The organism is Rhizobium sp. NLR8a, assembly GCF_019685235.1.
Lineage (GTDB): Bacteria > Pseudomonadota > Alphaproteobacteria > Rhizobiales > Rhizobiaceae > Rhizobium.
This window is the reverse complement of the sequence record NZ_JABDWI010000008.1, coordinates 283032-340702: the sequence shown is the minus strand read 5'-3', so window position 1 is coordinate 340702 and position 57671 is coordinate 283032. Positions and strand designations below refer to the sequence as shown.

Here is a 57671-nt window from a genome sequence, read left to right as displayed (position 1 = left end):
GAGGGGCGCTGTGAATTTGTAAAATTTTGTAAATTAAACGCTCCTGTTCTTTGTCAAAGGTGTGACATGGCGGAACGGAAGATCTTCGCAGGCCCTAAACTGCGGCGCATCCGCAATGCGCTGGCGCTGACGCAGACCGCCATGGCCGAGGCGCTGGAGATTTCGCCTTCCTACCTGAACCTCATCGAGCGCAACCAGCGGCCGTTGACGGTGCAGCTGCTCCTGAAGCTTGCGGCCGTCTACCGGGTCGATCTGGAGGAGTTGCGGGGGCAGACCGGCGGCAGCCTCGGGCAGCTGAAGGAGGTCTTCGCCGACCCGCTGCTATCAGGCGAACTGCCTGGCGACCAGGAATTGGTGGAGGTGGCCGAGGCGGCGCCGAATGCCGCAAGCGGCATGATCAAGCTTTATCGCGCCTACCGCGAACAGGCCGCGCGGCTGTCCGATCTGACGGCGCTGATGGCGGCCGAAGGGCATGCGCCCGTTGCCGCCGGCCGGCTGCCGCTGGACGAGCTGCGCGAGACGCTGGAGCGCCGATCGGGCTATTTCGGACGGATCGAGACCGCGGCGGAAGCCTTTGCTGCGACGGTGCCCGGCGGCCTCGATCTTGCGGCGGGGCTGAAGGACTGGCTGCGCGCCGAACGCGGCATTGCTGTGCGCGTCTTGCCCGTGCACGTCATGCCGGATCTGCGCCGCCGTTTCGATCGGCATTCGATGCGGCTTTTCATTTCGGAACGGCTGTCGCCGGCCGATCGTGCGCACGAAATCTCAGTCGAGGTCGCAAACCTTGCCTTGCTGCCGGCCATCGATGCCGAGCTCGACGATCTCTCGCTTTCTTCCGCCGAGGCGCGCCGCATCGCCCGCTTCGAGCTTGCCCGCATTGCGGCCCTGGCGCTGGCAATGCCCTACGAGGCCTTCCTGTCGGCGGCTAAGGCGACGCGTTACGACATCGATATTCTTCGCGCGCGTTTCGGCGTCTCCTTCGGCCATGCGGCAACGCGTCTGACGATGCTGCAGCGACCTGGGGCGGCAGCCATCCCCTTCTTCCTGGTCGAGATCGATGCGGCCGGCCATCGGCTGCGGCGCGCCGGCGCCCAGGGCTTTCCGCAGGCCCGTTTCGGCGGCGGCTGTCCAAAGCTCAATATCCATGCCGCCTTCCTGCAGCCGGGCCAGATTCTCGCCGAGACCGTCGTCATGCCGGATGGCGCCTCCTTCCTGACGGTCGCGCGCACCCTGGAGGGGCCGAGCGTCGAATTCGGGGAAAGGATCAGACGCACCGCGATTCTGATCGGCTGCGATGCCGCCCTCGCGGATGGCGTGGTCTACGGGCAGGCGGCGGCGCTCGATCCGGTTGCGATCGGCTCAGCCTGTCGTCTTTGCGAGCGGCGCGGCTGCCTTTCCCGCGCTGAGCCGCCGGTAACGCGGCCGCTCGGGCTCGACGAGATGGTGGCGGGCCTCAGCGCCTTCGACTTCCAGTGAGGTGAAATGATTGAAAGCGCAGTTTTTGCGCTTGTGGGGTTAGAAATTCCTTCTTAGTCTGCGGGGCAAAACCAGAGGGAAAAGAGGTTCGCGGATGCGGGCTCTTCGAACAAACAGGAGAAGTCATGAGGTCAACCATCGCAACCGTGACGGCCGCAGCCATCGCCGCGCTCCTTGCCGCCGCGCCGGCCGTTGCGCAGGAGCGCGTCGTCAACGTTTACAACTGGTCGGATTATATCGACGACAGCATCCTTGCCGACTTCACCAAGGAAACCGGCATCAAGGTCGTTTACGACACCTTTGATTCGAACGAGACGGTGGAAACCAAGCTGCTTGCCGGCGGCACCGGTTATGACGTCGTCGTTCCCACCGCCGACTTCCTGCAGCGCCAGATCCAGGCAGGCGTCTTCCAGAAGCTCGACAAGTCGAAGCTGCCGAACCTTTCCAACATGTGGGACGTGATCCAGCAGCGCACCGCTTCCTATGACCCGGGCAACGAATACGCCGTCGATTACATGTGGGGGACCGACGGTATCGGCTATAACGTCAAGAAGGTCGCTGAAATCCTCGGGCCTGACGCCAAGCCCGGTCTCGAAGTGATTTTCGATCCGAAGGTCGCCGAAAAGTTCAAGGACTGCGGCATCTACGTGCTCGACACGCCGAAGGACGTGATGACCACGGCGCTGCGTTATCTCGGCCTCGATCCGAACTCCACCAAGGCCGAGGATTTCAAGAAGGTCGAGGCATTGCTGACGGCGGTGCGCCCCTATATCCGCAAGTTCCACTCGTCCGAATATATCAACGCCCTTGCCAATGGCGACATCTGCATTGCCTTCGGTTATTCCGGCGACATGCTGCAGGCCCGCGACCGCGCGGCCGAAGCCAAGAACGGCGTCGAGGTCAATTATTCGATCCCCGTGCAGGGCGCTCAGATGTGGTTCGACATGATGGCAATCCCCGCCGATGCCAAGCACGTGGCCGAAGCGCATGAATTCCTGAACTACCTGATGAAGCCCGAGGTCATCGCCAAGGCGAGCGACCACACCTTCTATGCCAACGGCAACAAGGCCTCGCAGCAGTTCGTCAGCAAGGAAGTGCTGGAAGATCCGGCGGTCTATCCGACCGACGAGGTGATGAAGAACCTTTTCACCGTCAAGCCGTGGGATCCGAAGACGCAGCGCACGGCAACGCGAATCTGGACGAAGGTCGTGACCGGCCAGTAAGTCGATGCCAGGCCCGGACGGAAACGTCCGGGCCTTTCATTACCGGCCCGGGGTGGAGGCCGGCTGAAAACTTATATTCGGGGAATATTATGAAATCTTTGGGCAATATCCGCCGCGCCTTCGCACCCTGGACCGACCCTTCTGCAAAACCCTTCATAGCCTTCAAGAATGTCACCAAGCGCTTCGGCAATTTCACCGCCGTCGATGATCTGTCGCTGAACATTTATCACCGTGAGTTCTTCGCGCTGCTCGGTGCGTCCGGCTGCGGCAAGTCGACGCTTCTGCGCATGCTCGCCGGCTTCGAGCAGCCGACCTCGGGCGAAATCATCCTCGATGGCACCGACCTCGCCGGCACGCCGCCCTACAAGCGGCCGGTCAACATGATGTTCCAGTCTTACGCGCTTTTTCCGCATATGACCGTCGAGAAGAATATCGCCTTCGGCCTCAAGCAGGACGGCATGCCGAAGGACGAAATGACTGAGCGCGTGACGCAGATGCTGAAGCTCGTAAAGCTCGAGCAGTTTGCCTCACGCAAACCGAACCAGCTCTCCGGCGGTCAGCGCCAGCGCGTTGCGCTCGCCCGCTCGCTCGCCAAACGCCCGAAAGTGCTGCTGCTCGACGAACCGCTTGGCGCGCTCGACAAGAAGCTGCGCGAGGAAACTCAGTTCGAACTGATGGACCTGCAACAGACGCTCGGTCTCACCTTCGTTGTGGTCACCCACGATCAGGAAGAGGCGATGACCATGGCCGACCGCATCGCGGTCATGAGCCACGGCAAGGTCGTGCAGGTGGCAACGCCGGCCGAAATATACGAGGCGCCGAATTCCCGCTTCGTCGCGGACTTCATCGGCGACGTGAATATCTTCGACGGCAAGGTGACGACGTCGGAAAACGGCGCGGTCGAGATTTCGGTCGAAACCGGCCTGACGATCCGGACGGCCGCCACCGAGACGCCGGCCGTCGGCAAAACGGTCGGTTTTGCCATCCGCCCGGAAAAGATCCGCGTGGCACGCACGGCCCCCGCGAATGCCTCGGTCAATGCCGCCAAAGGCGAGATCTGGGATATCGGCTATCTCGGCGACATGACCGTCTTCCATATCAAGCTGCCGAGCGGCAAATTCGTCAGAGCTTCTTCCCTCAACGCGCAGCGTTCCGTCGAAGACCCGTTCACCTATGATCAGGACGTCTGGGTTTCGTTCGACGAGAATGGCGGCGTGCTGCTGAAGGATTGAGGTTATGGAAACCTTCGCATCGCGCCTTTACAACCGCCTCGTCATCATCATCCCCTACGCTTGGCTGCTGCTCTTCTTTCTGGCGCCGTTCTTCATCGTCTTCCGCATTTCCCTGTCGACGACGGCGATCGCCATCCCGCCCTATGAGCCGGTCTTCTCCTTTGCCGATGGCTGGAGTGCCTTCTGGAGCAAGGTCTCGACCTTCTCCTTGGATAATTACGGCTATCTCACCGACGATCCGCTCTACTTCAACGCTTATCTCTCGAGCGTCATCATCGCGGCGGTCTCGACCTTCCTGATGCTGCTGATCGCCTATCCGATCGCCTATGGCATGGCGCAGGCCCCGCGGCGCATCCGCCCGACACTTTTGATGCTCGTCATCCTGCCGTTCTGGACGAGCTTCCTGATCCGCGTCTATGCCTGGATAGCCATCCTGAAGCCCGAAGGGCTGCTGAACCAGCTCCTCCTGTCGCTGCATGTAATCGACATCCCACTGATCATCCTCAACACCACCACCGCCGTCTATATCGGCATCGTCTATTCCTATCTGCCCTTCATGGTGCTGCCGCTCTATTCGGCGCTCGAAAAGATGGACGGCACGCTGATCGAGGCAGCGCAGGATCTCGGCTGCACGCCGACCCAGGCCTTCTGGCGCGTCACCTTCCCGCTGTCGATCCCCGGCGTGGTTGCCGGCTGCATGCTGGTCTTCATCCCTGCCGTTGGCGAGTTCGTCATTCCCGATCTTCTCGGCGGTTCGCAGACGTTGATGATCGGCAAGACGCTCTGGAACGAATTCAACGCGAACAGAGACTGGCCGGTCTCCTCGGCGGTCGCAACCATCCTGCTCATGATCCTGGTGATTCCGATCGTCTTCTTCCAGAATGCGCAGGCCAAGGCCGAAGAGCGGGGGAAATAAGCCATGCTGAGATGGACCCGTTTCAACATCATCTCCGTCGTGCTCGGCTTTGCCTTCCTCTATCTGCCGATCGTGCTGCTGGTGGTCTTTTCCTTCAACGAATCGAAACTCGTCACCGTCTGGGGCGGCTTCTCCACCAAATGGTATGCGTCGCTGCTCTCGAACCAGGCCCTGCTCGATGCCGCCTGGGTAACGATCCGTGTCGGTCTGCTGTCGGCCACCTTTGCGACCATCCTCGGCACGATGGCGGCGCTAACGCTGGTGCGCTATACCCGCTTCCGCGGCCGCATGCTCTTTTCAGGCATGGTCTATGCGCCGCTCGTCATGCCCGAAGTCATCACCGGTCTGTCGCTGCTGCTGCTCTTCGTCGCAATCGGCCTCGACCGCGGCTTCTGGACCATTACGCTGGCGCATACGACGCTGACCATGTGCTTCGTCGCCGTCGTCGTGCAATCACGGCTCTTGAGCTTCGACCAGTCGATCGAGGAAGCCGCGCAGGATCTGGGCGCGCCGCCGGTGCGGACCTTCTTCGAGATCACGCTGCCGATCATCTCGCCGGCGGTGTTTTCGGGCTGGATCCTGGCTTTCACGCTGTCGCTCGACGACCTCGTCATTGCAAGCTTCACCTCCGGCCCCGGCGCAACCACGCTGCCGATGAAGATCTATAGCCAGGTGCGCCTTGGGGTAACGCCTGAGATCAATGCGATCTGCACGATCCTGATCGCCACCGTCGCGGTCGGCGTTATCTGCGCATCCGTGATCACCAAGCGGCGGGAAGTGCAGCGCGAGCGCGACGAGCGGGCGGCGGCAGCCGGCGCCTGAGCGGCATGTCGCCTTGGACGCAGGGCTCTTTATTGCGCGTGGGGCGTGCCGCCAAAAAGCGGAACCGGCGAGATCACCGGATTCGGCCATGAGCCGCCCACGAAGAACGGCAGAAGCGGCAGCTCTGCCGCCTTGGCCGGATCGGTCGCCTCCAGAGAACCGGAAAGCGCCAGCCCGTTGGACTGATAGGTGACCACGCCGGAAAGCGCCAGCGTCTGCGTCGGCCCGACAACATGGGCGTCATGGATTTCGGCGGAGCCGTTGGCGAAATCGGCCCGAAGTTCCAACTGGTTGAACGCGAAAGCGCTGCCGGCTGCGGCACTCAGTGGAAAGAACGGCTTTTGGGCCGCCTGTGTCCTGAGCGCGCCGGAGTCGACGCCGGGAATCGTGCCTTCCTTCGTCCAGAAATGCAGCTTGCCGGTGACGTCGGCAAGACCGGCCGTCCAGATCGCCTTCGACGACTGCAGGTCGAGATCGAGCGATCCCGTCGCAAGCGGCAGCGGTCCTTTGAGCTGCAGACGCTCGGCAAGGCCGGCGAAGTCGGCATCGCGGATCGACAGCTGCAGCTTGCCGCCGCCGTCGAAGTCGCGCCGCGTCGCCTCCAGATGCGCCGTCATTTCGCCGCCTTCGAAGCCGCTGTCGCCGATATCGAACTTGGCCTCGCCGCCGGTGACGATCATGCTGGCGCCGACATCGGAAAGCTCGAAGCGGCCCATCTCAGCGCGCCGCGCCGAAAGCCTGACGTCGACGTCGAGCAGTTGCAGCGGTGCGCTGATGCCGGTGGAGATTTCCTCCGCCTCACCCGCCGCCAATCGCAGCGCGAAAGCGTCGAGGAACGGCTTCAGGTTCATCTGGTCGAAGGCGAGCGTGCCGCCGATCTTCGGCCGTCTGCCGGCCCTAGTCGTAAGGTCCATCACGCCGGTGGCGCTCGCCTCGTTCAGCGACAGGCTGAGATCGTTGAAACGCAGCCCGCTGCCCGATGACATGATGTCGGATTCCAGCGAGGCGCTCTTCAGCGTGCCGACGCCGGGGAGCGATCTGCCCGACCATGTCAGAAACGCCGGCACATCGGGAATGCTGACGGCGATATTGCCGGAAAGCGCCGAAAGGCTGGCGATGCTGGCGATCCCTTGAAAACGGGCCGTCAGCAGGTTTGACGTCAGCGATGTCCGCGTCTCGGCGCTCTTGCCGGCAAAGGCGAGCAGCGGCTGGCGCGAGGCGAAATCCACCTTCAGGTCCACGCCGTTGATACGGGCGATCACGACAGCCGAGATCGCGCCCGAGAGCCGTGGCCAGCCGATGTCGGCCGTGACGCTGTCAAAATTGTAAGTCTTGGCGCTCTTGACGTCGGTGACGGCAAGCGTGCCGTCCTCGACGGTCACCGCACCGATCTCGGCATCGAGAGCGGGATCGAGCATCTCAGCCCCGTTTTCGTAGCGCACGCCGCTGATCGCGCGGGCAAGCAGGCCGGCGTAACTCCAGTCGATCAGGCCGTTCTCGTCACGCGTCAGCGCCAGGTTGGGCCGCAGCAGATGGAATTCGTGGAAACTCGTCCGGCCTCTCAGCGCATCGATGAGGCTGAAATCCGCCGACAGGCTTTCAATACTGCCGAGCAGCTTGTCGCCGCTTTCGCGCGGCTGGCGGATGGTGACCTGGTTCAGCGTGATGCGCGGCGTCGGCCAGAATTCGAGAACCGGATTACCCTTGATCTCGGCATGGTAGCCCGTCCATTTCGACAGCGCATCCTCGATGCCGGAGCGCACGAAACCCGTCGTGATGAGATAGGGCGCTGCGACCCTGAGGGCCACGAACAGTGCAAGCGCAACCAGCAGAAACAGCGTCGACATGCGGGCGAAGGCCGGAAGCCAGCGCGAAACGGGCCCGATTTTCCTGCGCCACCTGCGATGTCTAGACGTGCTCATGATCTCTGCCGGTTACCGGTTATGCGCTGATTTCGCCCGATATATGAAATATCAGGCCTATGCAAATCCAATGCATGTCGCCTGGAAGCGTGCAACGGTTCCAAGACTACGACATCATAAAACGAAGAGCCGAACCGCGTCGCATGAATCCGGTTTATGCGACGCGTTTAGGCTTGGGATCGGGCGGTCGCACTTTATAATGCAATGCAGCATGATATAAGGACGGGATTGGGGAGGAAGAATGAATGCAGGATAACAAGCCACTTTGGGTGCCCTCGGCCGAGACCGTTGCAACAAGCCCGATCCATGCCTTCATCGAGCGTTGCAATAGAGAATTCGGCCTCTCGCTTGCAGGCTTTGAGGATGTGCACGCATGGTCGGTGGCCGAGCGGGAGAAGTTCTGGTCGAGCGTCTGGAATTTCTGCGGCGTAAAGGGAGAACGCGGCGCACGGGTGCTCGTCGACGGCGACCGCATGCTGGAGGCCCGCTTCTTTCCCGATGCGACGCTGAATTTCGCCGAAAACCTGCTGCCCGGCCGCGGCGAGGCCGACGCCATCATTTTCCGCGGCGAGGACAAGGCCGAAGACCGTTGGTCGTGGGATCGGCTGCGCGCGCAGGTCTCCAAGCTGCAGCAGGCCTTCGCGGCACTCGGCATCGGCAAGGGCGACCGCATCGCCGCCATGATGCCCAACATGCCGGAGACCATCGCCTGCATGTTGGCCGCCGCCTCGATCGGCGCCATCTGGTCATCCTGCTCTCCCGATTTCGGCGAGCAGGGCGTGCTCGACCGCTTCGGCCAGATCGGTCCCCGGCTCTTCATCGCCTGCGACGCCTATTGGTATTCCGGCAAGCTGCAGGACGTTGGCCCCAAGGTTGCCGCGGTGGCGAAAAGCCTCGGTGTCCCCACGGTCGTCGTCCACTATGCCGGCGATGCCGAGGCAGTGGCGGGCAAGACATCAGGGGCTTCGACGCTGGAAGCCTTCATTGCGCCCTACGAGGCCAAGGAGATCGCCTTCACGCCGCTTGCTTTCGCCCACCCGCTCTACATCCTCTTTTCCTCAGGCACGACCGGTGTGCCCAAATGCATCGTGCATTCGGCCGGCGGCACGCTGCTGCAGCATCTCAAGGAGCACCGGCTGCATTGCGGCCTGCAGGCGGGCGAGAAGCTCTTCTACTTCACCACCTGCGGCTGGATGATGTGGAACTGGCTGGTCAGCGGGCTCGCCAGCGGCGCCGCGCTCTGCCTGTTCGACGGTTCGCCCTTTGCACCGGACGGCAATGTGTTGTTTGACTATGCCGAGGCGGAAAAATTCGCAATTTTCGGCACCTCGGCAAAATATATCGATGCGGTGCGCAAGGGCGGGCTGACGCCGCGCAAAAGCCACGATCTTTCCAGCCTCCGGCTGATGACCTCCACCGGTTCTCCGCTGTCACCCGAGGGTTTCACCTTCGTCTATGAGGGCATCAAGGCGGACGTGCAGCTTGCTTCGATCTCAGGCGGCACCGATATCGTTTCCTGTTTCGTGCTGGGCAATCCGCTGCAGCCGGTCTGGCGCGGCGAGATCCAGGGTCCTGGTCTCGGTCTTGCGGTCGACGTCTGGGACGATGGCGGCAAGCCGGTTCGCGGTGAGAAGGGCGAACTCGTCTGCACCAAGGCCTTCCCCTCCATGCCTGTGATGTTCTGGAACGATCCTGATGGCGCCAAATATCGCGCCGCTTATTTCGAGCGGTTCGACAATGTCTGGTGCCACGGCGATTTTGCCGAATGGACAGAGCATGGCGGCCTCGTCATCCATGGCCGCTCGGATGCGACGCTCAACCCCGGCGGTGTGCGCATCGGCACGGCCGAGATCTACAACCAGGTGGAACAGATGGACGAGGTGGCCGAGGCACTGTGTATCGGCCAGGAATGGGATGACGACGTGCGTGTCATCCTCTTCGTCCGCCTTGCCTCAGGTGTGACGCTGACCGAGGATCTCGTCAAGGCGATAAAGGCGCGTATTCGCGCCGGCGCCTCGCCGCGGCACGTGCCGGCAAAGATCATCGCGGTTGCCGATATTCCCCGCACCAAATCCGGCAAGATCGTCGAGCTTGCAGTGCGTGAGGTCGTTCATGGCCGGCCGGTGAAAAACCAGGAGGCGCTCGCCAATCCGGAAGCGCTGCGGCTCTTCGCTGATTTGAGTGAACTGAGGGACTGATAAGGAGCCGTAAACCACAAGCTTTCACCATTCAGCAATCCCCTGTCATGGAAACCTTTCGTTAAGAAACCTTTGTCAAAGGTGAAACAACTTGGGGGCCGCACATGAACGAGGCGGCCTGAAGCCTCCGGGCTTACGAAACATGACGTTGATCGACTGAGCTCTTGTTGAACAGCACCCATTCAAGGCAGCCTCCGGCTGCCTCTTTTTTGCCTGCCGTGCAGCGTTCCGGCGGCTCTGCCCCGTCGATAGGGATCAGCCAGCCAGCACACGTTGCGACGGGAAGGTGATCTCGACAAGCGTGCCTTCGTTCGGCGCCGAATTGATCGAGAATGTCGCCCGATTGGCATCCACCATCGCCTTGGTCAGCGGCAGGCCGAGCCCGGTGCCGTCGCCGCGATGGCGTGACTGGGTCGAGGAGACCTGGCGGAACGGCTTCATCGCATGGTCGAGTTCGGCGCGCGTCATGCCGATGCCGGTATCGCGAACCCTCAACACCACGCTGCCATTCGCCTCGTAGGAGGTGGAAACGACGATCTGTCCGCCAGACGGCGTAAAGCGGATGGCGTTCGACAGGATGTTGAGCGCGATCTGCTTGATCGAGCGCAGATCGGCTACGACCTCGGGCACCGAATGGGACAGCGCCGTGCGGATGATGACGCGCTGGCCGTTTGCCTGCGGCTGGACGAGGGCGACGGCCTCTGAGACCGCCTCGTTGAGGCCGACGGCGGCGAAGTCAAGATCCATCTCGCCCGCCTCGATCTTCGAAATATCGAGGAGATCGTTAACGATATCGAGGACGTGCCGGCCGGAGCGGCCGATATCGTTGGCATATTCGATATATCGGGGATGGCCGATCGGACCGAAGCGCTCGCCGGCCATCATGTCGGAAAAGCCGATGATGGCGTTGAGCGGCGTGCGGATTTCATGGCTGACGCGCGCGAGGAAATCGGTCTTGTGGGCGTTGGCGGTTTCGGCCGCGCCCTTGGCATTGCGCAGCTCATCCTCGGTGCGTTTCCACTGGGTGATATCGCGGATGACGGCGCAATAACCGTTCGAGGAGGTAAGCCGGCCCATCGTCATGAACAGCGGCACGAAGCCGCCGCCGGCCTCGCGGCCGATCACTTCGCGCCCGTCGTTCAGCACGCTTGCCACGCCGTGGCCGGCAAGGCCGTTCAGATAGTCGAGGACGGCTTTCTGGCTCTCATGGGCAAACAGCATGACGAAGGGTTTGCCGCGCGTCTCCTGCTCGTCGTAATTGAACAGCGCGCTCGCCGACCGGTTCATCGAACGGATATCGCCCTCGGTGCCGATGACGACGACGCCGTCGGTCGCCGTTTCCAGGATCGAGCGCAATTCCTCGACCTCGACCTGAAGCTTGGCGACCTTCTCGACCATCCGCTCCGGACGCGCTTCGGACCGGTTGCTGTCGCCGCGGCCATCCTCCTTGCCTTCCACCGGCATCAGCGCCAGCATCAGAGCATTGGCATCTTCCCAGCGCACCGATTGCAGCCGCGCAGTCACCGGTGTCAGCGTGTCGTCGGCCTTGACCAGCATCATGGTGCCGGAACCGGCTGCCTTTTCCTCAAGTTCGCGCCGCTGCAGCAGGGCTTCGATACCGCCAACCTCACGCAGCGCGTCGAGCGACTGGTAGCCCGTCAGCCGCATGAATTCGGGATTGGCATGGATCAGCGCATCGCCGACATGGATAAGCACCGCGACGGGCAATTGGTCGACCGTTCCGGCCGAAAGCCCGTCAATCATCTTCACGCGCGGCGGGATGAAGCTTGTGAGAACCTCGATCTGGCTGACCGTCTCCTCGAGCCCTTCCGTCGCCTCGTCCTCGGTGATGGCGGCGGGTTCTTCCGCGGCGCCGTCTTCGCGCAACGACTCGGCCGCCTTCTCGAAGATCGCTTCCTGCGGCGCAATCTCCTCGGCCGAAGCTGTGTCGGCCGTATCGGCGCCGGGCGTTTCGCCGGTGAAGGCTTCGGGCGCCGCGCTTTCTTCGAAAGCCGCCGGTTCCGTGGCGGTGGTGCCCGTCGGCGCCGGGGTGTCGGGCTCCTCCCTGCGGGCGCCGAAGGCTTCCAGGCGCTTGGCGATTTCGCGGAAGTTCGCCTGTTCGGCGGCCGTCAATGCGGCGCCTGTGCTGTGAAGCTGCACCACCTTGTCGGTGGAACGGCGATTGGGCGTTTCCACGATGCGAAGCGCCGGGGGTTCGTCTGCGGCATCGGCCGCCAGCCCTTCACCGGCGCTCTCCTGCACCTCTTCGGCGGCGCTCTCCCGGGTGGGCGGCTCGAAGCCGGCCTCCCCTCCGGCCGCTTCGAAAGGCGTCTCTTCGATCTGAGGGTGGTCCTCGATCACGTCCGCCGCGATCGTTTCTGCCGGGGCCGCTTCGGGCGCGGCGTCAATCTCGTGTGCCGGTTCGCTGATAGCGTCGGCCGCCGGGCCGGGGCCTGCCGCATCATGGCCGACACCGTCCGGGCCAAGCGTCAGGCCGAGCGCCAGCGGATCCTCCTGCGTATCGGAAAGCCTGACGACGCCGAAGCCGCGGAAGCCGTCGAAGTCGCGGCTGCGGGTATAGGTCGGCAGTGCGGCGAGATCGACCGGAACGACGAGGCTGGTGCCTTCGACCGGCCAGAGGATCGTCTTCCCCGACCATGTGTCGCGGCGCGCAAGGGCCTCGGAAATCTTGCCGTCGGGGTCGAGATTGAAGAGAGCGGCGATGTCGCTGAAGGCAGAGCCGATGATAGCGGATGCATGCGGACCGACGGCCTCGGCAAATTCGTGACTGACTTCGTTGAACCGGCCTTCCGCATCGATCTTCCAGACGAAGCGGGTGGCGCGGCTGTTCGGCCTGAAGACGAAACCAGGCTCGGGCGCAAGCGACGCGGGAGGGGGCGCGTCGGCTGCGATGGCCGGCTCTTCGCGCGCGGCGTCCGGCGCCTCATCGCGCGGCATTTGGCTGGTCTTGGCGGGTGTCCCCGCCATCGCGGTCGCTTCCGCCGTCTCGTCGGCGGAATGGCTCGCGGCCTCATCGACGGGCGCCGCGGGCTCGTCGGCCTCATCCATGCGGCTCTCGGTCGCGTCGTCGTTCTCCGCCGCTTCGGTTGCGGTCGGATTCTCGTCCGCAACCGCCGCCTCTGCGGTGGTGGCAGCCGCCTCGGCCGGCTGTTCCCGGTCGTCGGCGATCTCCTCCAGTGTCTCCTCGACCTCTTCGATTCCCGAGACGGCATTGACGATCTCGCCGAAGCCGGTCGCCGCAGCCGCCTCTTGCGGAGGAAGTTCGGATGACGACGTGCCTTCTTCCCTCGCCGGCGCGTCAGCCGCCTGCGGGGGTGCATCGACTGCGTCGAGCACGGGCGCATCGGTCGGATCCAGATGACCGATCGCGGTTTCCACGGCAAAGAGCAGATTGAGCGCCGGCTCGTCGCTGAGCCTGCCGACTGCTGCCGGAAGATAACCCCTGCCGGTGGCGACCGGGCGCTTCACCAGGCGATCGGGATGCGCGCCGGCAAGATTGATCAAGGCCTTTGCGGTCTCACCTGATATGGCGAGCGAGGCGAAGCCGGGCGAGGCCGCGATGACCTCGCCATTGGCGCCGATGACGGCCATATGCGTGTCGGGATCATCGAGACCTTGCAGCATCTGGGCCGCCGCAGCGCCCGCCGTTAGCGGCCTTGCCGACACCGGCACGGAAAACAGAATAGCCTTCTCGCCTGATGAAAGCCGGATCAGTTCGGCCGCCGCCTGCACCTGCAGGCGCTGGAAGCCCTTGGCGACCCGGATCATCAGGCTTCTGTTGTCGCCGATATCGGCGAGCTGACGCGCCGCCGTTTCCAGCTGGCGAAAGGTGATGTCGGTGCGATCGGCTCCCTGGTCGAGCAGGTCGTAGACCGCCGAATGGCCGAAAAGCTCCGCGCCTGCGCCGTTTGCCCAGAGCAGGCGGGCAAGATCGGCCGAAAATAGCACCATGGCCTCGCCGCGCGAAAAGCGTTCCCGCACCCGCGCATGCACGGCGATATCGATGAACGGATATTGGACTGCGGGCATGATCAAACCTTGTCGCTGTCGGCCTTCTAAATTAACGGCTTATTAATAACTGCAGGTCGCACGCCGGTCCAGAACAGCGGGGTGCTTTCAGCCGAAAGGGTTAACGACTTGTGCGTCGCACAATTTATGTTGCAATGCACAATGAAATATTCTATATAGACGTCATTCGATGATCGCAGGCAGCAACTGCCTTAGCCCAAAGGAATGCGACCCATGGCTACCATAAAGACCGATGATGTTTTTTCAATCGCTTCTTTCGACCCGTCCAAGCTGGCTGAATCCTTCCGCGAATTCGCTGAAAAGGGCGCCCAGCAGTCGAAAGACGCCTATGCCAAGCTGAAGACCGCTGGCGAGGAAGCCGGCAAGACGCTCGAAGCCACCGTCCAGACGGCACAGGCCGGCACCGTCGAGATCGGCCTGAAGGCGATCGACGTCCTGCGCGTCAACGCCGAGAGCTCGCTCTCGCACATGGAAGCACTGCTCGGCGTCAAGTCCCCGGCTGAATTCTTCGAACTGCAGACCTCCTTCCTGCGCAAGCAGGCCGAACTCGCCGTCGAACAGGCGAAGTCGATCCAGGAAACCACCAAGCAGGTTGCCGAAAAGCTCGCAAAGCCCTCCAAGGAAGCCGCCGAAAAGGCCATGGCATCCTTCAAGGTTGCCTGATCGGTTTTACCATTGCGTGACAAAAGGCTGGACCCCGCGTCCGGCCTTTTTGTATATTGATGAGGAATGGGACTTGAATTCATCGCCAAGTCCTCGTATGTGACCCCCGTCGCGTCAAACGTGATTTATGCGGTTGTAGCTCAGTTGGTTAGAGCGCAGGTTTGTGGCACCTGAGGTCGGAGGTTCGAGACCCCCCAACCGTACCATTTCTCTCTAGGTCAGCTCCCTATCAGACAAATCGTTCTGGCTGACGTCATTTCGACCGAAAAACGTACAGACGTTTGACTGTATCTGTAGTGATGCCGCACCGAGGCTGGCTTGCCTTGCCAAAAAGCACGGGCTTTCACGTATGGGATGGTAGGCGAGGCGCCTCTCCTGACCAGATGGCAACATCCCGAAGGCAAAGTGAGCAGCGCTTAAAAAGAGCCTACGCTTCCGGCGAATTTGCTGCCTATTTGCCACATCAGCTCGAACATTCAGGAAGCACAACCCACTCGTATGGTGCCATACCTCTGGGTGAGCCACATATGCGGCACGCAGCAGCGAGCTCCGCAATTGCAACAATCCGCCACTTGATCCGGAACGATGCCCCACGCAAGCAAAATTGCCAAGGATGCGAACCGCGAAGCCGATCCGTGGCAAGAGAGGCGTAGACAACATTCAGGGGCGCTTAAACAATTCGGACCTCGTTTTCCCGATAAGCGTGGAGACTTACTAAATTTTAGCAGATGACCGTAACTTCAATTTAAGTGCCGTCATGCGAGCAATTGCGCAGGTTCGGACGGGCAGGGCGCAGGATCCTGGAATATGTCTTCTAGCCTTTGTTAGAGGTTGCGGTGGAAGCGCCTCATAAGCGCTAGTCGCCAAGATCAAAAACCTTCTCGAATATAAATAAAGCTTTTGGTTGAATTTCCTCTTCAAATGGAGCAGAGGAAATTGGCATTAGGCGCGGCCGAAATGGAATAGGCAAACGGGGATTTTATGACGAACCTCATTACTTTTATTAAGTACGTCGACACGACTGGGGATCAGAGAATTGACGGGCTTATCAGCGGCGTTGCCTGGGACGGCACGATAACCTATGCGTTTCCCACCCTTTCGACATCGTATTCCTATGAGGGCGAGAAAGATTTCGACTTCTCGTCGATTTCTTCGCAACAGCAGTCTGCAGCCTTGTTTCTTATGGAGCAATCCTACGGAAACGCGGCAAATGACGGCTTTTCGGTTGAGGGATTTACGAACGCGAACTTTGAGGCGGGAGGCGCCGATACCGCATCCGTGCGCTTCGCTCAGTCGTCCCTGCCTCCGACGGCATGGACCTATTATCCGGGTAATCGCAGCTACAGCGGCGATGTCTGGTTCGGAACCGAATATGCCGGCACAGAAGATGACCTTCGCTTTCCGGGGTTCGGCAACTATGCGGGCCACACCGTGGCGCATGAGTTGGGTCACGCTCTCGGTTTGAAGCATGCTCATGAACCGGATGACGCCAATACGACAGTTGTTCCGAGTGCGTATGACTCGGTCGAATACACGATCATGACCTACCGCACCTATGTCGGAGACAATTTGAGTGGGTACAAGTATGAGCATGATGGCGCGCCGCAAACCTTCATGATGCTCGACATCGCCGCCCTGCAGGAAATGTATGGTGCGGACTACACCACGAACAGTGGCGATACCGTCTACAAGTGGAATCCCGACGAAGGCATCACCTATGTCAACGGAGTGGCGGCCATCACGCCCGATGCCAACCGGATCTTCGCAACAATCTGGGACGGTGGCGGTATCGATACCTATGATTTGAGCGCTTATACCACCGCCCTCAAGATCGACCTGCGAGCAGGCGGATACTCGGTCTTTTCCCAGGACCAGTTGGCCGATCTGTGGGGTGGTCCGAACAATGGCTACGCCCGCGGCAACATTTTCAACGCGCTTCTGTTTCACGGCAACGTTGCGTCCTTGATCGAGAACGTTCAGGCCGGCTCCGGCAACGACAACATCACAGGCAACGAAGCGAACAATACGCTTTGGGGCAATGCCGGGAATGATTCGCTTTATGGCGGCGCCGGCGCTGACACATTGATCGGCGGAGTTGGTTCCGATTGGATGGTGGGCGGGGCGGGCAACGATCTCTATGCCGTCGACGATAACTTCGATTTTGTGATCGAGAGTGCGAACCAGGGGACGGACACCGTTCAGACGGCGCTTTCAACCTATACGCTCCGCGACAATGTCGAGATCTTGACCTACACAGGGTCCGCCAGCTTCACCGGCACCGGCAATGCGCTCGCCAACACGATCACCGGCGGCGCCTTCAACGACACGCTGAATGGCGGGGCTGGTGCGGACACCTTGATCGGTAGTGCGGGCGACGACACCTACATCGTCGACAATGTTGGCGACAGCGTCACCGAAGCCGCCAATGAGGGGATCGACACTGTTCGCGCGACATCGGCAAGCTATACGCTTGCCGCCAATCTCGAGAACCTCACCTATATCGGCACGGCAGCCTTTACCGGGACGGGCAATGACCTTGCCAATACGATCAGGGGCGGGGCAGGTGCCGACACCTTGGACGGGAAGGGCGGTGCGGACAGCTTGATCGGCGGTGCGGGCAACGACACCTATATTGTCGATACCCTTGCCGACGTGATCACCGAAGGGCTGAATGAAGGAGGCGATCTGATCAAGACGACGCTTTCTTCCTATGCCTTGACCATCAATGCCAATGTCGAAAACCTGACCTTCATCGGCACCGGCGATTTTACCGGGACTGGAACCAGCATCGCCAATACGATCACCGGCGGCGCTGGCAACGATGTTCTGGACGGCGGCGCCGGCAATGACACGCTGAATGGCGGCGGCGGCAACGACATCTATATGGTCGACAGTGCGGGCGACGTGATCAACGAGGCGGTCAGCGCCGGCACCGACGAAATCCGCACGGCGCTTGCAGCCTACTCGATCGCCGCCTTGGTCAATGTCGAGAACCTCACCTACACTGGATCCGCCAGCTTCACCGGCACCGGCAATGCGCTCGCCAACACGATCACCGGCGACGCCGGCAACGATACGCTGAATGGCGGAGTCGGTGCGGACAGCTTGATCGGCGGTGCAGGCGATGACACCTACATCGTCGACAATGTCGGCGACAGCGTCACCGAAGCCGCCAATGAGGGAACCGACACGGTTCGCACGACATTGGCAAGCTATACGCTTGGCGGTGATGTCGAGAACCTCACCTATATCGGCATCGGCACGGTAGCCTTTGCCGGAACGGGCAATGATCTCGACAACACCATTCTGGGCGGGGCAGGTGCCGATACCCTGGATGGGAAGGCCGGTGCGGACAGCTTGATCGGCGGTGCGGGCAACGACACCTATCTTGTCGATGACGTTGGCGACGTGGTCACCGAAGGGCTGAATGCAGGAACCGATCTGATCAAGACGGCGCTTTCAAGCTATACGCTCGGCAACAATGTCGAGAACCTGCTCTATACGGGATCCGGCAGCTTCACCGGCACCGGCAATGCGCTCGTCAACACGATCATCGGCGGCGCCGGCAACGACACGCTTGACGGCGGCATCGGCAATGACACGCTGAACGGCGGCGCCGGCACCGACACATTGATCGGCGGCGTCGGTTCCGACACGATGTCGGGCGGAACGGGCGACGACATCTATGTGGTCGATATCGCAACCGACGTGGTGATCGAGAATGTCAATGAAGGGACGGACACGATCCGGACGGCGCTTGCCGGCTATACGCTCGGCAACAATGTCGAGAACCTGCTCTTTACCGGCTCCGCCAGCTTCACCGGCACCGGCAACGCGCTTGATAATACGATCACCGGCGGCGCCTTCAATGACACGCTGAATGGTGGGGCAGGTGCGGACACCTTGATCGGCGGTGCGGGCGATGACACCTATATCGTCGACCATGCCGGTGACATCGTCACCGAAGCTGCCGACGAGGGAACCGACACGGTTCGCACGACATTGGCAAGCTATACGCTTGGCAGCGATGTCGAGAACCTGACCTATATCGGTACGGTAGCCTTTGCCGGAACGGGCAATGATCTCGACAACGTGATCACGGGTGGCGCTGCCGCCGATACGCTTTCGGGCGGCGTCGGCAACGATACGCTGAATGGCGGGGGCGGGGCCGATCGTTTGATCGGTGGTGTTGGCGACGACACCTATATCGTCGACAATGCCGGCGACCTCGTCACCGAGAACGCCAATGAGGGGATCGACACGGTTCGCACGACCCTGAGTGCCCACACATTGGCGGCCAATGTCGAGAACCTCACCTATATCGGAACGGCAGCCTTTACCGGGGCAGGGAATCTGCTCGACAACGTCATCACAGGTGGTGTCGCCGCCGACAAGCTTATAGGCGCTGCGGGCAATGACACATTGATCGGCGGGGCTGGTTCCGACACGATGCTGGGTGGGATTGGCGACGACATCTATGTGGTCGATATCGCAACCGACGTGGTGATCGAGAATGTCAATGAAGGGACGGACACGGTCCGGACGGCGCTTGCCAGCTATACGCTCGGCAACAATGTCGAGAACCTGACCTATACCGGCTCCGCCAGCTTCACCGGCACCGGCAACGCGCTTGATAATACGATCATCGGCGGCGCCTTCAATGACACGCTGAATGGCGCAGCAGGTGCGGACACCTTGATCGGTGGTGCGGGCAACGACACCTACATCGTCGACAATGCCGGCGACATCGTCACCGAAGCTGCTGACGAGGGAACCGACACGGTTCGAACCAACCTGGCGAGCTATACGCTTGCTGCCAATGTCGAGAACCTGAGCTTTGCCGGCACGGGGCCGTTTGCAGGCACCGGCAACAATCTCGACAACTCGATCACGGGTGGCGCTGCCGCCGATACGCTTTCGGGCGACGCCGGCAACGATACGCTGAATGGCGGAGCCGGTACGGACAGCTTGATCGGCGGTGCGGGCGACGACACCTACATCGTCGACAATGTCGGCGACAGCGTCACCGAAGCCGCCAATGAGGGAACCGACACGGTTCGCACGACATTGGCAAGCTATACGCTTGGCGGCGATGTCGAGAACCTCACCTATATCGGCATCGGCACGGTAGCCTTTGCCGGAACGGGCAATGATCTCGACAACACCATTCTGGGCGGGGCAGGTGCCGATACCCTGGATGGGAAGGCCGGTGCGGACAGCTTGATCGGCGGTGCGGGCAACGACACCTATCTTGTCGATGACGTTGGCGACGTGGTCACCGAAGGGCTGAATGCAGGAACCGATCTGATCAAGACGGCGCTTTCAAGCTATACGCTCGGCAACAATGTCGAGAACCTGCTCTATACGGGATCCGGCAGCTTCACCGGCACCGGCAATGCGCTCGTCAACACGATCATCGGCGGCGCCGGCAACGACACGCTTGACGGCGGCATCGGCAATGACACGTTGAACGGCGGCGCCGGCACCGACACATTGATCGGCGGCGTCGGTTCCGACACGATGTCGGGCGGAACGGGCGACGACATCTATGTGGTCGATATCGCAACCGACGTGGTGATCGAGAATGTCAATGAAGGGACGGACACGATCCGGACGGCGCTTGCCGGCTATACGCTCGGCAACAATGTCGAGAACCTGCTCTTTACCGGCTCCGCCAGCTTCACCGGCACCGGCAACGCGCTTGATAATACGATCACCGGCGGCGCCTTCAATGACACGCTGAATGGTGGGGCAGGTGCGGACACCTTGATCGGCGGTGCGGGCGATGACACCTATATCGTCGACCATGCCGGTGACATCGTCACCGAAGCTGCCGACGAGGGAACCGACACGGTTCGCACGACATTGGCAAGCTATACGCTTGGCAGCGATGTCGAGAACCTGACCTATATCGGTACGGTAGCCTTTGCCGGAACGGGCAATGATCTCGACAACGTGATCACGGGTGGCGCTGCCGCCGATACGCTTTCGGGCGGCGTCGGCAACGATACGCTGAATGGCGGGGGCGGGGCCGATCGTTTGATCGGTGGTGTTGGCGACGACACCTATATCGTCGACAATGCCGGCGACCTCGTCACCGAGAACGCCAATGAGGGGATCGACACGGTTCGCACGACCCTGAGTGCCCACACATTGGCGGCCAATGTCGAGAACCTCACCTATATCGGAACGGCAGCCTTTACCGGGGCAGGGAATCTGCTCGACAACGTCATCACAGGTGGTGTCGCCGCCGACAAGCTTATAGGCGCTGCGGGCAATGACACATTGATCGGCGGGGCTGGTTCCGACACGATGCTGGGTGGGATTGGCGACGACATCTATGTGGTCGATATCGCAACCGACGTGGTGATCGAGAATGTCAATGAAGGGACGGATACGGTCCGGACGGCGCTTGCCAGCTATACGCTCGGCAACAATGTCGAGAACCTGACCTATACCGGCTCCGCCAGCTTCACCGGCGCCGGCAACGCGCTTGATAATACGATCACCGGCGGCGCCTTCAATGACACGCTGAATGGCGCAGCAGGTGCGGACACCTTGATCGGTGGTGCGGGCAACGACACCTACATCGTCGACAATGCCGGCGACATCGTCGCCGAAGCTGCTGACGCCGGGACCGATACGGTTCGCACGACACTGGCGAGCTATACACTGGGGGCCAATGTCGAGAACCTCACCTTTATCGGATCTGGGACGTCTATCGTCGGAACAGGGAATGCGCTGGACAACATTATCGTCGGCGGCAGTGGTTCGAATACGCTAACGGGGGGTGCCGGCAATGATACCCTCACTGGCGGAGCGGCAACCGACGTCTTCATTTACTCGCCGAACTGGGGCCATGATACGATCACAAACTTCGTCGCAACCGGCTCAGCAAGTGACGTGATCTCGATCGATGACAGCATTTTCGCCAACTGGGAATCGCTTTTTGCGGCAACTGAGCAGTCCGGGAATGATACAATTATCAGAGCCGATGCCGACAACACCATAACGCTAACAAATGTTGCTCTTTCAAGCCTGCATTCGTGGGACTTCTTCTTTGCGTGATCCTTGCTCGGACCTCGCGGCGCATTTTTTTCGGGAAGGGGCTGAACCCGTAACGGCGTGAATCAAGTCCGGCGGATATTGACGGACGTCGGTGCGGGCGTAGCTCTTTCGATCAACGGTAGGCACGGCAGCGGGGTTAGAGAGCATGTCGCGCAAAAGTGCAGCGTGCAATCTGCAGGTGCAGGCTCGAAACCAGGATCCTGTCGATTAAATGGAACCCATGCCATCCCTCACCGTTCTCCAAGCTGACGGGAGAATACGCATGTCGAAAACGCTGCTCTACGGCGCGACCAAGATCGACGAGACGAACGGCGCCTATTCGCCGATCGAAAGCCTGGCCGCATTCCAGTGGAAGAATCGCGTCTTCATTCTTTTCGCCGACAGGGACAATGCCCGCGCGGCGCGCCAGGAAAACCAGCTGCTGGCCGACCGCAGCGCGGTCGATGAGCGCGATATGGTGGTGCTGAAGGTCTCGGGCGGCAAGGTGCGGGCGCTTTTCGGCGCCGCCGATGGCCTCGACGGCGAAGTGATCCGCCGCGATCTCGATGCGCCGGAGACCGGTGAATTCGCCGCCTTCCTTGTCGGCAAGGACGGCACCGTCAAGCTCAAGGTCAGCGAGCCGATCACCAATGGCGAGCTCTTCGCCATCATCGACAGCATGCCGATGCGCGCTGCCGAGACGCTGAAGTCGGACAAATAGTCCCGACGAACATCGCAAACATAAAGGGAGGCGGTCATGTCCGTGCCCAACGAACCCATTCCCGATCAGCCGCCGATGCCGGCGCCCGGCTGGAAGCCGGTGCCGCCGATCACCGAACCGGAGCCGGACCGACTCCCCGACGAAGCTCCTGTTCCCAACCCCGATGAGAACGACGAGCCGGCCAAGCACGTTTCGGGAATTTAAAGGAAGATGTGGCGCTCGGCACGGACGAGTTCCTGTAGGAAGTCGACGACACTGCGGACGCGGACGAGGTCGCGCGCGGTTTCGTGATAGGTCGTCCAATAAGCCCGTCGGATCGAAATGTCAGGCAGGATGCGCTGCAGTTCCGGATATTGTCGGGCGATATAATCGTGCAGGATGCCGATACCCGCGCCTGATCGCACCGCCTCCGTCTGGCCAATCGCCGTCGAGATTTCAAAGCCGGCGTCCCAGCTGCGCATTACCTCGCCGGAGAAATTCAGCGAGGCGGTGAAGATCAGATCCTCGACATAGCCGATGCGCGGATGCGCCTTCAGCGCTTCGACATCGCCGGGTCTGCCGTTCGAGGCGATGTAGTCGCGCGAGGCATAGAGGCCGAGTGTATAGTCCGTCAGCTTGGAGGAGACGAGCCGGCCCTGTTCGGGACGTTCCAGCGTGATGGCGATATCGGCCTCACGCTGCGACAGCGAGAAGGAGCGCGGCACCGGCACGAGCTGGATCTTCAGCTCCGGATGGCGCTCGATCAGCCTGCCCATGCGGGGTGCCAGGAAGGAGACGCCGAAACCATCGGGTGCGCCGACGCGCACCGTCCCGGCAATCGCCGTGTCGGTGTGGCCGAGATTGGCCTGCGCCGCGAGCATTTCGGTTTCCATCCGCTCGGCGGCATTAAGGAAGATGCCGCCTTCAGCCGTCAGCTCGCAGCCATTCGTCCGGCGCACGAAGAGCCGCGTCTTCAGCGCCTCTTCGAGTGAGGTCAGCCGACGTGAAAGCGTGGCGTGGTTAAGCCCCAATCGCTTTGACGCGGCGAGGATCTGGCCGGTTCGGGCGATGGCGAGGAAGATGCGAACGTCGTCCCAGTTCATCACTTGGCCCGCATTGCAATGGGATCGACATCGATCAGCGTCAGCGACGTCACCATGCCGGCCGTCTCGCTCTTATATTTGAGGAAATGCGGTGTCCGCAGATGCGCCTCATAGGCCTCCTGGTCGGCGTAGACTTCGAGAATACGAACGCGGTTTGGAGCCTCTCGGATGGAAACAGCGCTGAGTGAAAGGACACCCTCTTCCAGCGTGACCGAAGCCTCGATCTCCTCCGTCAGCAATGCCCGATAGGCGTCGAGCCTGTCGGCGGCGATCGCCACATCCGCCATTCGCACGACCGGATTTTGGCTCATCGATTGACCCTCCCTGAGTTTGACTTGTCCGCATGCCGCTCCAAGTTTGGGAGCAGCAGCGCCTGCATCAGAACTATAAATTGTGCACAACGGTTGCTTATATCATCGCGTTGATTTGTGCAAATTGAAGTGCGAATGTAGGCCATCCAAACAGGAGGAACATTCATGCGTGAGATCGGACATTTCATCGGCGGCAAGCAGGTCGCCGGCACCAGCGGCCGGGTCAGCAACGTCTACAATCCGGCGACCGGCGAAGTGCAGGCGACCGTCGCCCTCGCCAGCGTCGAGGAGCTTCGCGCCGCCGTCGAGAACGCCAAGGCCGCGCAGCCGAAATGGGCTGCCACCAACCCGCAGCGCCGCGCTCGCGTCTTCTTCAAGTTCGTCGAGCTCCTGAACAAGCATATGGACGAACTTGCCGAATTGATTTCGAAGGAACACGGCAAAACGATCGAAGACGCCAAGGGCGACGTCATTCGCGGCCTCGAAGTCTGCGAATTCGTCTGCGGCATCCCGCATCTCGCCAAGGGTGAGTTCACCGAGGGCGCGGGTCCGGCGATCGACATGTATTCGATCCGCCAGCCGGTCGGCATCGGCGCCGGCATCACTCCTTTCAATTTCCCCGGCATGATCCCGATGTGGATGTTCGCGCCGGCGATCGCCTGCGGCAATGCCTTCATCCTGAAGCCTTCCGAGCGTGATCCCTCCCTGCCGATCCGTCTTGCCGAACTGATGATCGAGGCCGGTCTTCCGGCGGGCATCCTCAATGTCGTCAACGGCGACAAGGGCGCCGTCGACGCCATCCTCACCGATCCGGATATCGGCGCCGTTTCCTTCGTCGGCTCCACGCCAATCGCCCGCTACGTCTACGGCACGGCGGCGATGAACGGCAAACGCGCCCAGTGCTTCGGCGGCGCCAAGAACCACATGATCATCATGCCGGATGCCGATATGGACCAGGCCGTCAACGCGCTGATGGGCGCGGGCTACGGTTCGGCCGGTGAGCGCTGCATGGCGATCTCGGTTGCCGTTCCGGTCGGCGAAGAGACCGCCAACCGCCTCGTCGAGAAGCTGACGCCGAAGATCGAGTCGCTGCGCATCGGCCCCTATACCGACGACAAGGCCGACATGGGCCCGCTCGTCACCAAGGAAGCCTATAACCGCGTTCGCGGCCTCATCGACCGTGGCGTCGAGGAAGGCGCCAAGCTCGTGGTCGATGGCCGCGACTTCAAGCTCCAGGGTTATGAAGACGGCTATTTCGTCGGCGGCTGCCTGTTCGATCACGTCACGCCTGAGATGGACATCTACAAGACCGAGATCTTCGGACCCGTCCTCTCCGTCGTTCGCGCCCAGAACTACGAGGAAGCGCTGTCGCTGCCGATGAAGCACGAATACGGCAACGGCGTCGCGATCTATACCCGCGACGGCGACGCCGCCCGCGATTTCGCCTCGCGCATCAATATCGGCATGATCGGCATCAACGTTCCGATCCCGGTTCCGCTCGCCTATCACTCCTTCGGCGGCTGGAAGGCATCGAGCTTCGGCGACCTCAACCAGCACGGCACGGATTCGATCAAGTTCTGGACGAAGACCAAGACCGTCACCGCCCGCTGGCCGTCCGGCATCAAGAGCGGCGCCGAATTCGTCATGCCGACGATGAAGTGACCGGACACATCGATCTGCAATTCGGGGGCCTTTCGGCCCCCGTTTTCTATTTAAGGTTGTTGATTTCTGCGCCTCTTTGCTTTTCAGATAATGCGTCCACCGCGATTCCCATCAAGGGTGGTTGGGCAAGTGTGCTGGGGGAAGCAAAGATCATGGATAACAGAGTGTCCGCGGGCTCCGCGGCAAATGCGTTCGAGCGTGCCCGGTTCACCGGCACGGCGTCCGAATATTTCGGCATCTGGATTGTCAATGTCCTGTTGACGATCGTAACGCTCGGGATTTATTCCGCCTGGGCGAAAGTGCGGCGAAACCGTTACTTCTACGGCAACACCGTCCTGCTCGGCCGCGCTTTCGAATATCACGCCACCGGCAAGCAGATCCTCATTGGCCGCCTCATCGTCTTCGCTTTCATTGTTGTGGCCAACATTCTCGCGACGATCCATCCGCTGTTCTCACTTGTAACCACGATCCTGGTGCTCATCGCTCTGCCCTGGCTGATCGCCAGAGGCCTTCGTTTCAACGCCCGCGTGACGAGTTACCGCAACGTACGGTTTGATTTCACCGGCACCGCCGGCGGTGCCTTCGTCTCTGTGTTGCTCGGAGGATTCGTCGCTTTCCTGTCGCTAGGCCTGCTTGCACCCGTCGCCAGCCGTTGGCTCAACCGCTATATCCTGAACAATCTCCGCTACGGAAACCGGCCGTTCCAAACCGATCCTAGGGTCGGAGCGCTTTATGGTGCGCTCGTTGTCCCGGCGCTGATAGTCGTGGTGGGAGCGGTCCTTGTCTCTACGCTTGGTTCAACGATGATTGGATGGCTTCAGGCCTATAAAGCAGATGGAGTCAGGAGCGAACTCGGTGATGCCTTAACGGCGGTCGGACTATACGCAATCTTCTTCACTGTCTTCATCGTGTATGGTCTTGCGAGCATCATCTATCGGGCTGACGTCCATAACATGGTGTGGTCGTCGACGTGGATTGATGGCCGGCACAAATTGCGAAGCGATCTTTCTCCAGTGCGCTATGCCTGGATAGCCATATCAAATGTCTTTGTCACAGTGCTCACCCTCGGCTTGATGCGTCCCTGGGCGGCGGTCCGCCTGGCGCGTTATGTTGCCGAGCACACGGCAATCCGCATCGACGGCGAAATCGGGGAAGTTTTCACGCAGATTCAAACGACAGGTGCGGCCATCGGTGCGGAATATATGAGCATGGAAGGGATCGATTTTGGTTTCTGACACAGAGACCATTGCCAAGGGGGAATGGTTTCCGCCGCATTCGAGCGGCGCCGTTCCCGCGCGCCTGCGGTCGCGCGGCGGCCGCCTGGTCGCCGTGACCGAAGAAGACGCAATTCTTTCTGACGGCGATGCTGGGCAAGTCTCCTTCACGCCGCGTGTCGGGTCGATCCCGCGGCGCGCCGTCTTTGCCAATGGCTCGGTTTTCGAAAGCGCGGACAACGATGCCATCGATGCTTTCCTTCGCGGCGCGGGCAGAAGCGGCTGGGTGCATCGGCTGGAAGAATTTCATCCGCGCATCTTCGTCTTCGTGATCGCCGTCCTTCTGCTTGCCGTTGGAATCTACCGTTATGCACTGCCGGCCCTGGTCGAAGTCGCCATCTTCGTGACGCCACCTGTCGTCTCCGGGGCGATATCGTACGGCGCTCTCAACACGCTGGATAATACCGCGATGAAGCCGAGTCGCCTGACGGACCTCCGGCAGGCGGAAATTGCCGGTCTCTTTCGGCAGGTGGCCGCCAATGCCGAGGGCGGCGCCGAGCGTTACGTGCTGAATTTCCGCGATGGCGGCCTGATCGGTGCCAATGCTTTCGCGCTTCCGGACGGCAACATCATCATCACCGATCAACTGGTGGACCTGGCGGGTGGCGACGATGAGATGATATCAGGCGTTCTCGCTCATGAGATCGGCCATGTCGAATATAAACATAGCCTCAGGCAGCTCTATCGCGCGGCGGGCGTCGCCGGTCTCGTCATGCTGATTGCCGGCGATATCGGTTCCGGGGTCGAGGATATCCTGACCCAGGGCGGTGGCCTGCTCGCATTATCCTATTCCCGCAACGCCGAAGCCGAAGCCGACCGGCGCTCCGTCGAACTGATGGGCGAGGCCGGCATGAACCCGGCCTCGATCGCCCGGTTTTTCGACCTGCTGGAGGAAGAACTCGGCGATCGCTCCGGCACCAGCATGCTGTCCAGCCACCCCGGCACGCCCGAGCGCAAGCAGGCAATCCTGGATTATGCCGGCGCTCTGAAGCAGGATTGATCTCGCGGCAAATGGCCTCATAAGCTGAATGCGAATTTCATATTTTGGAATTGTTCAAAACTACCAAACCGCCTATATACGTCTGAACAGGCACGAGTCAGGAGATCGGCATGCGGTTGACGAAGCAGACCAACTATGCGGTTCGCATGTTGATGTATTGTGCTGCCAACGAAGGGCAGCTGAGCCGGATTCCGGAAATTGCCAAGGCCTACGGGGTTTCCGAACTCTTTCTTTTCAAGATCCTGCAGCCGCTGAACAAGGCCGGTCTGGTCGAAACCGTGCGCGGCCGCAACGGCGGTGTGCGCCTGGGCAAGCCGGCACCCGAGATCACGCTCTTCGACGTCGTCCGGGTCACGGAAGACAGTTTCGCCATGGCCGAATGCTTCGAGGATGACGGCATGGTCGAATGCCCGCTGGTCGACAGCTGTGGCCTGAACTCGGCGCTGCGCAAGGCGTTGAACGCCTTCTTCGGCGTGCTCTCGGAATATTCGATCGATGACCTCGTCAAAGCCCGACCCCAGATCAATTTCCTCCTCGGAATTACCGGCGAGCACCACTACCGCAAGCCGGCGGCCGTTGCCCCCGCCGCCTGATTTCAAGAAACAGGTCTGACTTATGAAACCGCGGTTGCCTCGGCGATCGCGGTTTTTGTTTGCGCCATCCGGTTGCACCCAGGGGTGCTGAAATGTCCAACATGCGCTGCTGAGAGGCGCAATTGTCCAAAATGCGACGAAATCCCGGACATTTTTGTCCGAATATTTCCGAATGAGGCCGATTTTTGACCAAAAATTTCTAAAATTGTCCAGCTGGAAAAATTTTCTCCGTAGGCCGTTGCTTTCAGTAGATAAATGTCGTTCCATCGACCGTCGATCGGGATGCCTACGGGTCTCCAGACATCAAAAAAGAACAACCGGGAAACAATACTATGAAAAAGATCTCTGTCATGCTGGCAGCGACGGCCTTGATTTCGGTCATGGCGACGTCCGCCTGGTCCAAGACCCTTGTTTATTGCTCCGAGGGTTCGCCGGAAGGCTTCGACCCGAGCCTCTATACGGCAGGCACGACCTTCGACGCGTCCTCGCGCACCGTCTACAGCCGCCTCGTCGAATTCAAGCATGGCGGCACCGAGATCGAACCCGGCTTGGCCGACAGCTGGAGCGTTTCGGACGACGGCAAGGAATACACCTTCAAACTTCATCCCGGCGTCAAGTTCCAGACCACCGACTTCTTCACGCCGACGCGCGATTTCAACGCCGACGACGTCGTCTTCTCCTTCGAGCGCCAGCTGAAGTCCGACAATCCTTGGAACAAGTATGTCGAGGGCGGTTCTTACGAATACGCCGCCGGCATGGGCTTCCCGGAACTGATCAAGTCGGTCGAGAAGGTCGATGACCTCACCGTCAAGTTCACGCTCAACCATCCCGAAGCGCCGTTCCTGGCCGACCTCGCCATGGACTTCGCTTCCATCATGTCCAAGGAATATGCCGACAAGCTTGCCGCCGACGGCAAGATGGCACAGCTGAACCAGCAGCCGCTCGGTACCGGCCCCTACACCTTCGTCGCCTACCAGCCGGATGCCGTCATCCGCTACAAGGCCAACGAAAGCTATTTCAAGGGCAAGGAAAAGATCGACGATCTGGTTTTTGCCATTACCTCTGACGCCGCCGTCCGCGCTCAGAAGCTGAAAGCCGGCGAATGCCACCTGATTCCCTATCCGAATGCCGCCGACGTTCCTGAACTGAAGAAGGACGGAAATCTGACGGTTCTGGAGCAGCCCGGCCTCAACGTCAGCTACCTCGCCTACAACACGCAGATGGCGCCCTTCGACAAGCCGGAAGTTCGCCGCGCGCTCAACATGGCAATCAACAAGCAGGCGATCGTCGATGCCGTCTTCCAGGGCGCGGCAACCGTTGCCAAGAATCCGATCCCGCCGACCATGTGGTCCTATAACGATGCCGTTCAGGACGAGAAGTATGATCCGGACGCCGCCAAGAAGGCTCTGGCAGATGCCGGCGTCAAGGATCTCAGCATGAAGGTCTGGGCGATGCCGGTGTCGCGCCCCTACATGCTGAACGCACGCCGCGCTGCCGAACTGATCCAGGCCGACTTCGCCAAGATTGGCGTCAAGGTCGAGATCGTCACGCATGAGTGGGCCGAGTACCTGAAGCTCTCCTCCGATGTGAAGCGTGACGGCGCCGTCATTCTCGGCTGGACCGGTGACAATGGCGATCCCGACAACTTCATGGATACGTTGCTCGGCTGCGATGCCGTCGGCGGCAACAACCGCGCCCAGTGGTGCAACAAGGAATACGACGACCTGATGACCAAGGCCAAGCTGACGGCCGATGTCGGCGAGCGCACCAAGGCCTATGAGCAGGCGCAGCTGATCTTCAAGAAGGAAGCCCCCTGGGCGACCCTCGACCATTCGCTTGTCTTCGTTCCGATGAGCAAGAAGGTGTCGGGCTTCAAGATGGACCCGCTCGGCATTCACCGTTTCGACGGCGTCGACGTATCCGAATAACAAGAATAATGTAAAAATGCCCGGCAGTGCTGGGCACAGCCGGCGGTCAGGACCCTCCTGACCGCCGGAAACTATTGGACATCTGCCATGTTGCGCTTTTTCATCGGCCGCCTTGCGGTGCTGATTCCGACATTCCTCGGCGTTTCCCTGATTGCCTTTTCTTTCATCCGCCTGCTGCCCGGAGATCCCGTGATGCTGCTCTCGGGTGAACGCGTCATGGCGCCGGAGCGGCACGCCCAGATCATGCACGATCTCGGTTTCGACCGGCCCATGTATATGCAGTATTTCGATTATCTCGGAAAAGTGCTGCAGGGCGATCTCGGCACCTCGATCGTCACCAAGCGGCCCGTTCTCGGCGAATTCCTGACATTGTTTCCGGCAACGCTGGAACTGTCCTTCTGCGCCATCATCCTTGCGGTCTGTCTCGGCGTGCCCGCTGGCGTCTTTGCCGCCGTCAAGCGAGGCACGTGGTTCGATCAGAGCGTGATGGGTGTCGCCCTCGTCGGTTATTCCATGCCGATTTTCTGGTGGGGTCTGCTGCTCATCATCTTCTTCTCCGGCTATCTCGGCTGGACGCCGGTATCCGGCCGCATCTCGCTGATGTATTTCTTCAAGCCGGTGACCGGCTTCATGCTGATCGACAGCCTGCTGTCAGGTCAGAAAGGGGCCTTTGCCTCGGCCATCAGCTACCTCATTTTGCCCACCATCGTGCTGGCGACCATCCCGCTCGCCGTCATCGCCCGCCAGACGCGCTCGGCCATGCTCGAGGTTCTCGGTGAGGACTATGTCCGCACCGCACGCTCGAAAGGTTTGAAGCCGCTGCGCGTCGTCGGCGTGCACGCGCTGCGCAATGCAATGATCCCCGTCATCACCACGATCGGCCTGCAGATCGGCGTCCTTCTTGCCGGCGCCATCCTCACCGAGACGATCTTCTCCTGGCCGGGTATCGGCAAATGGATGGTCGATTCGGTGTTCAAGCGCGATTACGCGGTGGTGCAGGGCGGCCTTCTGCTGATCGCCGGCGTCATCATGATGGTCAATCTGATTGTTGATGTCCTCTACGGCTTCATCAATCCGCGCATTCGTCACTAGGAGCGGTCCATGAGCACGGTCACCGTCAAAACCGGCCAGCCATCCGCTCTTGCGGAATTCTGGCACTATTTCTCCCGCAACAAGGGCGCCGTCATCGGCCTCGTTGTTTTCGTCATCATCCTCGTCGTTGCGATCTTTGCACCGGTCTTTGCGCCACATGCGCCGAACGAGCAGAACCGGGAGGTGCTGCTCGCCGTGCCTTCCTGGATGGAGGGAGGCCACGCCTCCTTTCCGCTCGGAACGGATGCCGTCGGCCGCGATATCCTCTCGCGGCTGATCTACGGCGCGCGGTTCTCGCTCTTCATCGGCGTCGTTGTCGTCACACTGTCGGTCATATGTGGTGTCCTGATCGGCCTCGTCGCCGGCTACTTCCGCGGCCGGATCGATACCGCCATCATGCGCTTGATGGACATCATCTTGGCCTTCCCGTCGCTGCTGCTTGCGCTCGTTCTGGTGGCGGTCCTCGGCCCTGGTCTCACCAACGCGATGATCGCGATTTCGCTGGTCAACCAGCCGCATTTCGTGCGGTTGACCCGCGCCTCGGTCATTTCAGAACGTGAGAAGGAATATGTGATCGCCTCGCGTGTTGCCGGCGCGGGCACGCTGCGCTTGATGTTCAAGACGATCCTGCCGAACTGTCTGGGGCCGCTGATCGTTCAGGCGACGCTTGCCTTCTCGGCGGCGATCCTCGATGCCGCCGCCCTCGGCTTTCTCGGCATGGGCGCTCAGCCGCCGACACCCGAATGGGGCACCATGCTCGCCGAGTCCCGCGAATTCATCTCGCGCGCCTGGTGGGTCGTGACATTTCCGGGCCTCGCCATCCTTATCACCGTTCTTGCCATCAACCTGATGGGCGACGGCCTGCGCGATGCGCTTGATCCCAAACTGAAGAGGTCGTGATGCCGCTCCTCGAAATCGAAAATCTGACTGTCGAATTCCAGACATCATCCGGTCTTTTCCGCGCCGTCGACGGCGTGTCGCTGACTTGCGACAAGGGCGAGATCCTGTCGGTCGTCGGCGAATCCGGCTCGGGCAAATCCGTTGCCATGCTGGCCCTGATGGGGCTGCTGCCCTGGACCGCCAGGATCACCGCCGACCGCATGCAGTTCGATGGTCAGGATCTGCGCGGCATCTCCGCCCGTCAGCGCCGCCGGATCGTCGGCAAGGACATGGCGATGATCTTCCAGGAGCCGATGTCGAGCCTGAACCCGTGCTTCACGGTCGGTTTCCAGCTCGGCGAGACCCTGCGCGTCCATATGGGCCTCAACCGGAAAGAGCGCCGCGAACGTTCGATCGAACTCTTGAGCCTCGTCGGCATTCCGGCGCCGGAAGACCGCCTGTCGAACTTCCCGCACCAGATGTCCGGCGGCATGAGCCAGCGCGTCATGATCGCCATGGCGCTCGCCTGCAATCCGAAGCTTCTGATCGCCGACGAGCCGACGACGGCGCTCGACGTGACGATCCAGGCGCAGATCCTCGATCTGCTTGTGCGCCTGCAGAAGGAGCAGGGCATGGCGCTGGTGCTGATCACTCATGACATGGGTGTCGTCGCCGAAACCGCGGAACGCGTGCAAGTGCAATATGCCGGCCAGAAGGTCGAGGAACAGCCGGTGAAGGCGCTCTTCCGTGATCCGCATCATCCGTATACGGCAGCCCTGCTTGCGGCTCTGCCGGAACGCGCCCAGGTCGGCCATCGTCTCCCCTCGATCGCCGGCGTCGTTCCCGGCCAGCACGGTCGCCCGACAGGCTGTCTTTTCGCGCCGCGCTGCGGCTATGCCACGGTCGAATGCGATCGCGGCGTCGTGCGCCAGGGACCGGAACTCGGGCGGGCGCTGTGTAACTATCCATTGAAGGACGGTAAGCCACTCGGGCATCCCGGTGTCATGCGCGTTGAAACTGCAGGAGACCTGGTATGACGGGTGCTGTTCTCGAGGGCAGGGATCTCGCCCGTTTCTACACCGTCAACCGCGGTCTCTTCAAAGCCGACGCCACGGTCAGGGCGCTGAACGGCGTCAGCTTCAGCCTCCATTCCGGCAAGACGCTCGCCGTCGTCGGTGAATCCGGCTGCGGCAAGTCGACACTCGCCCGTCTGGTCACGATGATCGAGGATCCGACAGCCGGCGAGTTGCTGATCGACGGCAAGCCGGCGCGGGTCGGCGACCGCAGCCTGCGCAGCCAGGTGCAGATCGTCTTCCAGAATCCCTATGGCTCGCTCAACCCGCGCCAGAAGGTTGGTGCAATTCTGGAAGAGCCGCTGAAAATCAATACCGATCTCGACGCGAGCGCCCGCCGCCGCAAGGTGGAGGAGATGATGGCCCGCGTCGGGCTGCGCCCGGAACATCACGGCCGCTACCCCCATATGTTCTCCGGCGGCCAGCGCCAGCGCATCGCAATTGCCCGCGCGCTGATGCTGCGGCCGAAGGTGCTGGTGCTCGACGAACCGGTTTCGGCCCTTGACCTCTCGATCCAGGCGCAGGTGCTGAACTTGCTTATGGACCTGCAGAAGGAGATGGGCCTTGCCTATCTCTTCATCTCGCACGGCCTCTCGGTCGTCCATCACATCGCCGACGAGGTGATGGTGATGTATCTCGGCCGCCCGATCGAAACCGGTCCTGCCGCCGAAGTCTTCGCCCGTCCGCGCCATCCCTATACGGCCGCCTTGCTGTCGGCGACCCCGATCGCCGATCCCGAGCGGGAGAAGAACCGCATCCGCCTGCAGGGCGAACTGCCGTCGCCGCTGAAGCCGCCGTCCGGCTGCCACTTCAATCCGCGCTGCTGGAAGGCGCAGGACTATTGTCGCCAGGTTTCTCCCGAATTAAGTGGGGAAGGCGCACAACAATATGCCTGTCATTTCCCGCTCGACTGAGCGGGAGCCGCCGTTTGAGAGGAAACATGCAGGACGATCGGATCAACAGAGCCCATGCGATCATCGTCATGGGGGTCAGCGGTTGCGGCAAGTCCTCGGTCGGCGAGAAACTCGCTGAGGCCTTGCATCTGGCCTTCCTCGAAGGTGATGCGCTTCATCCGGCCGCCAATGTCGAGAAGATGTCGAAGGGCATTCCGCTGACCGATGAGGATCGGATGCCCTGGCTCGACCTGATCGGCAAACGGATGCAGGCCTCGCTGGAAAAGGGCGAGGGCATCATTGTCTCCTGTTCGGCGCTGAAACGCATCTATCGCGACAGGCTGAGGGCTGCCGCCGGCAGCAATCTGTTCTTCGTTTACCTCGAAGGGTCGAAGGCGTTGCTGACGAAGCGCATGGGCGAGCGCAAGGGGCATTTCATGCCGGTCTCGCTACTCGAAAGTCAGTTGGCGACACTCGAGGTGCCGACGGGCGAACCCGGAGTCGTCACCGTCGACATCGACGATACGATCGACGGCATCACGGCAACGGCCCTCCGGGGTCTCTCCACCCTCGGTGTTATGGCTTGAAGCGCTGCGGCGAATAGGCCGAGATATCGATGAATGGCGTCTCGCCGCTGATGAGTTCCGCCAGCACGCGGCCGGTAACGGGCCCGAGCGTCAGTCCATGATGGGCGTGGCCGAAGGCGAACCACAGGCCCTGATGGCGCGGCGCCTTGCCGATGACAGGCATCATGTCCGGCGTGCAGGGGCGCGCGCCCATCCATGGTTCGGGATCGAGCCTTCCTCCGAGAGGGAAGATCGTACGCGCCACGGCTTCGGCCCGGTCGAGCTGCACCGGCGTCTTCGGCGCGTCGAGCATTGCGAACTCCGCCCCTGTCGTCAGGCGGATGCCGCGGTTCATCGGCGCCAGCAAATAACCGCGCTCGGCATCGAGGATCCAGTTGTTGAGCATGGCATTGCCCTTGGCGGCATAATGCATGTGATAGCCGCGCTTGACGCCGAGGGGAAAGGAATAACCGAGCCGGCGCGTCGCGACGGCTGCCCAGGGACCGAGCGCAAGGACCGCATCCTCCGCTTCCATTGCACCTTCGCTGCTCATGATCTTCCAGCCGGCGCCGAACTGGCCGAGCGAGGCGGCGTCGCCTGTGACGAAGCGGCCGCCGAGGCTTTCGAAATAGCGGCGATAGGCCGATGTCAGCGCATGCGGATCGAGCACCGACCAGGGATCGCGCCAGCGGATGCCGCCGGCGAAACGGACGCTCATATCGGGTTCCATGCGTGTGATATCGGCCGACGTCAGGCTGTCATAGTCCACTCCGAATTCATTCTGCCAAAGCGCGGCCTCCGCTAGGGCCTCGTCGCGCTTGGCCTCCGTCCGGAAGATCTTCACCCAGCCGTTCTTGCGGATCAGCGCCTGCGCCTGCGCCGCCTCGATCAGGTCCTTGTGCTCGGCGATCGAATTTTCGATCAGTGGCGCATAGGCCCGGGTGATGACCGCGTGTCGCCGGGCATTCGAATTCCACCAGTAACGGGCGAGAAAGGCGAGCTGTCTCGGCAGCGTACTGAGATGATAATGCGCATCGATGCGGTTGTTGAGCGCATAACGCAGGAGAAGGCCGAGCTGCTGGGGAAAGCCGTAAGGTGCCACCCCCTCGCGCTGGATCAGGCCGGCATTGCCGAAGGAGGTTTCGCTGCCTGGATCCTTGCGGTCGATCAGCGTCACCTGCCGACCGCGCCGCTGAAGATGGATTGCCGTGGACACCCCCACGATACCAGCGCCGAGCACGATTGCGTTCTTCGTCATTCCCCTGCATTCCGCATTGTTCCCAGATTGAAAATGCCCCTGCCGATCCCGCCGCGCAAACGAAAATCGCATTCATTTCAAAATCATTGCGCTTTTCAGCGCGGCATTTTCGGCCTTTATGCGCACATGCAGGATTGCGGCATTGAAAAACGAAAAGACGATCGCATAGACTGGCAGGCCGAAAGCAAGGGGAAGGACGGCGATCTCGCAAACGACGATCGTGTAGTTCGGATGCCGGAGAAAGCGATAGGGTCCCGACTTCACGAGCGGCGCGCCGGGCAGGATGATGATGCGCGTCGTCCAGCGATCTTTCAGGGTCGTAAGCACCCAGAGGCGCAGCGCCTGGAGCCCCAGGAACACCAAAAACCAGAAGGGTTGAACCGACCTGCCCGGCGCCAGCAGCCAAAGCCCCATGATCCAGGCGGCATGCAGCGCCACCATGACGCGATGATGCTCCGGGGCGACCTCCCGGCCGCCTCTGGCGAGCAGGGCGGCAGTGTTGCGCCGGGCAAGCACGAGTTCGCCCAACCGCTGCAGCGTCACGAATGTCAGGAGCGCGATCGACGGCCACATTCATGCCGCCCTCCGCAGCGTCACGCAGCTCGCCGAAAACCCTGGTCCCATGGCGATCATCGCTGCCCGCTCCGGCAGCCCGGCGCGGATTACCCGTTCCAGCACGAACAACACGGTCGGCGAAGACATGTTGCCATATTCGGCAAGCACGGCGCGTTCGTGATCGAGCGTGCCGGGTGTCAGTGAAAGCGCGCTCTCCATTGCGGCCAGCACCTTCATGCCGCCGGGATGGCAGATGAAGCGGTCGATATCTGCCGGCCTCAGGCCGTTTCGCGCCAGTATGGCGGTGACCGCCGGGGCGAGCTCTCGTTCGGCGAATGGCGGCAAGGATTGCGCCAGCACGATGCCGAAGCCGCCATCGTCGATCTTCCATCCCATGATATCGAGCGTGTCCGGGAAGAGGTGCTCGCCAGTCGATTCGACTTCCGCCAGGCCGCCGCCGCTCGTGCAGAGCACGCAGGCAGCGGCGCCATCGCCGAAAAGCGCCGTCGCGATGATATTCGGCCGCGTCAGCTCGTCCAGCCGGAAGGCCAGCGTGCAAAGTTCGATTGAGACGAAAAGCACAACGACGCCCGGCCGGTTGCGTGCGAGCCGCGACGCGATCGCAAAGCCGGAGACGCCGGCGGCGCAGCCGAGCCCGAAGACCGGAACACGCTCGATATCGGCCCTGAAGCCCATCCTGCGGCTAAGCTGCGCATCGAGGCTTGGGGTCGTAAAGCCGGTGGAAGAAACGGTAACGACACAGTCGACATCGCCAGCCTCAAGCCCGGCCCGACGAAGCGCCAAGCTGGCTGCCTCGACGAAAAGTTCGCCCGCCACTTCTGCATAGGCCTGCATGCGGTCCTGCCAGCCGTGCGGCTCGTCGAACCAGGCAAGCGGCCGCGCCGCATGGCGCTTGTTAATACCGGCGGTATCGAAGACGCGGGCAAGATGACGGAAATCCTCGAAACGGCCGGCAAACAGCCGAGCTGAAGATTCGGCCGCCTGCTTTTGGAAAATGATATGTTCGGGCGTGGCAGTGGCGAGGCTGGCGAGTTTCACGGTATCGGTCACAGAATTCTCCTTGTCTTCCCGGCGCAACGCTGAAAACACCCGGTTGGGACGGTTTATTCGGCCTCAGGGGCTTCACGAAGCCGTGATGGAGAAAATGGAGCGGCCGGCGAATAAACCACGGGGCAGCGGTGTTTTCTCCCCGCAACGTCACTTTCCAGGAGTTTTCCCATGACGATCATGACAGCCCGTATTGCTGCCGTCCTTCTTGGCGGCTGCCTTGCCGCTTCGCTCTTCTCCGGCCCGGTCTTTGCTGTCGGCAATGACAACAGCACGATGCCGACCTGCAAGAAGGGCGAGATCTACGACCAGAAGACCAAGAAATGCGTCAAGCAGCAGAGCGCTAATGTCTCGGACGAGAACCGTACCGACTATGCCTATTCGCTGGCCAAGGCCGGCCGTTATGAAGAGGCGCTTGCCATGCTCGATACGGTCAGGGACCAGAACAGCGCGGAGGTGCTGAACTATCGCGGTTACGCCACCCGCAAGCTCGGCCGCACCGACGAAGGCATCTCCTATTACCTGCAGTCGGTGAAGATGGATCCGCAGTACGCCAAGGTCCGTGAATATCTCGGCGAAGCCTATGTCATCAAGGGCCGGCTCGATCTCGCAAAGGAGCAATTGAACATGATCAAGACGATCTGCGGCATGGCTTGCGAGGAATATCAGGATCTGAACGCTGTCATCCTCGACCCGTCGAAGATCTGAGATTAGGCCACTGGCGGGAAATGGAGCCGGAAAAGGATATCCGAATGTCGGTCGCGGACGCGCCATTTCCTGCCTATAGTCGCGAGAATGGAATCGCCGGTTTATCAGGCGGTTCCAAGGATGCAGGATCGGCGGAGGCGGCCATCGCGAGCGAAGCGGATATCAGGAGCGGTCTGACGGAAAACCTGGCCAGGCTCTGGCGTTATGGTCTCGTTCTCTCGCATCAGCGCGATGTCGCCGACGACCTAGTGCAGGCGACCTGCCTTCGCGCGCTCGAGCGCGCCGGCCAGTTCGTTCCCGGCACCCGGCTCGACCGCTGGCTGTTTTCGATCCTGCATTCAATCTGGCTGAACGAGATCCGCTCGCGCCGGGTGCGCCAGGGCCAGGGTTTCGTCGATGCCGGCGAGGCGCTGACGTTCGACGGCGCGCACGATACTGAAACGCATGTGATGGCGGGGCAGGTTTTGAAACAGGTAAATGCGTTGCCCGAGGCGCAGCGGACGGCGGTTTTCCTCGCCTATGTGGAAGGACTGTCCTATCGCGAAGTTGCAGGCATATTGGATATTCCGATCGGGACCGTGATGAGCCGGCTGGCGGCCGCCCGCGCCAGGCTCTCCGGCGCCGGACCGGCAGGGGGACGGCCATGAGCATGAAACACACCATTCCCACCGACGAGGACTTGACCGCCTTCATCGACGGCGAGCTGACGGCGGAAGAGGCAGCTCGCATCGAGGCCATCGTCAAGGAAGATGAGAGCGTCGCCGAACGGCTGGAATTCCTGGCGCGCGCCAGTCTGCCGTTCGAGCAGGCTTTCGCTCCGCTCCTCTCGGAAGCCCCGCGGGAAAAACTGGAGGCGATGCTCGCCGCCATTCCTGCGCATGAGAACGCAAAACCCGCCTCCGCGCCTGCGGTCGTCCGCCGTCGCTTCCTCGGCGCGCTCGCCGCCTCGCTTGTGGCCGGCATCGCCATCGACCGCACCGTCATCGGCATCGGCAGGGGCTTTTCCGCAAAGGACGAAAACAGCGAATGGCGCGCCGTGGTCGCCGATTATATCTCGCTCTATACCGCCGAAACGCTCGCGGGCCCCGTTCCTGGCAGGCAGGACCAGGCCGCCCAGCTCGCCAGTCTTGACGAGAAGCTCGGCCTGTCGCTCTCCCCGGAAGCGGTTTCGCTCCCGGGGATCGATTTCAAAAGCGCCCTGCTGCTGCAATATGACGGTAAGGCGCTCGCCCAGATCGCCTATCTCGATCCCGAAACCGGCCCGATGGCGCTCTGCATCGTGAAATCTGATGCGGGGCCGAAGGCGCCGGATCTGGAAAACCGCAAAGGGATGAATGTCGTCTACTGGTCGAACGAGACGCACGCCTTTATGCTGATCGGCTATGCGGCGGCGGACAGGATGACGGCAATTGCGGATGGGGTGCGGCGGAGGGTGGCGGTGTGACCCGCCACGCCGGCGGTTTTAAGCTGATCAGTCCTGCGATCGATTGCGCATCAGGAACTGGCCTAGCCGGTTCACGATCTTGAAGGCCCAGAACATTGATGTTGAGACCTTGAGGCCGTGGTCGGCAAGGGCGCGCAGCACCTCCTTGTTCTGACGCGATATATTTTGAACGTTCTTGTTCGTGGCGCCCCCTAAGCGCATTCTGACCAAGACTCGCGGAATATAGATCGTTCTGATCCGCGCGACTTCCAAAAATCGCATCATCAGCTCGACGTCGGCTGCAAGCCGATAACGCAGGTCAAACCGCCCGAACCGTTCATAGATGTTGCGCCGAACATAGAATGTTGGGTGCGGCGGGCACCAGCCGCGCGCGAAGAAACCGGGTTTGAACGCGCGGGATTTCCAGTAACGGATCTTGCGATCGATGTGCCGGTTGGAAACATAGACGAGATCGCCATAGCAGCCGTCATAGGCTTTATCGTCCAGCGCTGCCGCCACGGTTTCCAGGGAGTCGCTGCTCTCGAAAGTGTCGTCGGCATTCAGGAATCCGATGATGTCGCCGCTCGCAAGGCCAATCCCCTTGTTCATGGCCTCATAGATACCTCCGTCCACCTCAGAAAGCACACGGCGGTTATCCGCCGGCGCCGAAGCGATGATGGCGAGGGTGGAATCGGTTGAGCCACCATCGACGATGATATGCTCGAAATCGCGGTAGGTTTGCGTGTCGATGGAGCGCAGCGTATCGGTAATGGTCTGTTCGGCGTTCCAGCAAACAGTGATGAGGCTTATCCGAGGAGGGCGTGGATCGGCGGTGTCTACAGCCATTTTGACGAGTATCTTGCTCACATTCTAGGGGCGAAATCTAGCCGACCCGTAGCAGACGGAGAGGCGGCGTCGCAATCCAGTCCTGCAGATTATCCTCGATCAATGTCCGATTGACCGGCGATTGGTCGACTTCCCGTCTTGGTAAGTGCATTGCATGCAGATCAATCTATCTGTAGTGAGCAGTGTCGAACAGCGATGGTCACCACGCCAGGCTCGTGAATGCACGCGGCTTTACCAGGTTTTACAGGAGGTCTCTTGTCTTCGAATAAAAAACTGCGCAAGGGCATCTTGCTCGCCGGTGGCTCGGGCACCCGACTTCATCCCGCGACTCTCGCCATTTCGAAGCAGCTTCTTCCGGTTTTCGACAAGCCGATGATCTACTATCCCCTGTCAACGCTGATGCTTGCAGGCATCCGGGATATCCTGATTATCTCCACGCCGCAGGACACCCCGCGTTTTGAACAGTTGCTGGGTGACGGCGCCCAATGGGGATTAAATCTCCAATATGCCGTGCAGGCTGCACCGGACGGAATTCCCCAGGCATTCTCGATTGGCAGGGAATTCATCGCGCGGGATGCAACCGCCCTCGTGCTGGGAGACAATATCTTCTACGGCAACCTCCTGACTCATGATTTATCCGCGGCTTCCGCGAGGTCGGACGAAGCGACGATCTTCGCGTACAAAGTCCACGATCCCGACCGGTATGGGGTAGTGGAATTTGATGGTCAGGGCAAAGTCCTCAGCCTGGAGGAAAAGCCATCCAGGCCCCGCTCTTCTTATGCAGTAACCGGTTTATATTTCTACGACAATGACGTGGTTGATATTGCTGCCGCCTTGAAACCATCGCCACGCGGTGAAACCGAAATTACCGATATCAATCGCCATTATTTGGCGGCCGGCAGGCTGAATGTTGCCGTCTTGGGCAGAGGACATGCCTGGCTTGATACGGGCACGCACGATTCACTCCTTGAAGCCAGTCAATTCATTGCCACCATCGAGCGGCGCCAGGGGCTGAAGATTGCCTGCCCCGAAGAAATCGCCTTTCATTTGGAATACATAGATGCCGAGCAGTTGCTGAGGCTGGCAGCTCCACTTGAAAAGAGCTCTTACGGTCGATACCTCATCAGCCTGGTGAGGGAACCAACTCCGCATTTCCCGCCCGGCTGACCTGCAAAACTGGAAATCAATCTTGTCTGCTTTTACCCTGCTTAAGTTAAAGACAATGTCCGACTCACGAGGCGCGTTGACCGTCATGGACGGAATACTGCCATTTCCGGTGGTCCGGAGCTTCTGGATCTATGGTGCTGACGGATACACACGCGGCGGTCATCGTCATCACAAGACGCGGCAGGCCTTGGTGGCGATTTCGGGGAGCGTGATGGTTTTGATGGACGATGGAAAAGCCAGGGAAGAGGTCACCTTGTCGTCACCGGACCAGTGCCTGCTGGTAGAGCCAAGGGACTGGCATGAAATGACCTTCGGTCCTGGTTCTATCCTGCTGGTTTTTGCCTCTCACGGATATGATAAGGACGACTACATCGACACCCCCTATGAACGGCTCTGAGATGATTGAGTATGAAAGTCTAGCGCAGGCCAACCGCCCGCTGATGGAAGAGTTGGAGGCGGTTGCATCCCGCGTCATTCGGTCCGGATGGTACATACTTGGCAATGAGGTCTCCTCATTCGAAGCTGAATTCGCTGCCTTTGCGGAAAGCAAACATTGCATCAGCGTGGCCAATGGTCTGGATGCATTGATCCTGTCGATCGAAGCGCTCGACCTGCCGAAAGGCAGCGAGATCATGGTTGCCTCCAACACCTATATAGCCACTGTTCTGGCGATTCTTCGCGCGGGCCACAAACCCGTTCTGGTGGAGCCCGAGCGCGAAACCTTCAATATCGATCCGGAGCGCCTTCCAGCGGCGCTCACACACAAGACGCAGGCAATCTGCGTGACGCATCTTTTCGGCAAATCCTGCCGGATGACCGAGATCGCGGCGTTTGCAAGCGAGCATGGTCTCAAGGTGATCGAGGATTGCGCGCAGTCTCACGGCGCGCGCTTTGACGGCAAGCTGACCGGCACCTTCGGAATTGCCGGTTGCTTCAGCTTCTATCCGACCAAGAATCTTGGAGCTCTCGGAGATGCGGGCGCCATCGTCACGAACGATGACGAATTTGCCGATCGCCTGAGACATATGCGCAACTACGGCTCGAAGAAAAAATATGAGAACGTCTATATTGGTGTAAATTCGAGGCTTGACGAGATGCAGGCGGCATTCCTGCGGGTTAAACTCCGTCACCTCGACCAGGTGACTGAACATAAGCGGGCACTGGCCGATGTTTATTTTGCCAATTTGCCCAAATGGCTCGCGCAGCCGCTTCGTCGACCTGCCGAGTATGACGTGTTTCATATCTTCGCGATACGTCATCCGGCCCGCGACGAATTGCGTCGGTGGCTGCTCGATAACGGCGTCAAGACCGAGATACATTATCCGATCGCCCCGCATCGGCAGAAGGCAATGCAAGGCATTCTTTCCGGCGACTATCCCATTGCCGATGAGCTGCATGCCACCGAGCTGAGCCTGCCTATTTCGGCTGGGCATCGAAAGGATGAGATCGAGCGCGTCTGCAGCCTTCTTACTGCGCTCCCGGAAAAGCTGAAGTTGGCGGCATGACAGAACAGCTGAAGGGATCGGCCTCCACCCGCGAGGAAGATTGGGATATCGTTATCAAGCCTTCGAAGGGCAGCGCGCCGGATCTCGGACTCGTCTGGCGATATCGCGATCTCGTCTGGATGTTCTTTATGCGGGATTTCACGACATTTTATAAACAGACGGTTCTGGGGCCGGTCTGGTACATTATTCAACCGTCGCTGACGGCAATGACGTATTATATCGTGTTCGGAAAAATCGCCAATCTTTCCACGGATGGCCTGCCACCTTTCCTGTTTTATATGTCGGGAACGATCATCTGGAGTTATTTTTCCGTCTGTCTGGCCAATAACTCCGACGTCTTCTCAAAAAATGCCAACCTGTTCGGAAAGGTTTATTTCCCCAAGCTCGTGGTGCCGCTATCCGTTGCCATGAGCGGGCTTGTCGCATTTGCCATCCAGTTCCTGCTCCTGTTGACGGTTGCGGTTGGGATGAAGATCGCCGCCCCCGATCTGGCATTGAGCTACAGGTTCCTATTTATGACGCCGCTCCTGCTGCTCTATATTGCGGTGCTTGGTATAGGTGCGGGGCTTGTGGTTTCGGCGCTAACAGTCCGTTTTCGTGACTTGGTTTATGCCGTCGGATTCATGACGCAGCTCTGGATGTATGCCACGCCGATTGTCTATCCTTTTAGTCAGATTCCTGAACGGTATCACTGGTTCTTTTATATCAATCCGATGACGACCCCGGTACAGACCTTCCGTTGGGCGCTGCTTGATTCTCCCGCTTTGCCGGTCAGTCTGTGTCTCGCCAATCTGGCTGTGACTGTCGCGATCGCGACGTGCGGCTTGATGCTTTTCGCTCGTGCGGAGGCAACTGCGATGGATACGGTCTGATGAACGATATCGTTATTCGAGCCGAGCACGTCAGCAAGCTATACCGCCTTGGCGTGATCAACCATGGCACGCTTTATCGCGACCTTCAAAGCTGGTGGGCAAAGTGGCGCAACCTTCCCGATCCGAATGTTTCTGTATCCGATTATGCTTCCAACAAGAGTCAGCAGTCGCGAGTGAAGGGCGACATCTTTAAAGCGCTGGATGATGTCTCCTTCGAGGTGGGGAACGGCGAGATCGTCGGGATTATCGGCAGGAATGGTGCCGGCAAATCCACCCTGTTGAAGGTCATGTCACGTATCACCATGCCCAATTCGGGTTTCATAGGTATACGGGGCAGGATTGCCAGCCTGCTTGAGGTCGGCACCGGATTTCATCCGGAGCTCACCGGTCGCGAGAACGTCTATCTCAACGGAGCCATCCTTGGCATGAGCCGCGCCGAGGTCAGGTCCAAATTCGATGAGATCGTCGAGTTTGCTGAAATCGGCGAGTTCATTGACACCCCGGTGAAGCGGTATTCATCTGGAATGTATGTGCGTCTGGCTTTCTCGGTCGCGGCGCATCTCGAGCCGGAGATTCTGCTGGTTGATGAAGTTCTGGCCGTCGGCGACGTCAACTTCCAGAACAAATGCATGGGACGCATGCAGGAAGTCACGAAGGCAGGTCGAACGATCATCTTCGTCAGTCACAACATGACCGCGATCAGCAGCATCTGCCCGAAATCGATTCTGATGGCCGATGGCAAGGTTGCTGCGATGGGCGAGACCGCAGATGTGATCAAGGCCTATCTCAATCGCCCGGAATTCGGCGGTACCGCAAGTTACTCGGTCAATCCCGAGGACATCGACGGAAAGGCGGTGATATGCCGCGTCGCGGTATTGAACGAGAAGGACGAGGTTTCTGAAACCGTGGAACTGTCGAACGGCTTCTCGGTCGAGGTCGAATACGAATTGAGGGAGCCTCTTTCCGGCCTCTCGGTCGGGATGCAGATCAAGATGGAGGACGGCTACACCACGCTCGTCAGCCTTTCCGATCCCGAACTCGACGTCGGGCGCCTGGATACCCGGCCAGCCGGCTATTACAAAGCGCGCGTCAGATTTCCCGGATATCTCCTCAACACCGGCACCTTCTACTTGCGGCTCGGCATATCGAGCCGGTTCTCGATCTATTCCGTCGCCGAGGGTATTCGGTTTGACGTGGAGGACAATGTCGGAATTATCCAGATGCTGGGTCAGCAACGCAAGCCGTCGATTTCGGCGATCCAGTTGCCTTGGGAGGTGGAGAAGCTCTTCCAGCGCGATTCTGAGGGTGTTTTTAAATGAAGAAAGTGCTTGTCACTGGGGCGGATGGATTTATCGGCTCTCACCTTGTCGAGACGCTGGTCAGGTCGGGCGTCGAAGTTCGCGCCCTATGCCAGTACAACTCGTTTTCCAGCTGGGGCTGGCTTGACCAATCCGAACACCGCGGCCAGTTCGAAGTGATCCTCGGAGACGTCCGCGATCCCTCGCAAATGCGCACCGTCGCAAAAGGCGTGGATACGGTTTTCCATCTCGCCGCTCTGATTGCGATTCCCTATTCCTATCAAGCACCCTCAAGCTACATCGATACGAATGTGCATGGGACGCTGAACGTCCTTCAAGGAGCCCTCGACGCTGGGGTGGGAAGGGCGATCCAGACCTCGACCAGCGAAGTCTACGGCACCGCGCGTTTTGTGCCGATCAGCGAAAGCCATCCGCTGCAGGCGCAGTCGCCCTATTCGGCTTCCAAGATCGGTGCGGATGCGATCGCCTACAGCTATTATTCGAGCTTTGATCTGCCGGTGACGATTGCCCGGCCTTTCAACACCTTTGGCCCGAGACAATCTGCAAGGGCGGTTATTCCGACCGTGATTTCACAGCTTCTGAGCGGACGGACGACCCTGAAGCTTGGTGCGCTCTCACCAACGCGGGACTTCAATTTCGTCCAGGATACCTGCGATGGCTTTCTGGCGCTCGCGGCCTGCGACCAAGCGATCGGCCAGACCGTCAATATCGGTTCCGGCAGCGAGATATCGATTGGCGATACCGTTCAGCTCATCGCCGATATCATCGGCGTCAGCGTCGAGATTGAATGCGACGAACAGCGTTTGCGTCCCGCAAACAGTGAAGTGGAACGCTTGTGCTGCGACAACAGCCTGATCAAGTCTCTGACGGGATTTTCGCCGCGTTACAGCGTGGAGGATGGTCTGAAGGCAACGATCGAATGGCTGCGTCAGCCGCAGAATCTGGCGCGGTATAAGGCGGATATTTTCAATGTCTAGACGCGCAGTCATTCTGGCGGGGGGAATGGGCACGAGGTTGCGGCCCTATACCGTCGTCCTTCCAAAGCCTTTGATGCCGATCGGCGATTATCCTATTCTTGAGGTCATCATCCGGCAGCTGATAGCAGGCGGATTTCAGCACATCACGCTTGCCGTCAATCATCAGGCCGAATTGATCAAGGCGTTTTTCCAGGATGGCGACAAATGGGGCGTACGCATCGACTATTCGCTCGAGGACGAGCCGCTTGGCACGATGGGGCCGCTGCGGTTGATCAAGGATCTTCCTGAGAATTTTCTAGTGATGAACGGCGACATCCTGACGGACCTCAATTATGCCGATTTTCATGATGTCCATGTCCGGGACGGCAATATATTCACGATCTCGTCCAAGACGCGCCAGCATCGCATAGACTACGGCGTTCTTGATACCAACGCCGCAGGACGACTAACGGGCTTCCGGGAGAAGCCCACGGCCGAGTATAAAGTCAGCATGGGCGTCTACATGGTGTCTTCGGCGGCCGTCGAGCACATACCGCAACGCGGCGCTTACGGCTTTGACCAGTTGATGCTCGATCTACTGGCGGCAGGCAAGCCGGCCACGGTTCGCGATTTTCCGGGCTATTGGCTCGATATCGGACGCCCCGACGATTATGCATTGGCGATCGAAGAGTTCGAAACCATGCAATCCAGGTTCTTGAATGGTTGACGCCATCGTCACCGGTGCAGGCGGCTTCCTCGGGAAGCGTCTGGTGGAGCGGCTTGAACAAGCTGGCATCGATGTGCTTGCGCTTGAGCGAACGCATGGGGACATTAGCGAAGAGCGCCTTTGGAAGGAGCTTCCGGCAGCGCGCACGCTGTTTCATCTTGCCGGCAGGACATTCGTTCCGGATAGCTGGACACAAGGCCCGAGTTTCACCGCCGCCAATGTTCTCGGTACACAGCATGCTTTGAACTGGTGCAAGCGGCACAAGGCCAAACTCGTCTTCGCAAGCGCCTATGTTTATGGGGTGCCGGAACGGCTGCCGATCCATGAAAGCGATCCGGTCAAGCCGAACAACCCTTACGCACTTTCCAAATATCTTGCCGAACAGCTCTGTGAGTTCGCTGCTACATACGAGCAAATACCGGTGGTGGTATTGCGCCTTTTCAATATATATGGGGTTGGGCAGCGGCCGGAATTTCTGGTACCGACGCTACTGAATCAGGTAAGAACGAAACAGGAAATACAGGTCATGGACCTCGGTCCGCGGCGGGATTATGTCTTCGTCGACGATGTCCTGAGCGCCTTTGCCAAATCAATGGACGTGTCGGAAGGTTACCACTGCATCAATATCGGCTCCGGAATGTCGTATTCGGTGCAGGAAATCATCGACATCTTGCAGGAAGCTGCCGGCACTAATCTACCAGTAGTGTCGTCTTGCGCTGTTCGGCGGAATGAAATACCTGACGTGCGGGCCGATATTACGCGGGCTCGCGCCGTTCTCGGATGGCAGCCGGAGTGGGATCTGCCCGCCGGCATCCGCGTGATGATGAAGGAGTCGTAAAATTGAACGAGCGTTACGTTCCGATCAACAAAGGCAACTACTCGATGGACACGGACGAGCGCGAAGCCACGTTCGACAGATTCCGTGGCGAGGGATGGGAAGCCGAATACGCGGATTACCGTCGCAAATGGTCGGAATATGCCCTGAACCAGCAGGTTTCGGATTACCCGCTGCTCGTCGATCTCGAGCTGGCGTCGATCTGCAACCTGCGCTGCCCCATGTGCTATACGATCAGCGACGAGTTCAAGAAAAACGTCAATACGACGCGGATGGACTGGGACCTCTATTGCCGGATTATCGATGAGATCGGCGGCAAGGTTCCGGCGATCCGCCTCTCGCTGCGCGGCGAGGCGACGTTGCACAAGCGTTTCGCCGACTGTGTGCGCTACGCTAAGGACCATGGGATCAAAGAGGTTTCGACCCTCACGCATGGCTTCAAGCTCAACAGAGACTATTTCGCCCAGCTTGTCGATGCCGGCATCGACTGGATCACCGTTTCGATCGACGGCACCGGTGAGACCTACGAGAAGATCCGCAAGCCGATCAAGTTCGAAGCCCTGCTCGACAAGATCAAGGACATAAAGAAGTACAAGGAAGAGCGCGGTCTCCACCGTCCTGTGATCAAGGTGCAGGGTATCTGGCCGGCAATCCGGGAGAATCCCGATCTCTACTACGAGACCTTTGCACCTCATGTGGATCTGGTCGCTTTCAATCCGTTGATCGATTACCTCGGCAACGATTCCGAGATCGCCTATCTCGATAACTTCACATGCCCGCAGCAGTACCAACGCCTTGTGATTGGTGCCGACGGATTGGTCATGAAGTGCTCGAACGACGAGGAGAACCGCGAGGTTATCGGCAATGCGAACACCGAAACCGTGCACCAGATCTGGCATGGGGAAAAAATGAACGCGGTGCGCGCTCTGCACAAGGAACCGCAAGGCTTCCTGAAGAGCGAGGTCTGCCGCAGATGTTATCTGCCGAGACAGACCAATGATGAGACGGCTGAGATTTGCGGCCGACAGGTCATTGTGCGGAATTACGTCGACCGAAACCAGGAAATCGGGCAGTAATCGGCCGAATTCCACGCGCTACGACCAGACCTCGCCAAGCCTATAGTTTAGGGGCTGCGATCGCCGCGAGAGCGAGGCGGCTTTGCCGGTCGTGAATTACAGGGAGTAACAGGATGTTCCGGAATTACCGGCCTGATCGGTGCTATATCATCGCTGAGATCGGCGGAAACTTCACGACGTTTGATCAGGCAAAGCACTTGATTGACGAGGCAAAGGCGGCGGGGGTGGATGCCGTCAAGCTCCAGACCTATCGCGCAGAGACTTTGTCGAGCCGCAACGCCATGTTCGACATGGAGAACACCGGCGTTACCTCGCAGTTCGAACTCTTCCGCAAATATGAAATCGGCCACGAGCTTCACGAAGCGGTGTTTCGCTATGCCGAAGAGCACGGGCTGGACTGGTTCTCCTCGCCTTCGCATGAAACGGATGTCGATCTACTGGAGAAGTGTGGAGTCGGCGCCCACAAGGTGGGTTCGGACGACGCGGTCAACATTCCCTTTCTCCGTTATCTGGCAAAAACCGGCAAGCCGATCATCCTGTCGACGGGGATGTCGACGCTCGACGAAGTTCAGGAGTCCGTCGCCGCCATCAAGGAAGCCGGCAACGACAAGCTTATTCTGCTGCATGCCATCACGAGTTATCCGACGCATCCGGAAAATGTGAACCTGCGTGCAATGCAGACGATGATGAAAGCGTTTCCGGATCTCGACATCGGTTATTCCGACCATACGCTGACGCCGGTCGCAAGCCTCTGTGCGGTCGCGATGGGCGCCCGGGTGATCGAGCGTCATTTCACCTACGACAAGTCCGCCGACGGCCCGGACCACATGCTTTCGGCCGATCCGACGGAAATGAAATGGCTCGTCGACGCGATACGAGCGTTCGAGATCATGAAAGGCAGTGGCCGCAAGGAGCCGGCTGCGAGTGAAGCAACGACGAGATTGAACAATCGCAAGAGCGTTGTCGTCAATCGACCGCTCAAGGCCGGCCATGTCATCTCCGCCGGCGACATTTCCGTTAAGCGACCTGGAACAGGAATTGAACCGAAGCATTTCGAAGCTCTCGCAGGACGGCGGGTCGCAAACGACCTCGATGCGGACGCGGTCCTTCAATGGAGCGATCTGGCGTGACGCTTGGAATTATTATTCAGGCGCGGATGGGATCGACGCGGCTGCCGGGAAAAGTGCTTCGCGACATTTGCGGAAAGCCCCTTCTCGGACATGTTCTTGGTCGGCTTCAGATACTGAAGCGCCCGGCAAAGGTTGTCGTTGCGACATCGTCCGCCAGCGAGAACGATATTATCGAAGCCTGCTGCCTTGAGCACGGCGTTAGCTGCTTTCGCGGCGACGAAACCGACGTTCTCGATCGTTATTTTCAGTGTGCGAGATCGCTCGGGATGTCAGATATCGTGCGGTTGACCGCAGATAATCCTTTTACCGACGTCGAGGAGCTTGAGAGGCTGATCGATCTGCACCAAAAGCAGGGATTCGATTACACCCATGCCTTTGGCCAGTTGCCTATTGGCGTCGGCGCCGAGATATTTACCTTCGAAGCTCTATCGCGCAGCCACTGCGAGGGGAAGCTGCCGCACCATCGCGAACACGTGAATGAATACTTCACGGATCGCCCCGAATTGTTCAAGATTGGTCGGCTCGAGGTGCCCCCAGCCAAAATCTCTCCGGAGCTGCGCCTGACGGTGGATACTGAGGAGGACTGGAGACGCGCCTGTGCGCTCGCAGCGCAGGCGGGCGGAACCTGGCTCGGGACGGAAGAGGCGATCAGGCTATGTTCGTCTTCTGCGTAGAAAGTTCGCATGCACGCGGCATGGGGCATCTTTTTCGGTCGCTGACGCTCGCCGCCGAGCTGCGCACCCGCGGTCATTCGGTCCGATTTTTGGCAAACGATCATCCGAATTCCTTGAGAATCATCCGCGAGCGCGGGTTTGCCGTGGCGCTCTATGATCTGGCAGCCGTGACGGGATGGGAGAAGGCTTTCCTCGAAGCCGCTGCTCCGTCTCCGATCTGGATCAACGACCGCCTTAATACGCAGCGATCCCACAGCGAGACGATCAAACGCTTGGACGCCAAGCTTGTTACCTTCGATGATCGTGGTGATGGCGCGGAACTTGCCGACCTGAATATCTGCGCTCTGCTGTTCGAAAACACGAAGGGTCTGAAGGGCAGAGATGTTCGGCTGGGCATAGAGTACATGATACTCAATCCTGAAATCGCCAGGTATCGCCGAGTTCGGGAAAAGCTTGCATCGATACTTGTCACCCTCGGCGGCGCCGACACTTATGGAGTGACGGTCCGCGTCGCTAAATGGCTGAGCAGCAAGCCTTTCCCTGTCACCATCGTGACAGGCCCGAGCTTCCAGCACATGGCGGAGCTTGAAGAGGTCGTCGCGGCGGCTCCGCCGGATCGGTTCAGATTGCTGAACCAGGTGCCGTCGCTTGCGGCGGAGATGTACGGGCACGATCTGGCGATTACCGGGGGCGGTCTTACGCCCTTCGAAGCGTGTGCGGCCGGCCTGCCCTGTGTCGTGGTCGCAAACGAACCGTTTGAAATCCCGGTCGGGCGTGCGCTCGAGGAACTTGGAGGAGCGCTCTTCGCCGGTCATCACTCCGCTTTCGATCTCGGCATCCTGGAAAAGGCAATTCCCATCAGGAGCATGAGCGAGACCGCCATGACCAAGGTCGACCTTGGCGGGGTTGGCCGAGTCGCCGATTTACTGGAAAGATTGGCTGCATGACCCTGACAGCGGTGATCCATCAGCCGGACTTTGCGTCCTATCTCGGCTTTTTTCAGCGATTTCTGAACGCCGACCTCTACGTCGTTCTGGACCACGTCCAGTTTGTCCACGGAACGAGCAAAAGCTGGACGCACCGTGACAAGATAAAGACGGCACAAGGCGACCGCTGGCTCACCGTCGGAATCAGAAAGCCAAGCTTCGGCACACCGATCAACGCGGTGGAGCTGGCACCGGGCACCGGATGGATAGACCAGAACCTTTCGTTGCTTCGTGAAAACTATCGCAAGTCCGCCGGCTGGAGCGAAGTCTTTCCCCGCATCGAAGTCCTCTACGGCAAGCGGTTCGACCTCTTGGCCGATTTCAACATGCATTTCCTGGACGGTATTCTGGATATGCTTGAAATCACCATGCCGACGGTGCGATCGAGCACTCTAAGCCCCGTGGGTCATAGGAACGAGTTGCTTGTCGAATTGCTGGGCAAAGTCGGAGCGACGCGTTATCTCTCGGGTCTCGGCGCTCGCGACTATATGCGGCCGGAACTGTTCGAGGCAGCCGGAATCGAAATCGAGTGGCAGCATTTCGTCCATCCGGTTTATCCACAGCCCTTCGGCGATTTCATTCCCTATCTCAGTATTCTCGACACACTGCTGAATTGTGGTATTGCAGGCACGCGTGACCTGCTCTGGAGTTGCAAATGAATATTCTCGCGATCGGTGCCCATTTTGACGACGTTGAGCTCGGCTGCGGTGGTGCACTGGCGCGCCATACAGCAAATGGCGACACCGTTTACGTCTATGTCGCGACCGTATCCGGCTTTTCCAACCAATATGACCAGTCCGTGCGCAGCAGCCAGGTCGCCAGAGCGGAAGCGGATGCCGCGATGGAAATCCTCGGCGTTCAAAAGATGTTTTGCGGCGAGTTCAAAACGCTCCAGATCGAATTCGTCGACCCGCTGAATATCGAGATCCTCAAGCTGGTGCAGGATCTGAAGATCGATATGGTCTATACCCACTGGGTCGGCGATATCCATCATGACCACCTGGCACTGTCGCGCGCATCGCTGCACAGCTGCCGGCACGTGCCCCGCCTGCTGATGTATCGCAGCAACTGGTATCATTCGACCGTCGATTTCAGGGGGAATTTCTACGTCGACATTACCGCCCATTGGGACCAGAAGGAAAAAGCGATCCTTGCCCATGAATCCGAGATGGAGCGCACCGGGCGGAAATGGGTGAGCTTCTTCCGCAATGAAGCCGAGAACGCCGGCCAGCGCATCGGTGTAAAATACGCCGAAGTCTTTGAGGTGGTGAAGTGGCTGCAGCCTTGAGGAAGATTTTGACCTTTGGCTCCATGCTGCTTCCCTATGGTGTGCATGAGCTGAAGCGCAGGCTTAAAAATCGTCACAAGTTATCTGCTGATGTCGCGAGATCGCTGGCAGAAAACAGGCAGCTTGCCGGGCTGCGTGCGGGCCAACGCTGTTTCATTTTAGGAAATGGACCGAGCGTCAAGGGCTTGGATCTGTCGCGGCTTCAAGGCGAAAATGTGATAACCGTTTCCAACGGCTATCTGCATTCCGATTTCGACAAGTTCCAGTCTCGTTATCATTGTGTTCCGCAAATCACCTACGGATTGATGACACCCGAGGACGTGGTCCGCTGGTTCGAGGAGATGCATTCGCACCTGGGCGGCGCGGAACTCTTCCTCAGCTCCACGGAAGCGGAGCTGGTTCGAAAACACGATCTGTTTTCAGGACGAACAGTCCGCTATCTCATGCTCGGCGAAAGCTTCGACGAAAGACCATCGGTAGAAATCGTCGATATCTCCAGACCGGTGCCACGTGTCGATTCAGTCCCGGTGATGGCCTTGATGATAGCGATGTATCTTGGTTTCAAGGAAATCATCCTGCTCGGCGTCGACCATGATCGCTTCCTGTCAGCAACCTATGAATACGCGTTCGACCTCAAGGTGCAAAAGGGAAAAGATTTCACCGTAAATGCGGACGGCACCCCGACAACGAACCGTCACGACGACTTTCAGCAGGCGGCGCGGCTGTGGCGACAATATCGAGCCATCGCGAATATCGCGCGAGCAAATGATATCCGCATCTTCAATTCCACACCCGGTGGGGCACTGGACGAATTTGAGCGCCGGCCGTTCCAAGCCTGGTTTGAAGAATGAGACGGCTTAAATTTGCGCTTCCGGGAATCCACTGTTTGCTTGAGGTGACGCGAGAATCGCCCCAAGCGCGCGAACAGGAGATCTGGGCCGAATTCCGACGGCACAACATCATTTTCGACGGACCTTACGATGATTGGCGTTCGGCAATGGCTGATTCAACCGGCTATGATGCGCCGGCCATTCTTGCAAAAGCCGTCGAAGCGACACGCGCAGTTGTTCAGGGCCGTGCCTCATATGAGCGGGACACTGTAATCTTCAGAGAGAGAATCTACTCGCATCCGCTGCTTGCCTGGCTGCTCTATGTTGCATCCAGATCCGATGGTCGTTTGAGAGTGGTCGACTTTGGAGGCGCGCTCGGAAGTTCCTATTTTCAACACCGGTCAAAACTCGCTCATCTCGCGGAATTGAAATGGTGCGTCGTGGAGCAGCCTCATTTTGCAGAAGCAGGGCGAGCAGAATTTGAAGACGGGCTTCTGAGCTTTTCTCGTAGCCTCGAAGAAGCAATCGAATTTGTGAACCCTCACATCGTTCTGCTCTCGGGCGTGCTCCAGTACCTCGAATATCCCCACGAGCATCTTGAGAGCCTTCTTTCGAAAGGCGTCAAGTTCATCCTTGTTGACAGAACAAGCGCGCAGGTCGATATCCCCGAAGCCCCTTTTGTACAGCATGTGCCGGAACGCATCTATCGCGCGAGCTACCCCGTGTGGTTCTTGAACGCGCATGAATTGCAGAATCGCTTCGCGAGGCATGGCTACGAGGTGCTGGACAGGTTCCAGCCAGCTGGGACATTTGGAATAGCAACACCGCCGCCCTTGCAGGAATTGACGCGTTGGGGCGTTGGCCTTACGCCAGCTCAGGGACAATACGAATGGTCGTATACTGGCTGGTTTCTTGAGAAGCCGGAAATCTAGCGATGCGCGTTAACGTCATTATCCCTGTCTTCAATCGTCTGGAGCACACCCGGAAGGTGCTGGAGGCTCTCAGGAGACAAACTCTCGCCGACGCGCTGACGATCGTCGTTGTCAACGACGGTTCGACCGATGGCACGGCAGAATACCTGCAGTCGCAGGGCGATGTTGTCGAAATCCGAGGCGACGGCAATCTTTGGTGGGGGGGTGCCATCGAGAAGGGGCTGAAATACGTCCTTCCGTCTTGCAAGGCGGAAGATTATATCCTGTTTCTGAATAATGACACCTGGTTCGACGAAGATTATGTTGAAACCCTGGTGCAAACATCCAAGGCGAATGGCGAAGCCGCCGTCGGAAGCGTTATCCATGAAGAGGGGAAAGACCCACCTCTTGTGAGTATAGGACCTCGGATCAACATCAACAGGTTCGCGATCTGGGATGTCCTTTCGGAATTGAGCGAAGCGCAACAACGGTCGCCTGAGAGCCAATACCGCGTGGATGCATTGAGCGGTCGAGGTACTCTATATCCAGCCCTCTTGTTTCGGAGATATGGCGGTATGCGGCCACGCCTGCTGCCGCACTACATGGCCGATTATGAAATCGCGATGCGCTTTTCGCGCGCCGGAGTGCCTCTGATCGTCAGCACAAAAGCAATCGTCTATTCCCCGCCAGTATATGGAAACGACATCTCCAGGCATTCATGGAAAAAACGATTGTTTGGCAGGCGCTCTCCTCACAATGTGTTTCAACGCCTGATCTTCTATTCGCTTGTCGGTTCACCGGTGCAGAGATCGACCGCACCTTTCCGCATGGCCTATTTCTTTTACGCACGTGTCCTTTTGGGAAAGATCACGACCAGCCTTAAGAAATTCGCCTTTTCCCGTATGCGTGCAAGGCAGCTTGGCGAACTGAAACGTCACGGGGTAAGCGTTGGCCGCGATGTTGTGCTCTATGGCGCCCCTTTGTTGCAACGACATCCTGACAGTGAGATTCACCTCGGTGATCGCGTCGTCCTGTGTTCTGATTCCCGATTTACAGCGCTCGCTCTCAATCATCCGGTGAAGATAGCGACCATTCGCGCCGGATCGAAGATCAGCATTGGCGCAGACAGCGGCATCAGTGGTGCAACCATCGTCTCGGCTGTAGGGATTTCAATCGGCGCGGAAGTGCTGATGGGAGCCAACGTCACGATTTTCGACACGGACTTTCATCCGATACGTCCGGAAGGGCGCCGTCATTCGGATGTCGAGGCGGACATCAAGACTGCACCGGTGCACATTGGCGATAATGTGTTCATTGGCACCAATGCCCTGATCTTGCGTGGCACAGAAATAGGACGTGATAGCATTGTCGCTGCGGGTGCGGTCGTCCGCGGAAATTTCCCCGAAGGGGCAATAATTGCCGGGAACCCGGCAAAGCTTGTCGGTAGCGTCTATAGAACGTCACAGGAACGTCCCGGCAGTCAACCAGACGGTGAACATGAAAATAGCAATATTTGACACCTATTACGCGCGGTTTCTGAAGCAATTCTATGCGCGGCGGCCACAGCTCCGAAAATCGACCTCGCTAGAACAGACGAAAGCTCTTTTGGCCGCCGCATTCGGCACGTCCGATTTCTACTCGCGCCACCTGAAGGACCAGGGTTGCGACGTCATTGACATCATCGGCAATTGTGTCCCGCTTCAATCGGCCTGGGCGCAAGAAAACAACGAGCCGTTCAGCGCTTGGGCGATGAAACTGCCGCATCGGTTTTTCAGGCTGCCTTATGTTGGCGCACGCCTGGCGGCGCTCCCTGGCTTGCTGGAGGTCGCAATGGCCCGGGTTCGAACATTCAAGCCGGATGTACTCTACTGTCAGGATCTCAGCTTCTTTCCGCCGCATGCCCTGACGGAGTTGAAGAAGACGGTGCCGTTGATTGTCGGCCAGATCGCTTGTCCGCTGCCGCCGGGTGAGTTTCTGCGACCCTATGACCTTATTCTGACGTCTTTCCCCCATTTCGTACCCCGTTTTCATGAGATGGGGATAAAATCCGAATATTTCAGGATTGGCTTCGACACTCGGGTGCTCGATCTCCTTGGCGACATCAGGCGCGATGTGCCGGTGAGCTTCGTCGGCGGCATAAGCCGTCATCATGGCAAGGCCGTACCCTTGCTCGAACATCTTGCCGATACCACGCCGATACAGTTTTTCGGTTACGGCGCGAAGACGCTCCCGCGCTCTTCTCCGATTCGCAAACGTCACAATGGCGAAGTCTGGGGTCCGGATATGTATCGGGCGCTGGCGCGCAGCCGGATCACCGTCAACCGCCATATCAATGTTGCCGAAAACAACGCCAATAACATGCGGCTCTACGAGGCGACCGGTGTCGGATCGCTGCTGATAACCGACAAGAAGGATAATCTCGGGGAGATTTTCGAGGTTGGAAAGGAAGTGGTTGCCTATTCCAGTGCGGAAGAAGCGACAGAACTCGTCCGCTACTATATAGACCACCCGGACGAGGCCGACGCCATCGCGAAGGCCGGTCAGGCAAGGACGCTGAAGGACCACACCTACAAGTCGAGAATGGAAGAATTGGTGCCGATCCTCGAACGATATCTGGAGAAACAGGGCTGATGTCGTTTCTGCGCACAAGTCTCAATCGCTTTCCGGGGATGAAGAGCCAGTTGAAGCGATTGCATGATCGGCTGTTGCCGACGACGTCGGTATCGTCCCGCTATGTCGAGATAGAGGCGGCTCGTCGAGACAGCGAAAGTTCGCGCCTTGCTGCATCCTGGAAAGCAAGTGATCTGCCCGCCCGCCAGAGAGCCCTCGTCGAGCGCCAGCTGAAGGAATACCGCAATGGCGCTTCCATTGATGTATTCGATGTCTTTACCGCCGCTTTGCGCAGCATCGACGA

At 59.6% G+C, this 57671-nt stretch carries 49 protein-coding genes, 1 tRNA gene and 1 pseudogene (1 of these 51 only partly in view); 43 read left to right on the top strand and 8 right to left on the bottom strand.

Going from position 1 to position 57671, the window contains the following annotated elements:
• The first annotated feature begins 66 nt into the window (after positions 1 to 66).
• The 5 genes from HJC04_RS17745 to HJC04_RS17725 all read left to right on the top strand — a co-directional run bounded on the left by HJC04_RS17745 (position 67) and on the right by HJC04_RS17725 (position 5669).
• Entirely contained in the window at positions 67 to 1476 is a 1410-nt protein-coding gene (locus HJC04_RS17745; RefSeq protein WP_221146740.1) for a short-chain fatty acyl-CoA regulator family protein, read from the top strand.
• Positions 1477 to 1601: 125 nt separating this feature from the next.
• Positions 1602 to 2699 carry a polyamine ABC transporter substrate-binding protein gene (locus HJC04_RS17740; protein ID WP_064800725.1) on the top strand — a complete coding sequence of 366 codons (1098 nt, stop codon included), beginning with the start codon at positions 1602 to 1604 and terminating at the stop codon, positions 2697 to 2699.
• Positions 2700 to 2788: 89 nt separating this feature from the next.
• Positions 2789 to 3931: an ABC transporter ATP-binding protein gene (locus tag HJC04_RS17735; RefSeq protein ID WP_210629155.1), complete on the top strand. Its 1143-nt coding sequence runs from the start codon at positions 2789 to 2791 to the stop codon at positions 3929 to 3931.
• A gap of 4 nt (positions 3932 to 3935) precedes the next feature.
• On the top strand, positions 3936 to 4847 hold the full coding sequence (locus tag HJC04_RS17730) for an ABC transporter permease subunit (RefSeq protein ID WP_210629154.1): 912 nt from the start codon (positions 3936 to 3938) through the stop codon (positions 4845 to 4847).
• A gap of 3 nt (positions 4848 to 4850) precedes the next feature.
• Entirely contained in the window at positions 4851 to 5669 is an 819-nt protein-coding gene (locus HJC04_RS17725) for an ABC transporter permease (protein ID WP_221146739.1), read from the top strand.
• A gap of 29 nt (positions 5670 to 5698) precedes the next feature.
• On the opposite strand, the gene HJC04_RS17720 is transcribed toward HJC04_RS17725, so the two are convergent.
• Complete coding sequence (locus HJC04_RS17720; RefSeq protein ID WP_221146738.1) at positions 5699 to 7591, bottom strand: AsmA family protein; 1893 nt, start codon at positions 7589 to 7591, stop codon at positions 5699 to 5701.
• A 245-nt stretch (positions 7592 to 7836) separates the two neighbouring features.
• On the opposite strand from HJC04_RS17720, the gene HJC04_RS17715 reads away from it, so the two are divergent.
• On the top strand, positions 7837 to 9789 hold the full coding sequence (locus HJC04_RS17715) for an acetoacetate--CoA ligase (protein WP_221146737.1): 1953 nt from the start codon (positions 7837 to 7839) through the stop codon (positions 9787 to 9789).
• Between the two features lie 255 nt (positions 9790 to 10044).
• Here the strand turns inward: HJC04_RS17715 and HJC04_RS17710 are convergent, their stop codons facing one another.
• On the bottom strand, positions 10045 to 13839 hold the full coding sequence (locus tag HJC04_RS17710) for a PAS domain-containing sensor histidine kinase (RefSeq protein ID WP_221146736.1): 3795 nt from the start codon (positions 13837 to 13839) through the stop codon (positions 10045 to 10047).
• Positions 13840 to 14052: 213 nt separating this feature from the next.
• Between HJC04_RS17710 and HJC04_RS17705 the strand changes: the two genes are divergently transcribed.
• The 5 genes from HJC04_RS17705 to HJC04_RS17685 all read left to right on the top strand — a co-directional run bounded on the left by HJC04_RS17705 (position 14053) and on the right by HJC04_RS17685 (position 22474).
• Positions 14053 to 14502 carry a phasin gene (locus HJC04_RS17705; protein WP_221124214.1) on the top strand — a complete coding sequence of 150 codons (450 nt, stop codon included), beginning with the start codon at positions 14053 to 14055 and terminating at the stop codon, positions 14500 to 14502.
• 129 nt (positions 14503 to 14631) lie between these two features.
• Positions 14632 to 14708, top strand: a tRNA-His gene (locus tag HJC04_RS17700).
• Between the two features lie 775 nt (positions 14709 to 15483).
• Positions 15484 to 21570 carry a M10 family metallopeptidase gene (locus tag HJC04_RS17695; protein WP_221146735.1) on the top strand — a complete coding sequence of 2029 codons (6087 nt, stop codon included), beginning with the start codon at positions 15484 to 15486 and terminating at the stop codon, positions 21568 to 21570.
• 262 nt (positions 21571 to 21832) lie between these two features.
• Positions 21833 to 22270: a DUF4174 domain-containing protein gene (locus HJC04_RS17690; RefSeq protein ID WP_210629147.1), complete on the top strand. Its 438-nt coding sequence runs from the start codon at positions 21833 to 21835 to the stop codon at positions 22268 to 22270.
• 36 nt (positions 22271 to 22306) lie between these two features.
• Positions 22307 to 22474, top strand: coding sequence for a hypothetical protein (locus HJC04_RS17685; RefSeq protein WP_210629146.1), 168 nt, complete (start codon positions 22307 to 22309; stop codon positions 22472 to 22474).
• On the opposite strand, the gene HJC04_RS17680 is transcribed toward HJC04_RS17685, so the two are convergent.
• Positions 22471 to 23352, bottom strand: a complete 882-nt coding sequence (locus HJC04_RS17680) for a LysR family transcriptional regulator (protein ID WP_210629145.1) — start codon at positions 23350 to 23352, stop codon at positions 22471 to 22473. The genes HJC04_RS17685 and HJC04_RS17680 overlap by 4 nt on opposite strands.
• Positions 23352 to 23663, bottom strand: coding sequence for a putative quinol monooxygenase (locus tag HJC04_RS17675; protein ID WP_210629144.1), 312 nt, complete (start codon positions 23661 to 23663; stop codon positions 23352 to 23354). The genes HJC04_RS17680 and HJC04_RS17675 overlap by 1 nt, the downstream gene beginning before the upstream one ends.
• A gap of 165 nt (positions 23664 to 23828) precedes the next feature.
• Between HJC04_RS17675 and HJC04_RS17670 the strand changes: the two genes are divergently transcribed.
• From HJC04_RS17670 to HJC04_RS17625, 10 genes are all read left to right on the top strand, one after another.
• Complete coding sequence (locus HJC04_RS17670; RefSeq protein WP_221146734.1) at positions 23829 to 25325, top strand: CoA-acylating methylmalonate-semialdehyde dehydrogenase; 1497 nt, start codon at positions 23829 to 23831, stop codon at positions 25323 to 25325.
• 152 nt (positions 25326 to 25477) lie between these two features.
• Positions 25478 to 26560 (top strand): YjgN family protein, encoded by a 1083-nt coding sequence (locus HJC04_RS17665; RefSeq protein WP_221146753.1) that lies wholly within the window; start codon positions 25478 to 25480, stop codon positions 26558 to 26560.
• Positions 26550 to 27599 carry a M48 family metallopeptidase gene (locus HJC04_RS17660; protein ID WP_221146733.1) on the top strand — a complete coding sequence of 350 codons (1050 nt, stop codon included), beginning with the start codon at positions 26550 to 26552 and terminating at the stop codon, positions 27597 to 27599. Before HJC04_RS17665 ends, HJC04_RS17660 begins: the two co-directional genes overlap by 11 nt.
• A gap of 110 nt (positions 27600 to 27709) precedes the next feature.
• The gene (gene rirA, locus HJC04_RS17655; protein ID WP_210629142.1) at positions 27710 to 28192 is read left to right on the top strand and encodes an iron-responsive transcriptional regulator RirA; all 483 of its coding nucleotides are present in this window, start codon (positions 27710 to 27712) and stop codon (positions 28190 to 28192) included.
• Positions 28193 to 28524: 332 nt separating this feature from the next.
• Positions 28525 to 30120: an ABC transporter substrate-binding protein gene (locus tag HJC04_RS17650; RefSeq protein ID WP_210629141.1), complete on the top strand. Its 1596-nt coding sequence runs from the start codon at positions 28525 to 28527 to the stop codon at positions 30118 to 30120.
• A gap of 87 nt (positions 30121 to 30207) precedes the next feature.
• The gene (locus tag HJC04_RS17645) at positions 30208 to 31212 is read left to right on the top strand and encodes an ABC transporter permease subunit (RefSeq protein WP_210629140.1); all 1005 of its coding nucleotides are present in this window, start codon (positions 30208 to 30210) and stop codon (positions 31210 to 31212) included.
• Positions 31213 to 31221: 9 nt separating this feature from the next.
• On the top strand, positions 31222 to 32112 hold the full coding sequence (locus HJC04_RS17640) for an ABC transporter permease subunit (RefSeq protein ID WP_210629139.1): 891 nt from the start codon (positions 31222 to 31224) through the stop codon (positions 32110 to 32112).
• Positions 32112 to 33128, top strand: coding sequence for an ABC transporter ATP-binding protein (locus tag HJC04_RS17635; RefSeq protein ID WP_210629138.1), 1017 nt, complete (start codon positions 32112 to 32114; stop codon positions 33126 to 33128). Before HJC04_RS17640 ends, HJC04_RS17635 begins: the two co-directional genes overlap by 1 nt.
• Positions 33125 to 34078: a peptide ABC transporter ATP-binding protein gene (locus HJC04_RS17630; protein ID WP_210629137.1), complete on the top strand. Its 954-nt coding sequence runs from the start codon at positions 33125 to 33127 to the stop codon at positions 34076 to 34078. Before HJC04_RS17635 ends, HJC04_RS17630 begins: the two co-directional genes overlap by 4 nt.
• A 26-nt stretch (positions 34079 to 34104) precedes the next feature.
• Complete coding sequence (locus HJC04_RS17625) at positions 34105 to 34644, top strand: gluconokinase (RefSeq protein ID WP_210629136.1); 540 nt, start codon at positions 34105 to 34107, stop codon at positions 34642 to 34644.
• Here the strand turns inward: HJC04_RS17625 and HJC04_RS17620 are convergent.
• The 3 genes from HJC04_RS17620 to HJC04_RS17610 form a co-directional block, all read right to left on the bottom strand.
• Complete coding sequence (locus tag HJC04_RS17620; protein WP_221146732.1) at positions 34634 to 35881, bottom strand: FAD-binding oxidoreductase; 1248 nt, start codon at positions 35879 to 35881, stop codon at positions 34634 to 34636. The two genes, HJC04_RS17625 and HJC04_RS17620, sit on opposite strands and share 11 nt — an antisense overlap.
• Before the next feature lie 72 nt (positions 35882 to 35953).
• Positions 35954 to 36454 carry an isoprenylcysteine carboxyl methyltransferase family protein gene (locus tag HJC04_RS17615; RefSeq protein WP_221146731.1) on the bottom strand — a complete coding sequence of 167 codons (501 nt, stop codon included), beginning with the start codon at positions 36452 to 36454 and terminating at the stop codon, positions 35954 to 35956.
• Entirely contained in the window at positions 36455 to 37507 is a 1053-nt protein-coding gene (locus HJC04_RS17610; protein WP_210629133.1) for a type III polyketide synthase, read from the bottom strand.
• A 168-nt stretch (positions 37508 to 37675) separates the two neighbouring features.
• On the opposite strand from HJC04_RS17610, the gene HJC04_RS17605 reads away from it, so the two are divergent.
• The 3 genes and pseudogenes from HJC04_RS17605 (at position 37676) to HJC04_RS17595 (ending at position 39656) form a co-directional block, all read left to right on the top strand.
• Positions 37676 to 38212: a tetratricopeptide repeat protein gene (locus tag HJC04_RS17605; RefSeq protein ID WP_210629132.1), complete on the top strand. Its 537-nt coding sequence runs from the start codon at positions 37676 to 37678 to the stop codon at positions 38210 to 38212.
• Positions 38213 to 38256: 44 nt separating this feature from the next.
• Positions 38257 to 38859: pseudogene (locus HJC04_RS17600) on the top strand (RNA polymerase sigma factor).
• Positions 38856 to 39656, top strand: coding sequence for an anti-sigma factor (locus tag HJC04_RS17595; RefSeq protein WP_210629130.1), 801 nt, complete (start codon positions 38856 to 38858; stop codon positions 39654 to 39656). The pseudogene HJC04_RS17600 and the gene HJC04_RS17595 overlap by 4 nt, the downstream one beginning before the upstream one ends.
• A 27-nt stretch (positions 39657 to 39683) precedes the next feature.
• On the opposite strand, the gene HJC04_RS17590 is transcribed toward HJC04_RS17595, so the two are convergent.
• Complete coding sequence (locus HJC04_RS17590; protein WP_221146730.1) at positions 39684 to 40481, bottom strand: glycosyltransferase family 2 protein; 798 nt, start codon at positions 40479 to 40481, stop codon at positions 39684 to 39686.
• A 255-nt stretch (positions 40482 to 40736) separates the two neighbouring features.
• On the opposite strand from HJC04_RS17590, the gene rfbA reads away from it, so the two are divergent.
• The 19 genes from rfbA to HJC04_RS17495 all read left to right on the top strand — a co-directional run.
• Entirely contained in the window at positions 40737 to 41648 is a 912-nt protein-coding gene (gene rfbA, locus HJC04_RS17585) for a glucose-1-phosphate thymidylyltransferase RfbA (RefSeq protein WP_210629128.1), read from the top strand.
• A 22-nt stretch (positions 41649 to 41670) separates the two neighbouring features.
• Entirely contained in the window at positions 41671 to 42045 is a 375-nt protein-coding gene (locus HJC04_RS17580) for an FdtA/QdtA family cupin domain-containing protein (RefSeq protein WP_210629127.1), read from the top strand.
• Between the two features lies 1 nt (position 42046).
• A complete protein-coding gene (locus tag HJC04_RS17575) occupies positions 42047 to 43153 on the top strand; it encodes a DegT/DnrJ/EryC1/StrS aminotransferase family protein (RefSeq protein ID WP_221146752.1) in 1107 nt (368 codons plus the stop codon).
• Positions 43150 to 44025 (top strand): ABC transporter permease, encoded by an 876-nt coding sequence (locus tag HJC04_RS17570; RefSeq protein ID WP_210629126.1) that lies wholly within the window; start codon positions 43150 to 43152, stop codon positions 44023 to 44025. The genes HJC04_RS17575 and HJC04_RS17570 overlap by 4 nt, the downstream gene beginning before the upstream one ends.
• The gene (locus HJC04_RS17565; RefSeq protein WP_221146729.1) at positions 44025 to 45344 is read left to right on the top strand and encodes an ABC transporter ATP-binding protein; all 1320 of its coding nucleotides are present in this window, start codon (positions 44025 to 44027) and stop codon (positions 45342 to 45344) included. The genes HJC04_RS17570 and HJC04_RS17565 overlap by 1 nt, the downstream gene beginning before the upstream one ends.
• The gene (locus HJC04_RS17560; RefSeq protein WP_221146728.1) at positions 45341 to 46321 is read left to right on the top strand and encodes an NAD-dependent 4,6-dehydratase LegB; all 981 of its coding nucleotides are present in this window, start codon (positions 45341 to 45343) and stop codon (positions 46319 to 46321) included. The genes HJC04_RS17565 and HJC04_RS17560 overlap by 4 nt, the downstream gene beginning before the upstream one ends.
• The gene (locus tag HJC04_RS17555) at positions 46314 to 47027 is read left to right on the top strand and encodes a nucleotidyltransferase family protein (protein WP_210629123.1); all 714 of its coding nucleotides are present in this window, start codon (positions 46314 to 46316) and stop codon (positions 47025 to 47027) included. The genes HJC04_RS17560 and HJC04_RS17555 overlap by 8 nt, the downstream gene beginning before the upstream one ends.
• The gene (locus HJC04_RS17550) at positions 47020 to 47865 is read left to right on the top strand and encodes an NAD(P)-dependent oxidoreductase (RefSeq protein WP_210629122.1); all 846 of its coding nucleotides are present in this window, start codon (positions 47020 to 47022) and stop codon (positions 47863 to 47865) included. Before HJC04_RS17555 ends, HJC04_RS17550 begins: the two co-directional genes overlap by 8 nt.
• 2 nt (positions 47866 to 47867) lie before the next feature.
• A complete protein-coding gene (locus HJC04_RS17545) occupies positions 47868 to 48938 on the top strand; it encodes a radical SAM/SPASM domain-containing protein (protein WP_210629121.1) in 1071 nt (356 codons plus the stop codon).
• Positions 48939 to 49051: 113 nt separating this feature from the next.
• On the top strand, positions 49052 to 50068 hold the full coding sequence (locus tag HJC04_RS17540; RefSeq protein WP_221146727.1) for an N-acetylneuraminate synthase family protein: 1017 nt from the start codon (positions 49052 to 49054) through the stop codon (positions 50066 to 50068).
• On the top strand, positions 50065 to 50742 hold the full coding sequence (locus HJC04_RS17535) for a cytidylyltransferase domain-containing protein (protein WP_210629119.1): 678 nt from the start codon (positions 50065 to 50067) through the stop codon (positions 50740 to 50742). Before HJC04_RS17540 ends, HJC04_RS17535 begins: the two co-directional genes overlap by 4 nt.
• Positions 50724 to 51689 carry a PseG/SpsG family protein gene (locus HJC04_RS17530; protein ID WP_221122490.1) on the top strand — a complete coding sequence of 322 codons (966 nt, stop codon included), beginning with the start codon at positions 50724 to 50726 and terminating at the stop codon, positions 51687 to 51689. The genes HJC04_RS17535 and HJC04_RS17530 overlap by 19 nt, the downstream gene beginning before the upstream one ends.
• Positions 51686 to 52387, top strand: a complete 702-nt coding sequence (locus HJC04_RS17525) for a WbqC family protein (protein ID WP_210629117.1) — start codon at positions 51686 to 51688, stop codon at positions 52385 to 52387. Before HJC04_RS17530 ends, HJC04_RS17525 begins: the two co-directional genes overlap by 4 nt.
• Entirely contained in the window at positions 52384 to 53016 is a 633-nt protein-coding gene (locus HJC04_RS17520) for a PIG-L deacetylase family protein (RefSeq protein ID WP_004677164.1), read from the top strand. Before HJC04_RS17525 ends, HJC04_RS17520 begins: the two co-directional genes overlap by 4 nt.
• Positions 53001 to 53867, top strand: coding sequence for a hypothetical protein (locus tag HJC04_RS17515; protein WP_221146726.1), 867 nt, complete (start codon positions 53001 to 53003; stop codon positions 53865 to 53867). The genes HJC04_RS17520 and HJC04_RS17515 overlap by 16 nt, the downstream gene beginning before the upstream one ends.
• A 44-nt stretch (positions 53868 to 53911) precedes the next feature.
• The gene (locus HJC04_RS17510) at positions 53912 to 54778 is read left to right on the top strand and encodes a TIGR04325 family methyltransferase (RefSeq protein WP_247241763.1); all 867 of its coding nucleotides are present in this window, start codon (positions 53912 to 53914) and stop codon (positions 54776 to 54778) included.
• A gap of 2 nt (positions 54779 to 54780) precedes the next feature.
• Positions 54781 to 56274 (top strand): glycosyltransferase, encoded by a 1494-nt coding sequence (locus tag HJC04_RS17505; RefSeq protein WP_221146725.1) that lies wholly within the window; start codon positions 54781 to 54783, stop codon positions 56272 to 56274.
• Entirely contained in the window at positions 56255 to 57388 is a 1134-nt protein-coding gene (locus HJC04_RS17500; RefSeq protein WP_210629113.1) for a glycosyltransferase, read from the top strand. Before HJC04_RS17505 ends, HJC04_RS17500 begins: the two co-directional genes overlap by 20 nt.
• Positions 57388 to 57671, top strand: the 5' portion of a protein-coding gene (locus tag HJC04_RS17495; protein WP_221146724.1) for a class I SAM-dependent methyltransferase. The gene runs 529 nt beyond the window's last position; 284 of the gene's 813 nt are visible here — the first part of the coding sequence; the start codon lies at positions 57388 to 57390; its stop codon lies off the right edge, out of view. The genes HJC04_RS17500 and HJC04_RS17495 overlap by 1 nt, the downstream gene beginning before the upstream one ends.

What these genes read in the sequence shown, in the direction of transcription:
- HJC04_RS17555 (WP_210629123.1), top strand. Translation starts at nt 46,314, where the DNA reads ATGTCTAGACGCGCAGTCATTCTGGCGGGGGGAATGGGCACGAGGTTG.
- HJC04_RS17565 (WP_221146729.1), top strand. Translation starts at nt 44,025, where the DNA reads ATGAACGATATCGTTATTCGAGCCGAGCACGTCAGCAAGCTATACCGC.
- HJC04_RS17620 (WP_221146732.1), bottom strand. Translation starts at nt 35,881, where the DNA reads ATGACGAAGAACGCAATCGTGCTCGGCGCTGGTATCGTGGGGGTGTCC.
- HJC04_RS17625 (WP_210629136.1), top strand. Translation starts at nt 34,105, where the DNA reads ATGCAGGACGATCGGATCAACAGAGCCCATGCGATCATCGTCATGGGG.
- HJC04_RS17630 (WP_210629137.1), top strand. Translation starts at nt 33,125, where the DNA reads ATGACGGGTGCTGTTCTCGAGGGCAGGGATCTCGCCCGTTTCTACACC.
- HJC04_RS17615 (WP_221146731.1), bottom strand. Translation starts at nt 36,454, where the DNA reads ATGTGGCCGTCGATCGCGCTCCTGACATTCGTGACGCTGCAGCGGTTG.
- HJC04_RS17540 (WP_221146727.1), top strand. Translation starts at nt 49,052, where the DNA reads ATGTTCCGGAATTACCGGCCTGATCGGTGCTATATCATCGCTGAGATC.
- HJC04_RS17525 (WP_210629117.1), top strand. Translation starts at nt 51,686, where the DNA reads ATGACCCTGACAGCGGTGATCCATCAGCCGGACTTTGCGTCCTATCTC.
- HJC04_RS17650 (WP_210629141.1), top strand. Translation starts at nt 28,525, where the DNA reads ATGAAAAAGATCTCTGTCATGCTGGCAGCGACGGCCTTGATTTCGGTC.
- HJC04_RS17695 (WP_221146735.1), top strand. Translation starts at nt 15,484, where the DNA reads ATGACGAACCTCATTACTTTTATTAAGTACGTCGACACGACTGGGGAT.
- HJC04_RS17605 (WP_210629132.1), top strand. Translation starts at nt 37,676, where the DNA reads ATGACGATCATGACAGCCCGTATTGCTGCCGTCCTTCTTGGCGGCTGC.
- HJC04_RS17595 (WP_210629130.1), top strand. Translation starts at nt 38,856, where the DNA reads ATGAGCATGAAACACACCATTCCCACCGACGAGGACTTGACCGCCTTC.
- rirA (WP_210629142.1), top strand. Translation starts at nt 27,710, where the DNA reads ATGCGGTTGACGAAGCAGACCAACTATGCGGTTCGCATGTTGATGTAT.
- HJC04_RS17690 (WP_210629147.1), top strand. Translation starts at nt 21,833, where the DNA reads ATGTCGAAAACGCTGCTCTACGGCGCGACCAAGATCGACGAGACGAAC.
- HJC04_RS17635 (WP_210629138.1), top strand. Translation starts at nt 32,112, where the DNA reads ATGCCGCTCCTCGAAATCGAAAATCTGACTGTCGAATTCCAGACATCA.
- HJC04_RS17680 (WP_210629145.1), bottom strand. Translation starts at nt 23,352, where the DNA reads ATGAACTGGGACGACGTTCGCATCTTCCTCGCCATCGCCCGAACCGGC.
- HJC04_RS17640 (WP_210629139.1), top strand. Translation starts at nt 31,222, where the DNA reads ATGAGCACGGTCACCGTCAAAACCGGCCAGCCATCCGCTCTTGCGGAA.
- HJC04_RS17505 (WP_221146725.1), top strand. Translation starts at nt 54,781, where the DNA reads ATGCGCGTTAACGTCATTATCCCTGTCTTCAATCGTCTGGAGCACACC.
- HJC04_RS17715 (WP_221146737.1), top strand. Translation starts at nt 7,837, where the DNA reads ATGCAGGATAACAAGCCACTTTGGGTGCCCTCGGCCGAGACCGTTGCA.
- HJC04_RS17520 (WP_004677164.1), top strand. Translation starts at nt 52,384, where the DNA reads ATGAATATTCTCGCGATCGGTGCCCATTTTGACGACGTTGAGCTCGGC.
- HJC04_RS17705 (WP_221124214.1), top strand. Translation starts at nt 14,053, where the DNA reads ATGGCTACCATAAAGACCGATGATGTTTTTTCAATCGCTTCTTTCGAC.
- HJC04_RS17530 (WP_221122490.1), top strand. Translation starts at nt 50,724, where the DNA reads ATGTTCGTCTTCTGCGTAGAAAGTTCGCATGCACGCGGCATGGGGCAT.
- HJC04_RS17735 (WP_210629155.1), top strand. Translation starts at nt 2,789, where the DNA reads ATGAAATCTTTGGGCAATATCCGCCGCGCCTTCGCACCCTGGACCGAC.
- HJC04_RS17575 (WP_221146752.1), top strand. Translation starts at nt 42,047, where the DNA reads ATGATTGAGTATGAAAGTCTAGCGCAGGCCAACCGCCCGCTGATGGAA.
- HJC04_RS17725 (WP_221146739.1), top strand. Translation starts at nt 4,851, where the DNA reads ATGCTGAGATGGACCCGTTTCAACATCATCTCCGTCGTGCTCGGCTTT.
- HJC04_RS17560 (WP_221146728.1), top strand. Translation starts at nt 45,341, where the DNA reads ATGAAGAAAGTGCTTGTCACTGGGGCGGATGGATTTATCGGCTCTCAC.
- HJC04_RS17590 (WP_221146730.1), bottom strand. Translation starts at nt 40,481, where the DNA reads ATGGCTGTAGACACCGCCGATCCACGCCCTCCTCGGATAAGCCTCATC.
- HJC04_RS17665 (WP_221146753.1), top strand. Translation starts at nt 25,478, where the DNA reads ATGGATAACAGAGTGTCCGCGGGCTCCGCGGCAAATGCGTTCGAGCGT.
- HJC04_RS17570 (WP_210629126.1), top strand. Translation starts at nt 43,150, where the DNA reads ATGACAGAACAGCTGAAGGGATCGGCCTCCACCCGCGAGGAAGATTGG.
- HJC04_RS17500 (WP_210629113.1), top strand. Translation starts at nt 56,255, where the DNA reads ATGAAAATAGCAATATTTGACACCTATTACGCGCGGTTTCTGAAGCAA.
- HJC04_RS17675 (WP_210629144.1), bottom strand. Translation starts at nt 23,663, where the DNA reads ATGAGCCAAAATCCGGTCGTGCGAATGGCGGATGTGGCGATCGCCGCC.
- HJC04_RS17670 (WP_221146734.1), top strand. Translation starts at nt 23,829, where the DNA reads ATGCGTGAGATCGGACATTTCATCGGCGGCAAGCAGGTCGCCGGCACC.
- HJC04_RS17645 (WP_210629140.1), top strand. Translation starts at nt 30,208, where the DNA reads ATGTTGCGCTTTTTCATCGGCCGCCTTGCGGTGCTGATTCCGACATTC.
- HJC04_RS17720 (WP_221146738.1), bottom strand. Translation starts at nt 7,591, where the DNA reads ATGAGCACGTCTAGACATCGCAGGTGGCGCAGGAAAATCGGGCCCGTT.
- HJC04_RS17550 (WP_210629122.1), top strand. Translation starts at nt 47,020, where the DNA reads ATGGTTGACGCCATCGTCACCGGTGCAGGCGGCTTCCTCGGGAAGCGT.
- HJC04_RS17745 (WP_221146740.1), top strand. Translation starts at nt 67, where the DNA reads ATGGCGGAACGGAAGATCTTCGCAGGCCCTAAACTGCGGCGCATCCGC.
- HJC04_RS17685 (WP_210629146.1), top strand. Translation starts at nt 22,307, where the DNA reads ATGTCCGTGCCCAACGAACCCATTCCCGATCAGCCGCCGATGCCGGCG.
- HJC04_RS17740 (WP_064800725.1), top strand. Translation starts at nt 1,602, where the DNA reads ATGAGGTCAACCATCGCAACCGTGACGGCCGCAGCCATCGCCGCGCTC.
- HJC04_RS17710 (WP_221146736.1), bottom strand. Translation starts at nt 13,839, where the DNA reads ATGCCCGCAGTCCAATATCCGTTCATCGATATCGCCGTGCATGCGCGG.
- HJC04_RS17730 (WP_210629154.1), top strand. Translation starts at nt 3,936, where the DNA reads ATGGAAACCTTCGCATCGCGCCTTTACAACCGCCTCGTCATCATCATC.